41 protein-coding genes and 1 riboswitch are annotated in these 57,671 nt (G+C 60.9%); of the genes, 18 read left to right on the top strand and 23 right to left on the bottom strand.

Annotated features, from left to right (window positions below):
* The first annotated feature begins 20 nt into the window (after window positions 1-20).
* A riboswitch (TPP riboswitch) is annotated at window positions 21-127 on the top strand.
* A gap of 40 nt (window positions 128-167) precedes the next feature.
* From thiB to AC2GXZ_RS24560, 4 genes are all read left to right on the top strand, one after another.
* Entirely contained in the window at window positions 168-1,178 is a 1,011-nt protein-coding gene (gene thiB, locus AC2GXZ_RS24545; RefSeq protein WP_483761840.1) for a thiamine ABC transporter substrate binding subunit, read from the top strand.
* 21 nt (window positions 1,179-1,199) lie between these two features.
* Entirely contained in the window at window positions 1,200-2,843 is a 1,644-nt protein-coding gene (locus AC2GXZ_RS24550; protein ID WP_483761841.1) for a thiamine/thiamine pyrophosphate ABC transporter permease ThiP, read from the top strand.
* Window positions 2,836-3,543 carry a thiamine ABC transporter ATP-binding protein gene (locus tag AC2GXZ_RS24555; RefSeq protein ID WP_483761842.1) on the top strand — a complete coding sequence of 236 codons (708 nt, stop codon included), beginning with the start codon at window positions 2,836-2,838 and terminating at the stop codon, window positions 3,541-3,543. Before AC2GXZ_RS24550 ends, AC2GXZ_RS24555 begins: the two co-directional genes overlap by 8 nt.
* 416 nt (window positions 3,544-3,959) lie before the next feature.
* Window positions 3,960-5,381 (top strand): M48 family metalloprotease, encoded by a 1,422-nt coding sequence (locus AC2GXZ_RS24560; protein WP_483761974.1) that lies wholly within the window; start codon window positions 3,960-3,962, stop codon window positions 5,379-5,381.
* Window positions 5,382-5,508: 127 nt separating this feature from the next.
* On the opposite strand, the gene AC2GXZ_RS24565 is transcribed toward AC2GXZ_RS24560, so the two are convergent.
* The 5 genes from AC2GXZ_RS24565 to AC2GXZ_RS24585 all read right to left on the bottom strand — a co-directional run bounded on the left by AC2GXZ_RS24565 (window position 5,509) and on the right by AC2GXZ_RS24585 (window position 11,744).
* A complete protein-coding gene (locus tag AC2GXZ_RS24565) occupies window positions 5,509-6,372 on the bottom strand; it encodes an RNA polymerase factor sigma-32 (RefSeq protein WP_483761843.1) in 864 nt (287 codons plus the stop codon).
* A gap of 276 nt (window positions 6,373-6,648) precedes the next feature.
* Window positions 6,649-7,224 (bottom strand): CarD family transcriptional regulator, encoded by a 576-nt coding sequence (locus AC2GXZ_RS24570; RefSeq protein ID WP_483761844.1) that lies wholly within the window; start codon window positions 7,222-7,224, stop codon window positions 6,649-6,651.
* 403 nt (window positions 7,225-7,627) lie between these two features.
* Window positions 7,628-7,966: a ferredoxin FdxA gene (fdxA, locus tag AC2GXZ_RS24575; protein WP_483761845.1), complete on the bottom strand. Its 339-nt coding sequence runs from the start codon at window positions 7,964-7,966 to the stop codon at window positions 7,628-7,630.
* A 187-nt stretch (window positions 7,967-8,153) separates the two neighbouring features.
* Window positions 8,154-8,579 (bottom strand): RNA-binding S4 domain-containing protein, encoded by a 426-nt coding sequence (locus AC2GXZ_RS24580; protein ID WP_483761846.1) that lies wholly within the window; start codon window positions 8,577-8,579, stop codon window positions 8,154-8,156.
* Between the two features lie 12 nt (window positions 8,580-8,591).
* The gene (locus tag AC2GXZ_RS24585; protein ID WP_483761975.1) at window positions 8,592-11,744 is read right to left on the bottom strand and encodes a helicase-related protein; all 3,153 of its coding nucleotides are present in this window, start codon (window positions 11,742-11,744) and stop codon (window positions 8,592-8,594) included.
* A 519-nt stretch (window positions 11,745-12,263) separates the two neighbouring features.
* Here AC2GXZ_RS24585 and AC2GXZ_RS24590 point away from each other — a divergent pair.
* Window positions 12,264-12,419 (top strand): DUF3309 family protein, encoded by a 156-nt coding sequence (locus tag AC2GXZ_RS24590; RefSeq protein ID WP_483761847.1) that lies wholly within the window; start codon window positions 12,264-12,266, stop codon window positions 12,417-12,419.
* Between the two features lie 32 nt (window positions 12,420-12,451).
* Window positions 12,452-12,706, top strand: a complete 255-nt coding sequence (locus AC2GXZ_RS24595; protein WP_483761848.1) for a YMGG-like glycine zipper-containing protein — start codon at window positions 12,452-12,454, stop codon at window positions 12,704-12,706.
* A gap of 225 nt (window positions 12,707-12,931) precedes the next feature.
* Here AC2GXZ_RS24595 and phbB read toward each other — a convergent pair whose 3' ends face one another.
* Complete coding sequence (phbB, locus tag AC2GXZ_RS24600; RefSeq protein ID WP_483761849.1) at window positions 12,932-13,660, bottom strand: acetoacetyl-CoA reductase; 729 nt, start codon at window positions 13,658-13,660, stop codon at window positions 12,932-12,934.
* Window positions 13,661-13,696: 36 nt separating this feature from the next.
* Window positions 13,697-14,878, bottom strand: a complete 1,182-nt coding sequence (locus AC2GXZ_RS24605; RefSeq protein WP_483761850.1) for an acetyl-CoA C-acetyltransferase — start codon at window positions 14,876-14,878, stop codon at window positions 13,697-13,699.
* 224 nt (window positions 14,879-15,102) lie between these two features.
* On the opposite strand from AC2GXZ_RS24605, the gene phaR reads away from it, so the two are divergent.
* Window positions 15,103-15,687 carry a polyhydroxyalkanoate synthesis repressor PhaR gene (gene phaR / locus AC2GXZ_RS24610; RefSeq protein ID WP_483761851.1) on the top strand — a complete coding sequence of 195 codons (585 nt, stop codon included), beginning with the start codon at window positions 15,103-15,105 and terminating at the stop codon, window positions 15,685-15,687.
* 90 nt (window positions 15,688-15,777) lie between these two features.
* Here the strand turns inward: phaR and rpmF are convergent, their stop codons facing one another.
* From rpmF to mtgA, 3 genes are all read right to left on the bottom strand, one after another.
* On the bottom strand, window positions 15,778-15,963 hold the full coding sequence (gene rpmF, locus AC2GXZ_RS24615; protein ID WP_112458846.1) for a 50S ribosomal protein L32: 186 nt from the start codon (window positions 15,961-15,963) through the stop codon (window positions 15,778-15,780).
* Between the two features lie 192 nt (window positions 15,964-16,155).
* A complete protein-coding gene (locus AC2GXZ_RS24620; protein WP_483761852.1) occupies window positions 16,156-16,815 on the bottom strand; it encodes a glutathione S-transferase family protein in 660 nt (219 codons plus the stop codon).
* Window positions 16,816-16,883: 68 nt separating this feature from the next.
* A complete protein-coding gene (mtgA, locus tag AC2GXZ_RS24625; RefSeq protein WP_483761976.1) occupies window positions 16,884-17,585 on the bottom strand; it encodes a monofunctional biosynthetic peptidoglycan transglycosylase in 702 nt (233 codons plus the stop codon).
* A gap of 202 nt (window positions 17,586-17,787) precedes the next feature.
* Here mtgA and AC2GXZ_RS24630 point away from each other — a divergent pair, with 202 nt between their 5' ends.
* Both AC2GXZ_RS24630 and AC2GXZ_RS24635 read left to right on the top strand, forming a co-directional pair.
* A complete protein-coding gene (locus AC2GXZ_RS24630; protein ID WP_483761853.1) occupies window positions 17,788-18,711 on the top strand; it encodes a polyprenyl synthetase family protein in 924 nt (307 codons plus the stop codon).
* 38 nt (window positions 18,712-18,749) lie between these two features.
* Window positions 18,750-19,391 (top strand): LysE family translocator, encoded by a 642-nt coding sequence (locus AC2GXZ_RS24635; protein ID WP_483761854.1) that lies wholly within the window; start codon window positions 18,750-18,752, stop codon window positions 19,389-19,391.
* A 77-nt stretch (window positions 19,392-19,468) separates the two neighbouring features.
* On the opposite strand, the gene AC2GXZ_RS24640 is transcribed toward AC2GXZ_RS24635, so the two are convergent.
* Together AC2GXZ_RS24640 and AC2GXZ_RS24645 are read right to left on the bottom strand one after the other, a co-directional pair.
* Window positions 19,469-20,128, bottom strand: coding sequence for a YiaD family glycine zipper/OmpA-like lipoprotein (locus tag AC2GXZ_RS24640; RefSeq protein WP_483761855.1), 660 nt, complete (start codon window positions 20,126-20,128; stop codon window positions 19,469-19,471).
* Window positions 20,129-20,255: 127 nt separating this feature from the next.
* The gene (locus AC2GXZ_RS24645; RefSeq protein ID WP_483761856.1) at window positions 20,256-20,732 is read right to left on the bottom strand and encodes a cupin domain-containing protein; all 477 of its coding nucleotides are present in this window, start codon (window positions 20,730-20,732) and stop codon (window positions 20,256-20,258) included.
* Between the two features lie 74 nt (window positions 20,733-20,806).
* Here AC2GXZ_RS24645 and AC2GXZ_RS24650 point away from each other — a divergent pair, with 74 nt between their 5' ends.
* Window positions 20,807-21,406, top strand: a complete 600-nt coding sequence (locus AC2GXZ_RS24650) for a TetR/AcrR family transcriptional regulator (RefSeq protein WP_483761857.1) — start codon at window positions 20,807-20,809, stop codon at window positions 21,404-21,406.
* Window positions 21,407-21,439: 33 nt separating this feature from the next.
* Here AC2GXZ_RS24650 and ispG read toward each other — a convergent pair whose 3' ends face one another.
* Both ispG and AC2GXZ_RS24660 read right to left on the bottom strand, forming a co-directional pair.
* A complete protein-coding gene (gene ispG / locus AC2GXZ_RS24655) occupies window positions 21,440-22,693 on the bottom strand; it encodes a flavodoxin-dependent (E)-4-hydroxy-3-methylbut-2-enyl-diphosphate synthase (protein WP_483761858.1) in 1,254 nt (417 codons plus the stop codon).
* 117 nt (window positions 22,694-22,810) lie between these two features.
* Complete coding sequence (locus AC2GXZ_RS24660; protein ID WP_483761859.1) at window positions 22,811-24,004, bottom strand: MFS transporter; 1,194 nt, start codon at window positions 24,002-24,004, stop codon at window positions 22,811-22,813.
* Window positions 24,005-24,208: 204 nt separating this feature from the next.
* Here AC2GXZ_RS24660 and AC2GXZ_RS24665 point away from each other — a divergent pair, with 204 nt between their 5' ends.
* On the top strand, window positions 24,209-25,132 hold the full coding sequence (locus tag AC2GXZ_RS24665) for a DMT family transporter (protein ID WP_483761860.1): 924 nt from the start codon (window positions 24,209-24,211) through the stop codon (window positions 25,130-25,132).
* Between the two features lie 22 nt (window positions 25,133-25,154).
* On the opposite strand, the gene pyc is transcribed toward AC2GXZ_RS24665, so the two are convergent.
* Both pyc and AC2GXZ_RS24675 read right to left on the bottom strand, forming a co-directional pair.
* Entirely contained in the window at window positions 25,155-28,613 is a 3,459-nt protein-coding gene (gene pyc / locus AC2GXZ_RS24670) for a pyruvate carboxylase (protein ID WP_483761861.1), read from the bottom strand.
* Window positions 28,614-28,731: 118 nt separating this feature from the next.
* Window positions 28,732-29,472 (bottom strand): LuxR family transcriptional regulator, encoded by a 741-nt coding sequence (locus tag AC2GXZ_RS24675; protein ID WP_483761862.1) that lies wholly within the window; start codon window positions 29,470-29,472, stop codon window positions 28,732-28,734.
* Window positions 29,473-29,745: 273 nt separating this feature from the next.
* Here AC2GXZ_RS24675 and AC2GXZ_RS24680 point away from each other — a divergent pair, with 273 nt between their 5' ends.
* A complete protein-coding gene (locus AC2GXZ_RS24680) occupies window positions 29,746-31,533 on the top strand; it encodes a glucan ABC transporter ATP-binding protein/ permease (protein WP_483761863.1) in 1,788 nt (595 codons plus the stop codon).
* A gap of 642 nt (window positions 31,534-32,175) precedes the next feature.
* Here the strand turns inward: AC2GXZ_RS24680 and AC2GXZ_RS24685 are convergent.
* Entirely contained in the window at window positions 32,176-40,650 is an 8,475-nt protein-coding gene (locus AC2GXZ_RS24685) for a glycoside hydrolase family 94 protein (RefSeq protein ID WP_483761864.1), read from the bottom strand.
* A gap of 359 nt (window positions 40,651-41,009) precedes the next feature.
* On the opposite strand from AC2GXZ_RS24685, the gene AC2GXZ_RS24690 reads away from it, so the two are divergent.
* Window positions 41,010-42,164 carry a M20 aminoacylase family protein gene (locus AC2GXZ_RS24690; protein ID WP_483761865.1) on the top strand — a complete coding sequence of 385 codons (1,155 nt, stop codon included), beginning with the start codon at window positions 41,010-41,012 and terminating at the stop codon, window positions 42,162-42,164.
* A gap of 475 nt (window positions 42,165-42,639) precedes the next feature.
* On the opposite strand, the gene AC2GXZ_RS24695 is transcribed toward AC2GXZ_RS24690, so the two are convergent.
* The 5 genes from AC2GXZ_RS24695 to AC2GXZ_RS24715 form a co-directional block, all read right to left on the bottom strand.
* Entirely contained in the window at window positions 42,640-43,626 is a 987-nt protein-coding gene (locus AC2GXZ_RS24695; RefSeq protein ID WP_483761866.1) for a threonine ammonia-lyase, read from the bottom strand.
* A gap of 131 nt (window positions 43,627-43,757) precedes the next feature.
* Window positions 43,758-44,579 carry an endonuclease/exonuclease/phosphatase family protein gene (locus tag AC2GXZ_RS24700; RefSeq protein WP_483761977.1) on the bottom strand — a complete coding sequence of 274 codons (822 nt, stop codon included), beginning with the start codon at window positions 44,577-44,579 and terminating at the stop codon, window positions 43,758-43,760.
* 52 nt (window positions 44,580-44,631) lie between these two features.
* Window positions 44,632-46,092 carry a cardiolipin synthase gene (gene cls / locus AC2GXZ_RS24705; RefSeq protein ID WP_483761867.1) on the bottom strand — a complete coding sequence of 487 codons (1,461 nt, stop codon included), beginning with the start codon at window positions 46,090-46,092 and terminating at the stop codon, window positions 44,632-44,634.
* Between the two features lie 77 nt (window positions 46,093-46,169).
* Window positions 46,170-47,525, bottom strand: a complete 1,356-nt coding sequence (locus AC2GXZ_RS24710) for an aspartate aminotransferase family protein (RefSeq protein ID WP_483761868.1) — start codon at window positions 47,523-47,525, stop codon at window positions 46,170-46,172.
* Window positions 47,526-47,663: 138 nt separating this feature from the next.
* Window positions 47,664-49,097 (bottom strand): M20 family metallopeptidase, encoded by a 1,434-nt coding sequence (locus AC2GXZ_RS24715; RefSeq protein WP_483761869.1) that lies wholly within the window; start codon window positions 49,095-49,097, stop codon window positions 47,664-47,666.
* 504 nt (window positions 49,098-49,601) lie between these two features.
* Between AC2GXZ_RS24715 and AC2GXZ_RS24720 the strand changes: the two genes are divergently transcribed.
* The 5 genes from AC2GXZ_RS24720 (at window position 49,602) to AC2GXZ_RS24740 (ending at window position 55,051) form a co-directional block, all read left to right on the top strand.
* On the top strand, window positions 49,602-51,200 hold the full coding sequence (locus AC2GXZ_RS24720; protein WP_483761870.1) for an ABC transporter substrate-binding protein: 1,599 nt from the start codon (window positions 49,602-49,604) through the stop codon (window positions 51,198-51,200).
* A 157-nt stretch (window positions 51,201-51,357) separates the two neighbouring features.
* Window positions 51,358-52,362 carry an ABC transporter permease subunit gene (locus tag AC2GXZ_RS24725; RefSeq protein ID WP_483761871.1) on the top strand — a complete coding sequence of 335 codons (1,005 nt, stop codon included), beginning with the start codon at window positions 51,358-51,360 and terminating at the stop codon, window positions 52,360-52,362.
* A 27-nt stretch (window positions 52,363-52,389) separates the two neighbouring features.
* On the top strand, window positions 52,390-53,313 hold the full coding sequence (locus AC2GXZ_RS24730) for an ABC transporter permease subunit (protein ID WP_483761872.1): 924 nt from the start codon (window positions 52,390-52,392) through the stop codon (window positions 53,311-53,313).
* A 2-nt stretch (window positions 53,314-53,315) separates the two neighbouring features.
* Window positions 53,316-54,188, top strand: a complete 873-nt coding sequence (locus AC2GXZ_RS24735) for an ABC transporter ATP-binding protein (protein ID WP_483761873.1) — start codon at window positions 53,316-53,318, stop codon at window positions 54,186-54,188.
* Window positions 54,185-55,051, top strand: coding sequence for a dipeptide ABC transporter ATP-binding protein (locus AC2GXZ_RS24740; RefSeq protein WP_483761874.1), 867 nt, complete (start codon window positions 54,185-54,187; stop codon window positions 55,049-55,051). Before AC2GXZ_RS24735 ends, AC2GXZ_RS24740 begins: the two co-directional genes overlap by 4 nt.
* Window positions 55,052-55,394: 343 nt before the next feature.
* On the opposite strand, the gene pbpC is transcribed toward AC2GXZ_RS24740, so the two are convergent.
* The gene (pbpC, locus tag AC2GXZ_RS24745; RefSeq protein WP_483761875.1) at window positions 55,395-57,488 is read right to left on the bottom strand and encodes a penicillin-binding protein 1C; all 2,094 of its coding nucleotides are present in this window, start codon (window positions 57,486-57,488) and stop codon (window positions 55,395-55,397) included.
* Window positions 57,489-57,671: the final 183 nt, after the last annotated feature.

Raw genomic sequence — 57,671 nt, forward strand, 5'->3', positions numbered from 1 at the left:
GAGAGGCCGTTACATCTTTGCACGCTCTAACGGGGTGCCCTGCGTCAGCAGGGCTGAGAGACCTTACGGTCAACCCGCGGAACCTGATCCGGTTAACACCGGCGGAGGGATTAGACGGCTCATCACCAGCGCCTATTCCCCATTTCGTTTTTTGAGAGGAGGCGCTGATGCGCAGGATTTCGACTTTTCTTCTGGCGGCCGCAGCCGCGGCTTTTGCTCCCTTTGCCGCTGAGGCTCAGCAAAAGACGCTGACCGTCTACACCTATGAAAGCTTCATCTCCGACTGGGGTCCCGGCCCGAAGATCAAGGCCGAGTTCGAAAAGACCTGCGCCTGCACCGTCAATTTCGTCGGCGTCACCGATGGCGTGGCGCTGCTCACCCGCCTGAAGCTCGAAGGCGCCGGTTCCGATGCTGATATCGCACTCGGCCTCGACACCAGCCTGATCACGGAAGCCAAGGCGACCGGCCTTTTCCAGCCCGCAGGCGTCGATGTCAGCGCCGTCAAGGTGCCGGGCAATTACGCAGACGACACTTTCATCCCTTACGACTACGGCCACTTCGCCGTCGTCTACGATACTCAGGCAGTCAAGACGCCGCCGAAGAGCCTGAAGGACCTCGTCGACGGCGACGCTTCCCAGAAGATCGTCATCGAAGACCCGCGCACGTCGACACCGGGCCTGGGCCTGCTGCTCTGGGTCAAGGCCGTGTATGGCGACAAGGCCCCGGAAGCCTGGGCGAAGCTCAAGAACCGGGTCCTGACCGTTACTCCCGGCTGGTCGGAGGCCTATGGCCTGTTCACCAAGGGCGAAGTGCCGATGGTTCTGTCCTACAACACGTCGCCCGCCTATCACATGGTCGAGGAAAACAGCGATCGTTATCAGGCCGCAGCCTTTTCCGATGGTCATTACATCCAGATCGAAGTCGCCGGCATCCTGAAGAATGCCAGGGACAAGGATCTGGCGAGAAGTTTCCTCGCCTTCCTCATGTCGCCGGCAGCACAGGACATTATTCCCACCACCAACTGGATGATGCCTGTCGCCACACCGTCGAAGCCGCTTCCCGATGCGTTCGGCAAGCTGGTCCAGCCGGAGAGAACGCTGCTGATCGGCTCCGACGAGGTGGCAAAAAACCGCAAGGCCTGGATCGACGAATGGCTGACTGCCATGAGCAAGAACTGATCCGGACGGCAGGGCTTGCATTTGCTGACGAGGAAAGAGCGACGACGAAGCATTGGCGCGGGTCTGACCGCGCTTTTCGCCGTTGCCCTGTTCGTCGGCACCGCGATCGTCGCGTTGCTGGCCTGGGATGGCGACCAGTCGGTGGACCGGCTTTTCACCGCCTATACCTGGCGCATCCTGCGGTTCACCCTCTGGCAGGCGGGGCTTTCGACGCTGCTTTCAGTTTTGCTGGCCATTCCGGTGGCACTGGCGCTGGCGCGGCGCCCGCGCTTTGCCGGTCGCATCTGGATCCTGCGCCTGATGGCACTGCCGATGGGGCTGCCGGCACTGGTCGGCGCGCTTGGCCTTCTCGGCGTCTGGGGCAGGCAGGGCACGCTCAATAGCTGGCTCACTACCGCCGGCCTCGACCAACCGATCAGCGTTTACGGCCTTTCCGGCATTCTTCTGGCTCACACTTTCTTCAACATCCCGCTCGCAACCCGGCTGCTGCTGGCCGTGCTCGAACGATTGCCGGCTGAATACTGGCTGCTGTCGGCAAGCCTTGGGATGAAGCCGCTATCGATCTTCCGCCTCATCGAATGGCCGACCTTGCAGCGCGTAGTGCCGGGCGCTGCCGGCCTGGTTTTCATGCTCTGCGCCACCAGCTTCACCCTCGTCCTCGTGCTTGGCGGCGGCCCTGCGGCAACGACGCTCGAAGTGGCGATCTATCAGGCGCTGCGCTTCGATTTTGATCCGCCCCGCGCCATCGCGCTGGCTTTCCTGCAGATCGCCGTCACCACGGCCGTCATCGGACTGATCGCGCTCCTGCCAGCGCCGACCGAAACGCTGCGAACAGCCGGCCGCAGGGCACAGCGGCTCGACGGGCGATCCGCCAGCGCCCGACTATGGGATAGCGTGGTGATTGCCGCAGCCTCCCTTTTTGTCGCCGCACCGTTGATGTCGGTGCTCGCCGCCGGCATTCATGCCGATCTGATAAAACTCCTTTCCGGCCCGCTCTTCCTGCGCGCTGCCGCGACCAGCATCGTCATCGCGCTTGTCGCGGCTTTCCTCGCCGTTGCCGCATCGTTTGCCATCGTCACCGCACGGCAGGCCATCGGGGACCGGCAAGACCCCTCATTGGCCGCAAGAGCCCTGTCGTTATCGCTCGCCGGTATGGCGTCGCTCGTCCTCGTCATCCCGCCAATCATTCTGGGCACAGGCTGGTTTCTTACTCTTCGGCATTGGGGACTGACGGGCAGCACCCTCGCCGGCCTGGCGCCGTATCTGGTCGCGGCCGTCAATGCGATGATGGCACTGCCCTTCACTATCCGCGTCCTGCAGCCAGCACTTGATGATCACGGTCGGCAGACGGCCCGCCTGTCGGCAGCACTCGGGATCACCGGCCCGGCCAAATGGCGACTGATCGACCTGCCTGTTCTGCTGAAGCCGACATTGACCGCCCTCTCCTTCGCCATGGCCCTGTCGCTCGGCGACCTCGGCGCCGTGGCACTGTTCGGCTCCAGCGAGCTCGTCACCTTGCCCTGGCTGGTCTACAGCACGTTATCGAGCTACAGGACCAACGACGCGGACGGGCTGGCGCTGATCCTCGGTATCGTCTGCCTTGCATTGACGATCCTTGGCACCGCCGGCTCACGCGAGGGGCGGAGGGAGCCACATCATGGATGACGGTATCGTGCTTGATCGCGTGAGCCTGAAGCTCGGAACAACCGGTTTCAGCTTTGATTGCTCGATCGGCAAAGGATTGATCACCGCCATTGCCGGCCCTTCGGGTGCGGGCAAATCGACTTTGCTCAATCTGCTCAGCGGCTTCGACACCCCGCAATCAGGGAGCATCGTCATCGAAGGCCGCGACTATACCGTAAGCCATCCGTCGGAACGGCCGGTCTCGGTCGTCTTCCAGGATCACAACCTGTTTGCCCATCTCGATATCTTCACCAATGTCGCGCTCGGCATCAATCCTTCGATGAAGCTGTCTGTTGAAGACAGGGACCGTGTCGAGCAGGCCCTGACCCGCGTCGGCCTTGGCGGCTTCGGCAAACGTTTGCCGGGCTCCCTGTCGGGCGGCGAAAAGCAGAGAGCAGCCTTTGCCCGGGCGCTGGTGAGAAAAAAGCCTGTGCTTATTCTCGACGAACCCTTTGCCTCGCTTGATGCCGCTCTTCGCCTTCAGATGACCGAACTCCTGCTGGATCTGCATCGCGAGACGAAAAACACGGTGGTGATCGTCACCCATGATCGGGGCGAAGTCGAAAGGCTTGCGGATGCCGTGTTGCTGGTCGAGCACGGTCGGGCCGTCTCGCAACTACGCGTCGTCGACTATCTCTCCCGTTTCGGTCCGGCAGCCGCACCGCAGTCTGGCGCTTCATGAACGCCTGTCATCAACCGTGCTGACCGAATGCCACAATTTGGACGTGGGCGGATGCCATCGGCGTTTGACGTATTTTTCTTTTCAGACACAGTAGGCGATACATATTCATTTAGGAATATCTGTGCAGCTGGCGCAAAAGACGGTAAGCGACGGCAGGCGGAAAACGAGACTTAGGCAAGTCGGATAGAACTGTTTAACGGTTTTTCACGATATGCTGTGAAACAAAGACTTAAGGCGTAACGAGCGAGCTCCCAGGGTCGCGACACGCTTTGAGCGCGACGGCAGGACGCCGAAGCGTAATTCCGGAGATGATGGTGCAGGCGAAGACGGTAAAGACGGACCATGCAAGGCGGCAAGGCCCTTGGCAACGTGCCCGCGTAATCCGCTCCGCAGCGGCGTTGTGCTTTGTTACGTCGATGCTCTACGGCTGCCAGTCGATTTTCGATCAGGCCTATACGCCGAACGTCTCGCCCTCGGACAATCCGCAGACCGTCGACGAGGTCCAGAAAAATGATCCGCGTGCCCAGATGGGCGCTCGAGAACATCCGCGGATCGTCGCGAGCTACGGCGGCGAATACCACGATGCCAAGACCGAGCGTCTTGTCGCGCGCATCGCCGGCGCGCTGACTGCCGTCTCGGAAAATCCGAGCCAGTCCTTCCGTATCACCATCCTGAATTCCCCGGCGATCAACGCCTTCGCCCTGCCGGGTGGTTATCTCTACGTCACCCGCGGCCTTTTGGCGCTCGCCAACGATGCATCCGAGGTTGCCGCCGTCCTGTCGCACGAAATGGGCCACGTCACCGCCAATCACGGTATCGAGCGCCAGAAGCGCGAAGAGGCCGAAGTGATTGCCAGCCGCGTCGTCGCCGAAGTCCTGTCCAGCGATCTCGCCGGTAAACAGGCCCTTGCCCGCGGCAAGCTGCGGCTCGCCGCCTTTTCGCGCCAGCAGGAATTGCAGGCGGATGTCATCGGCGTGCGCATGCTCGGTGAAGCCGGCTACGATCCCTATGCAGCGGCACGCTTCCTCGATTCCATGGCGGCCTATGCGCGTTATTCCGCCGTTGATCCGGACAACGACCAGAGCCTCGACTTTCTTTCCAGTCACCCGAATTCCGCCCAGCGCGTCGATCTCGCACGCCGCCATGCCCGCGCCTTCGGCATCGAGGGCCAGGTAGGCGATCGCGGCCGCGATTATTATCTCGCCGGGATTGACGGGCTTCTTTACGGCGACAGCCCGCAGGAAGGGTATGTCCGCGGCCAGACCTTCATGCATGGCGGTCTCGGCATCCGCTTCGATGTACCTCCGGACTTCCGGATCGACAACAAGGTCGAGGCGGTTCTGGCAACCGGCCCTGGCGAGGCGGCGATCCGCTTCGACGGCGTCGCAGCCGGCGACAACAACAGCCTGACGAACTACCTGACAAGCGGCTGGGTGGCCGGCCTGCAGCCGGAAACGGTCAAGGAGGCGACCGTCAACGGTCTTCCTGCCGCCACCGCTCGCGCCTCGGCCGAGCGCTGGGATTTCGATGTGACCGTCGTGCGCGTCGGAGACCAGATCTTCCGTTTCCTGACGGCGGTGCCGAAGGACAGCGGCACGCTTGAAACAACAGCCGACACGCTGCGCAACAGCTTCCGCCGGATGACGCCGCAGGAAATCGCCTCGCTGAAGCCGCTTCGTATCCGCGTCCTGACCGTCGGCCCGAGCGACACGCTCGCCTCGCTCGCAGGTCGGATGATGGGAACCGACCGCAAGCTCGACCTTTTCAAGCTTCTCAATGCAATGCCGGCCGGCGCGACGGTATCGCCCGGCCAGAAGGTCAAGATCATCGCCGAATGACGGGATCAATGTGCCTTGAACGGGACTGCATGAAACATGCGCAACCGTTCTACGCCATAGACTGAAACATGGAAAAGACGCGCGGTAGTCGGGCCTGGAAGGCTCCCCCCCGCGCGCCGTCATATCATCAGCAAGCGGCGGCCATCTGCGGATTGGCCAGAACCAGCGCCGACTTCAGCTTTTCGATGGCCCGGCTTTCGATCTGACGCACCCGTTCCTTGGAAATGCCAAGCTCGGTACCGAGCGCTTCGAGAGTAGCGCCATCGTCGGTGAGACGACGTGCGCGGATGATCTTCTTCTCGCGATCATTGAGCTTGGTCAGGGCGCCTTGCAGCCATTTCAGCCGGCGTTCGCCGTCGATCATGCCGGACACCTGCTCGTCGGGCAGCGGCTCGCCGCTTTCCAGCATGTCCAGACGCTCGCCGCTATCTGCGTCGCCGGCAATCGTCGGCGCCTGCAGCGAAGCGTCATTGGCCGAAAGACGGGCATCCATTGTCTGCACATCGGATACGCTGACGCCGATGGCGGCTGCGATTTCTTCATGGATGGCACGCGCGGTCAGATTGGAATCGCCGCGGGCAAGCTTTGCGCGAAGACGGCGCAGGTTGAAGAACAGTGCCTTCTGTGCGGAACTCGTACCACCGCGGACGATCGACCAGTTGCGCAGAATGTAATCCTGCATGGAGGCGCGGATCCACCAGCTAGCATAGGTTGAAAAACGTACGTCGCGGGCAGGCTCGAACCTTGCCGCCGCTTCGAGCAGCCCTACATAACCTTCTTGTACGAGGTCGCTCATCGGCAGTCCGAAACCGCGGAACTTGGATGCCATGGCGATAACAAGCCGCATATGGGCAAGTGCGATCTGGTTGCGGGCGTTTTGATCCTGGCCGTCCTTCCAGCGGATGGCGAGATCCCGCTCCTCTTCTCTGGCGAGATAGGGAGCCGACATCGCGATCTTGATCATGGTGCGGTCTGCGGACATGGCTGTCATCGTCTTCTCCGTCAACGGTTCTGATCCGACGAAAAAACAGCGAGAGGACCGGAAAACGAGCAGCCATCGATGATGCCAACTTGGTTTCGGATTGCTGCCTTCGCCCCCTGTTCTATGGCCCCCGGATTCGGGTTGCCAGCGGTTCAGACGGGAACCGAGATCAGCTTTACGCAGCACTCAATTCGCCGTTCCGGCGGGTTAACGCGACAGCTTGGAAAAAGTTCCAATAAAAAAACCCGGCGCAAGGCCGGGTTTTTTGTAATCATGCTGAATGGCTTACGCCGCTTCATCTTCCTGAGCTTCGTCTTCTTCGACAGCCTTGCCGCGCTTCGGACCCTTGGCGAGGTTGACTTCGACAAGACGCACGGCTTCGGTTTCGGACATCTTGTTGACGGCAGCGATTTCGCGGGCCATGCGGTCGAGAGCAGCTTCATAAAGCTGGCGCTCGGAATAGGACTGTTCTGGCTGGTTCTCGGCGCGATACAGGTCGCGAACCACTTCCGCGATGGAGATCAGATCACCTGAATTGATCTTCGCATCATATTCCTGTGCGCGGCGTGACCACATCGTACGCTTGACGCGAGCCTTGCCCTGGACGACCTTGAGAGCACGCTCGACGAAATCGGTTTCCGACAGCTTGCGCATGCCGATCGTAACGGCCTTGGTAACCGGCACTTTCAGGCGCATCTTGTCTTTTTCGAAGTCGATTACAAAAAGCTCAAGCTTCATGCCAGCAACTTCTTGCTCTTCAATGGCAGTGATCGTACCAACGCCATGGGCGGGATAGACGATCGATTCGCCGGTCTTGAAGCCCTGGCGTGCCGGGGAATTCTTTTTCTGCTGAGTCGTCATTCGTTTAAAAAACTCCCTTCTACTCACCCATCATCTGGGTCGGGGGGAAACCGGGTCTGTCAGGCCCGGATGAGACGGGGGAAACCGTCGGGTCACTCCATACTGGTCCGACTAAACGCGCGCGAAAAAACAAACCCCATCGCTGAGCTGAGACCGACAACATGAAACGCTGTTATGTCACGGAGAGCGCGTGTGATTGATCTGTTGCTTTCGTGATGTTTTTTGGGCACGCGAGTGCCGCCTTGTGGAACAGTGTCTCTTCTCTACCACAAAAAAGTGCGGAAATCAATAATTTGGTTTGCCGAGTCCGCAGAGCAACAGAATAGCCGAATGCCTAGCAAAGCGGCAACCGGTGATGAGACGCTGCGACAGCGTGTCGAGCCGGCGCCGCAGCCGCCCAGCCTCAGTCTCCCTTGCCGGGTTCCGCGGAGAAATATTTCTCGTATTTGCCCGTCTCGCCGTCGACTTCCTTGGCGCCATCCATCGCATCACGCTTGATCGTGATATTCGGCCAGATCTGCGAGAATTCGGCATTCAGCGCCAGCCACTTGTCCAGCCCCGGCTCGGTATCGGGCTTGATCGCCTCGGCGGGACATTCGGGCTCGCAGACACCGCAATCGATGCACTCGTCCGGATTGATTGCGAGAAAATTCTCGCCCTCATAGAAGCAATCCACCGGGCAGACTTCCACGCAATCGGTGTATTTGCAGCGAATACAATTGTCTGTCACGACATACGTCATGCGGTACTCCAAAGATGCGGGATCGAGGGCAGTGGTTTGGGAGGGGATCCAGCAGCCCGAAGCCGAAGCTTGCGGACCGTTCTTCGCAGCCGCACTCGTTCGACTTTCGGGACAGTGAGGTAAAGCCTTTATTGCGGCTTAGCAAGAATAAAGCTTTTCCAAAAAGCCCTGTCGGAAGGCAGTTTTTCTAATCCTCGCGATACTCGGCGTCGAAGCCACCCGCATCGGGGACAAGCCTGTCGGTCTCGCGCCGCTCTTTCTTGGTGGGGCGACCGCTACCCTTCGCCCTAAGCGCCTGCTCCAGCGCCGTCAGCCGATCTGTTACTTCCTTCGGCGGCGTAAGATCCTCGTAGAGAAGCTTGGCTTCTTCGTAAGGGCCGCGCCGCTCGCCGCAGGATTTGACCATCAGAATGATGTCGCGCCGTTCCAGCGCCATCTCGATCCTGTCGCCGGGCTTCAGCTGAAAGCTCGGCTGACGGATGGAAGTGCCGTTCACTTTGACGTGCCCGGAATTCAGCAGCCCTTGTGCCAATGATCGCGACTTCACCATGCGGGTGAAGAAAAGCCACTTGTCGATCCGTTGTCGCGTTTCTGCTTGTGGCTTTTCTGTCATTGGCAAAAGGTCTTATTTCTTCATCTGCTCCTTGAGAGCAGCGAGTTTGGCGAAAGGAGAATCCGGATCGAGCGGCTTTTCCTTGCGCGGTGGCTTGGCTTCGAAACGCGCCGGCTGATTGTTTTTTGCACCACGCTCCGGACGTGGTCCATTGTCGTTGCGCTCGCCGCGGAAAGGACGATCACCGGACGGGCGCTTGTCGCCGCGCCCATTGTTGTTGCGGTCGCGATCGCGGCCCTGTCCGTGACCCTCGCGCTTTTCCTGATCGCCGCGCTCACCGCCGCGGCGGTTGTCACGACGGCCCTGCGGCGCATTCTCGCCACCGGCATTGCGCTGGCCACCACGTTCGCCCCGGTCACCCTGTCCACCACGGCGATCGCCATTCGGACGTGCGCCGCGCTGGTTATTTTCGCGACCACCGCCCGGACGCCACAGAAGAACGGGCTTCGGCTCCTCGGCTTCGGCAGGCTGCTCGCCTTCGACGGCAACCGGCACTTCGGTGGCTTCAACAGCCGCCACCTCGGCAACAGCCTCGACTGCAGGTTCTGTAGCGGCTTCTTCCGAAATCTCGGCCGGGGCCGCATCAACGGCAGCCTCTGCGGATGCAGGTTCAACAGCGTCGTCACCCGTCGCATCTTCGGCGGGTGCCTCGACCACCGCAGCGTCAGCCGTCACGGCTTCGGCAGCGGCCGGTGCTGCTGCGCCATCAGAACCGGCGAGATAGGCCTGCGCCTCTTCCGCCGTAACCGAATCTGCGCGGTAACCGAGACCCTTGAGGATCTCTTCCATATCGTCTGGCGTTGCGCCGAGAATAGAGAGCATCGCCGTCGTCGTTGTGAAACGGCGGCCGTCATAAGCGCCTTCAGGGCGCGGGCTGCCCGCCTTCCACTGCAAAAGCGGACGGATGAGATCGGCAAGACGCTCGAGAATGTCGACGCGCACGGCACGCTTGCCGAGGAAACGGAAACCGGCCAGCTTGTAGAACATCCGCTCGAAGGACGGATCGGCGACAACCGACGTGCGGCCTGCCGCAAGTGCCGGAATGAGATCGCCGTAACCCGGCTTGTCGAGACCGTCGTTCTTCAGCGCCCAGAGCAGCGTGATGAGCTCGGCTGGAGCCGGTTTCAGCAGCGCAGGCATGAACACGTGATAGGCGCCGAAACGGATGCCGTAGCGACGCATCGAGGCACGCGCATCCTGATCGAGCGATTTTACGTCTTCCGACACGTCGCGACGGAACAGGACGCCGAGATTTTCGACGAGCTGGAAAGCCAGCCCCTTGGCAAGACCCTGCAGGTCTTCGGCACGCGACAGGTCGTCGAGCGGCTTCAGCACCGTTGCGATATGATGATTGACGAAGCGCTCGATGCGCGCCGCCACATGTTCGCGGGCATTGCCGGTCAACTGCTCGTCCGACAGCAGGATGACGCGCGGACGCATGACATGTTCGCTTGCGGCCAGACGTCCGACCGGATCGCCGAGCCAGCGTACGAAACCGTCGGATCCGACGGCAAGATCGTTATTGCCGGACGCGTATAGCCGTGCGGCGCGCGCTTCGAACTCGAGCGCTAGCGCCTTTTGCGACGCGGCCTGGACAGCCTTGGCATCCGGTCCTTCTGTCCCGGAGACCGGGGTAAAGCGGAAACCCGCCAACTGTCCGACGTGATGTCCTTCGACAAAAACATCGCCATTCACACTGATTTCAGCTTCCAGCATCGCATTCTCTCTTAGGCGCTTCATGAGCACAGATGTCCTGCGATCAACAAAGCGTTTCGTCAACCTTTCATGTAGCGCGTCCGACAACCTATCCTCTATTTCCCGTGTCTTTTCTTGCCAGTGTGTCGGATCGGCAAGCCAACCGGGCCGGTTGGAGACATAGGTCCACGTCCTGATCTGCGCGATTCGGGCAGATAGAGTGTCGATTTCGCCATCGGTACGGTCAGCCCGGCGAACCTGCTCCGCCATGAAGTCGGCATTCACCGTACCGTTGCGCACAAGATCGAAGAAAAGCGTCGAAATAAGGTCCGCATGCTGCGCCGGCGCTATTCTGCGATAATCCGGCAATGCACAGGCATCCCAAAGCTTCTCGACCCGTTCCGCGGTGTTGGCGATATCACGCACTTCCGCATAACGCGAAAGATGATCGAACGCCTGGCTGTCGGTCGCCGGCAGGGCGCGGGTCAGCCCCCGGACGGTTGGCGCGACATCGAGGCTGTTGCGCAGGTCCTGAAGCGAGGCAAAATTCAGGTTTTTGGATCGCCACTGCAGCACCTTGACGTTGTCGAACTGATGGCTCTCGATCCGTTCCACCAATTCGTCGTCGAAAGGCGCCACCTGTCCCGTCACCCCGAATGTGCCGTCGCGCAGGTGCCGCCCGGCACGCCCGGCGATCTGCCCAAGTTCGCCGGCATTGAGATTGCGGAACTGGTAACCGTCGAACTTGCGGTCCTGAGCAAAGGCGACATGGTCGACATCGAGATTGAGGCCCATGCCGATCGCATCGGTGGCCACCAGATATTCGACATCGCCTTCCTGATAGAGACCGACCTGGGCATTGCGGGTGCGCGGGCTGAGCGCGCCGAGCACGACGGCAGCACCTCCCCGCTGGCGGCGGATCAGTTCGGCGATCGCATAAACCTCGTCGGCGGAAAACGCCACGATCGCGGTGCGCTGCGGCAGGCGGGTGATCTTTTTCTGGCCGGCATAAAAAAGCTGCGACAGCCGCGGACGCTCGATGATCGTGATCCCCGGCAGAAGACTTTCCAGGATCGGCCGCATCGTGCCCGCACCAAGCAGCAGCGTCTCGTCGCGCCCACGCAGGTGGAGAATGCGGTCAGTGAAAATGTGGCCGCGCTCCAGGTCGCCGGCAAGCTGCACCTCGTCGATGGCAACGAAGGACGCCTTTGTCTCGCGCGGCATAGCTTCCACGGTACAGACCGAATAGCGCGCCATATGCGGCGTGATCTTTTCCTCGCCGGTAATCAGCGCGACATTATGATGCCCGACCTTTTCCACCAGCCGCGTATAGACCTCGCGCGCCAACAGCCGGAGCGGCAGGCCGATCACGCCTGATCCATGCGCCACCATGCGTTCGATCGCGTAATGGGTTTTGCCGGTATTGGTTGGCCCGAGCACGGCAGTCACGCCGCGCCCGCTGAAAATCATGGGCTGAGAATTCAAAGCGAAGTTCCGCGTCCTAAATCACTTGCCAGGCTTGCCGCCTCGGAAGTCTTGCAACACATGGCGACGCGGCACGGCAAACGCAAGGAAAAACAGGACCAACCGATCGAAAACCCGATGGTGAAATACCACTCTGGAACAGATGCGAACGAATCAGCGACGAATCGAAGACTCCGCCGATTCACGCTCTGTTCTCACAATATACGGCCAACCACAGGCGCATGGACACAATATCTTGTGGTCCGGCAGCAATCCACATGGGTGACACCGGGATTCGCTGCGGGACTCGTTTGCCCTAAAGAGTCAACGGGCGTTTCTATTCAGTCTGAATGTCGACCGATTTCCGCCGGCTGATGCCTCCGATGTTCGGCCGCATTTAACCTTTCCCGTTAACATCCCGTAACACAGAGTGAAATTCGCATTCACCAACACATGGAACAAAAGTTCCACCGCCACGTTTTGACCGCGAAATTCATCCCGCCTTCAGGGAAGTGGAGATAGACAATGCTCGGAACGATACTGCTTATTATACTCATCCTGATGCTGATCGGCGCTCTGCCGAGCTGGGGCCACAGCCGAAACTGGGGTTATGGTCCCTCGGGAGGATTGGGGCTTGTCGTTCTTATCATCATCATCCTGCTCCTGATGGGCAGGATCTGATCGGTCAACGTGGAAGGGAAGGAAACCGAAACATGAAGAAGATCATTCTGATGGCCGCACTCGTCGGCGCACTCGCATCGTGCACGTCCACCGAAAAGGGGACGGCCATTGGTGCAGCATCCGGCGCAGTCATCGGCGGCGCAGTCACCAATAGCTGGGGTGGCGCAGCCATCGGTGCAGTCGGCGGCGGTCTGGTCGGCGCGGCTATCGGTGAATCCCAGAAGCACAGGGGCTATTGCGTCTATCGCGACCGCTACGGCCGCACCTACGAAGCCCGCTGCCGCTAAGCGCGGAAGATATGTTCAAGTCAGGACCGGCGTCGAGAAATCGACGCCGGTCTTAACCTTTGCGGGTTTCACCTCAGATTTGATCATAAGCAGAACGAACAGCTGACGAATCGGCGACATCGCAGCTTTCACGGTTTGTTTCCCGCAAGATATTGTTATTTAATCAATATTTAACCATAGGCGAGATTTGGCCAAACGTTACGAAAGCTCCGTCCGTTAACGTTTTCACCCACCGATATGCTGGCCGCCATTGGCGCTGAGCGTCGAGCCGGTGATGAAGCCGGCATCGTCGGACGCCAGAAACAGCACGCAACGGGCGATTTCCTCTGGCGTTCCAAGCCGTCCGACCGGAATCTGCGGCAGAATCTTTTCCTCCAGCACCGGAGTAGGAATGGCCCGCACCATGTCGGTTTCCGTATAACCCGGGCAGATCGCGTTGACCGTGATGTTGCGCGAAGCTCCTTCCAGCGCCAGCGCCCTGGTAAATCCGAGGTCTCCCGCCTTCGATGCGGAATAATTGACCTGGCCCAGTTGCCCCTTCTGTCCGTTGATCGAGGAGATGTTGATGATCCGCCCGAAACCGCGCTCGCGCATTCCCGGCCAGACCGGATGGGTCATGTTGAACAGGCCGTTGAGATTGGTGCCGATCACGTCATTCCACTGTGCAAGCGTCATTTTGTGGAACATGCCGTCGCGGCTGATCCCGGCATTGTTGACCAGTATGTCGATCGGACCGAGCTCCTTCTCAACCCGGGCAATCCCTGCCTCGCAGGCACTGTAATCCGACACATCCCACCGGAAGACCGGAATGCCGGTAGACTGGTTGAAGCCCGCGGCTCTTTCCTCGTTGCCGTGATAGCTCGCGGCAACCGCATATCCCGCTTTGGCGAGCGCCACGCAGATCGCCGCGCCAATTCCGCGCGTTCCGCCGGAAACGAGTGCAACCCGCCCCATCACTTCTCCTATCACTAATAAGCCGCCACGATCGACTTACGGACGTTCCAGGCACATGGCAACACCCATGCCGCCGCCTATGCACAACGTCGCCAGTCCCCTGGCGGCCCCGCGTCGTTTCATCTCGAACAGCAGCGTGTTGAGAATGCGTGCGCCCGATGCACCGATCGGATGACCGATGGCGATCGCACCGCCATTGACGTTGACGATGTCAGGATTGAGGCCGAGTTCGCGGGTGATGGCGCAGCTCTGTGCCGCAAATGCCTCGTTCGCCTCGATGAGATCGAGATCACCGACCGTCCAGCCGGCCTTGTCGAGCGCCTTTCGGGATGCCGGAATTGGCCCGGTCCCCATGATCTGCGGATCGACGCCGGCCGTCGCCCATGATGCGATGCGGGCCAGCGGCTCTATGCCCCGGCGCCGGGCTTCATCCTCGCTCATCAGCACGACGGCAGCAGCACCGTCATTGATGCCGGACGCATTGCCGGCCGTCACCGTGCCGTCCTTGTCGAAGGCAGGCCGAAGCCTTGCCAAAGCCTCGAGCGTGGCGCCCGCCCGGATATATTCGTCCTGATCGACCGTCACGTCGGCCTTTCTGCCCTTGATCACGAAGGGCAGGATCTCGTCGCTGAACCGGCCGGCCTCCTGGGCCGCCGCCGCCTTGTTCTGCGAGGAAACCGCATAGGCATCCTGTTCCTCCCGCGACAATTGCCACTGGCGGGCGATGTTTTCGGCGGTGATGCCCATGTGATAACCGTAAAAGGCATCGGTCAGGCCGTCCTTGATCATCGTGTCGATCATCTTGAAGTCGCCCATCTTCACCCCGCCGCGCAGATGCGCGCAATGCGGCGCCATCGACATCGATTCCTGGCCGCCGGCAACAATGATCCTCGCATCGCCCATGGCGATCTGCTGCATGCCGAGTGCCACTGCACGAAGGCCCGAACCGCAGAGCTGGTTGACACCCCAGCCGGTTGCCTCTTTCGGCACGCCCGCCTTCATCGCCGCCTGCCGCGCCGGGTTCTGCCCCTCGCCGGCCGGCAGCACCTGCCCGAGGATCACCTCATCGACTTCGGCAGCATCGACGCCGGCACGATCAAGCGCGCCGGCAATCGCCGCGGCACCGAGTTCGTGGGCGGCGACATTGGCGAAAGCACCGTTAAACGCGCCGACGGCGGTACGGCCGGCCGACGCGATGACGATGGCAGGATTGGGCATGGGTTTCCTCCGGCATTGTTTGGTCGGACACTGGCAAAGCTTCGCTGCAGTGTCAAATGGACGCGGCGACCGCGCCGTTATCGACTATTTGCTGCGCAACAAGATCTTCGTCGCGGCGCACAAAAACATTGTCTATTTGAATGTTTTGAGCTTACATTTCCGATGGGAGAAGGTTGGGCATCTGCTCAAAAAACATAAATTCTATGCTTTAGGGAGGCAAAGCCATGGCAAAAGCCGAAGGCGAAACGATCATCAAGAAATACGCCAATCGGCGGCTCTACAATACCGGCACCAGCACCTATGTGACCCTGGAGGATCTCGCCAAGATGGTGAAGAAGGGTGAGCAGTTTTCCGTGCAGGACGCCAAGACCGGCGAGGACATTACCCATGCGGTACTGACCCAGATCATCTTCGAACAGGAATCGAAGACTGGTAACACGCTGCTTCCGGTATCGTTCCTGCGCCAGCTGATCTCGTTTTACGGCGACCAGATGCAGATGGTCGTACCGACCTTTCTGGAACAGTCGATGCATGCCTTCACCGAACAGCAGGTGCAGATGCGCGAGCAGATGACCCGCGCGTTCGGTGAAACGCCGCTCGGCAAGAACCTGCAGACGCCGATGCAGATGATGGAGGATCAGGTGCGCCGCAACACCGACATGTTCCGCCAGGCGATGCAGATGTTCGTCCCCTTTGCCGCCACGCCGGCCGAAGGCCCCCAGCCGAAAAAAGCGGAGGCACGCGACATCGACGAACTGAAGGAACAGTTGCGCAACCTGCAGAGCAGACTGGACAATCTCGGCGCCTGAGAAGAACGGGCATCCGAAACAGGGCAACAAGCGCGCAACAAAAAAGGCCGGAAAAACCGGCCTTTAAAGCATGCACTCAAACGAAAACGCTTATGCGCTTTCCTTCGGCGTCAGAACCTGGCGACCGCGATACATGCCGGTCTTCAGGTCGATATGGTGCGGACGGCGAAGTTCGCCGGAATTCTTGTCCTCGACGAATGTCGGGGTGGCCAGCGCGTCGGCGGAGCGGCGCATACCGCGCTTGGACCGGCTAACTTTTCTCTTCGGTACTGCCATTTTCGTTACTCCACTTCGTGCAAACGTAATTATCCGGCCAAGTGAGGCCGAACCCATCACGTCTCGATCTCGGAAATTTGGCTGGCTTATACATGTGGCCCAGGGCTTTGACCAGTCCCCAAACTGATTTTTTCACGTCCAGCGAGAATTTCAGTTTGGGTGAGAAACTGCGGAAAACAGAAGGCGTGATATCTAGGCCTCGTCTGCGGGCACGATCCACGTCTCGGCAAGTGCCGCCGTCTCCCACGCCTTCCATGCCGGATGCGCCTTCATCGCCGCCATATAGGCAAGCACCGCCTCGTCGGACACCAGATCATAGGCCTCGAAACGATTGACGACCGGCGCAAACATTGCGTCAGCCGCCGAGAATGCGCCGAAGAGATAGGGACCGCCCGAGCGCACCGTCAGTTCGGTCCAGATCGCTGAAATGCGCTTGACGTCGGCATCGATGCCCGCCTGCACGTCCCCTGGCAGATCGAGCCTGCCCTTTGGCCGGCGGATGTTCATCGGGCAGGCATTGCGCAATGCCCGGAAGCCCGACAGTATTTCCATCGAGACCGAACGCGCCACGGCGCGGTCGGCGGCAGCCTTCGGCCAGATCGCCTTGTCCGGAAAAAGCTCGGCGATATATTCGATGATCGAAAGCGATTCCCAGACGCGGAGTTCGCCATGGTGCAGCGCCGGCACCCGACCTGTCGGAGAAATCTCGCGGAATTTCGGATTTCCGCCGTTATCGTCGAAGGGGATCAGCACTTCGCGGAACGCGACACCCGCCGCCGTCACCGCGATCCACGGCCGGAACGACCAGGATGAATAGTTCTTGTTGCCGATATAGAGTGTGAGTTCGCTCATCAAAGCCTCCGCATGTCGAGTTCACGCTACAGGCATCGGGCGCTTCGCTCCAATGAATAGGCTGGAACCTACCCATAAATGCATTTGATATACTCGCCGGAATTGCGCGCCCGCCGGTCGATGATCGCCGCCAGCCGACGCATGCCGCGCCCCGGCTTGCTGGCGATACGGGTAAACGGATTGGGCAGCGCCACGGCAAGCAGCGACGCCTGACTGGCGCTGAGCCTTGCCGCACTGGTCTTGAAATAATGCTGCGACGCCGCCTCCACGCCGTAAATGCCCGGCCCCCATTCGGCGACATTGAGATAGATCTCCATCATCCGCCGCTTCGACCAGACCGTATCTGCGGCTATCGCCAGCGGCAGTTCGAGAATTTTGCGCACGAAAAACCGGCCGTTCCACAGGAACAGGTTTTTCGCCGTCTGCATCGAGATCGTGCTGGCGCCGCGGGTTGCCTCGCCATCCAGCGCATCCTGCATGACGCCGCGCATCTGCCGCCAGTCCACACCGTTATGCGAACAGAACTGCCCGTCCTCCGACATCATCACCGCCCGCACCAGATTGGGGGATATCTCGTCGAGATCCACCCAGCGCCGGTCATAACCGCGCAGCAGGAACAGTTCCGACAGCATCAGCGTCGATACCGGTCGGGTGAAGGGCAGCGCGTAAACGGGGATCAGCAGATAGGGCAGGACCAGCAGGACTGCGAGCACCAGCATGACACGTCGAACAATATGCGAAAGCGATCCCGCTTTTTGCCGGCGCGGCATGGCGGGTTCCTCTTCCTCGGCCAGTTCCTCGGCTCTTCGCTCCGGCGTCATATCCAATTGCAGGTTCCCCTTGCCCCATCTTTCTTAGCCACTCTAACGCCTTAAGACGAGTCTGGCTCCAAAACTTCCTGTGGGCCAAAACTTCCTGTCAGGGCGGTGAATCCCGTTGCCAGCGCTTGGCTGGCATGCAAGACAGCGGCACATGAGCACAGCAAGCACCGAGCCGACGTCTTTCGAGACCCGACTGAAACAGAGCGCCGTCGAAACGGAAGCGCTGCTGATGCAGCTTCTGTCTCCCGCATCACTGCAGGACGAGATCGCCCGGCCGGAAAACCTGCTTTCGGCCATGCGCCACGGCACGTTGAATGGCGGCAAGCGGTTACGCCCCTTTCTCGTGATCGAAAGTGCTGCGCTGTTCGGCGATCATCGCCAGGTGGCGATGCGCATCGGCGCCGCGCTTGAATGCCTGCATTGTTATTCGCTGATCCATGACGACCTTCCGGCCATGGACGATGACGACCTGCGCCGCGGCCAGCCGACCGTCCATAAGGCTTTCGACGAGGCGACCGCCATCCTCGCCGGCGACAGCCTGCTCACCTATGCTTTCGATATCATCGCTGCCCCGGAAACTGCACTTCCGGCGGAAAACAGGATTAAGCTGACACTGATGCTCGCCCGTGCTGCCGGCGTCGGTGGCATGGCTGGTGGACAGGCGCTTGACCTGGCCGCCGAAAAGACAGCCCCGGATGAAGCGGGCATCCGCAGGCTTCAGGCGATGAAGACCGGCGCGCTGCTGCGGTTCGCCTGCGAGGCAGGCCCGGTCATTGCCGGTGCAACCGATGACGAACGCCAGCGCCTGCGTGCCTTCGGTGAAAAGATCGGCCTTGCCTTCCAGCTGGCAGACGACCTGCTCGACGTCACCTCCGATGCCGCAACGCTCGGCAAGGCCGCCGGCAAGGATGCCGGTCGCGGCAAGGGCACGCTGGTCGGCCTGCATGGCGTCGAATGGGCGGAAAAGCAGCTCGACATGCTGACCGGCGAAGCCGTTTCGCTGCTCTCGCCTTATGGCGAAAAGGCTGGCATTCTGCAGCAGGCCGCACGTTTCGTCGCCAACCGGAAGAGCTGAATTCGGGCAGCAAACCCCGAAAGTCGCGAGGGGGACCCATGCCGGATATTTCGACCTACCTGCCCTATATCTGGCCAGCCTACATGGCCTATCTGATCACTGTCCTGAGCCCCGGCCCCGCCAATCTGGCCATCATGACGACAGCGATCTCGCAAGGCCGCCGCGCCGGCCTGCTGATCGCGCTCGGCGTTTTCTGCGGCTCGCTGACCTGGGCCTGCGCGGCGGCGCTCGGCCTTGCTGCCCTGCTGCGCACCTATGCGGTGGCGCTGGAAATCATCAAGATCCTCGGCGGCCTCTACCTCATCTACCTCGCTTGGAAGGCCTATAAATCGGCCCGCAGGCCGGATGGCGACATTGCATTCAACGAGGCGAAGGCGCAGCAGACGGCAGGCCAGCTCTGGCTGCGCGGTTATGGTATCCACATCACCAATCCGAAGGCGATCTTCGGCTGGCTGGCGGTCATTTCGCTCGGCTTGCCGGCCAATGCGCCGCCTTCTGCCGTGGCCTTGATCGTTTCGATATTCAGCGCCTCGAGCCTGACCATCTTTACCGGTTATGCCGTCCTTTTCTCGACACGGCATGCCCTGCGCATCTACCGCGCCGCGCGGCGCTGGATCGAAGCGACGATGGCCATATTCTATTCGCTTGCCGGCATAAAGCTGCTGACCAGCCGCATCTGACTTCACATCCGCAAAACACGACAGCCCCGCGCACCGGATAGGCGCACGGGGCTGTCGTGCAGCTGATGAATGTCTGATTACTTCTGTTCGATCGGTGCGATCGCCACTTCGACGCGACGGTTCTGGGCGCGACCATCCGGCGTTGCATTCGTCGCAAGCGGCTGCGACGAACCGAAGCCCATCGTCGACATGCGGCGTTGGTCGACACCACGACCGCCGAGATAGTTGGCAACCGAAGCGGCGCGGCGCTCCGACAGACCCTGGTTATGCTGTGCGCTGCCGGTCGAATCGGTGTGACCGTTGACGTCGATATAGGTCTTGCCGAACTTGTTGAGCACGATCGCAACCGAATCGAGCGTCGCGTAGAATGGCGGGATCACCTGATCCTGGTCGGTCGCGAAAGTGACGTTCGACGGCATGTTGAGGATGATGCGGTCGCCCTGGCGGGTCACCGAAACGCCGGTTCCCTGCAACTGCTGGCGAAGCTCGGCTTCCTGCCGGTCCATGTAATTGCCGATCGCGCCGCCGGCGAGACCGCCGATCGCAGCACCGATCAGGGCATTGCGGCCCTTGTTGCCGCCGCCGATCAGAAGACCGCCGACCGCGCCGAGACCGGCACCGATGGCAGCGCCGCCAGCCGTGTTGGAAACCTTCTGCTCGCCCGTATAGGGATCGGTCGTGGTGCAGGCGGAAAGATAGGTGGCGCACAGCGCAACCAATGCGAACTTCTTGATCATTCGAATCGTTTTCCCCGTCGTCTGAGATGATCTCCATTTACCACAAAATACGGCAAAACGAGGAAAGCTTGTGCTTTCTCCCCGTCGTTGGCCACCAACGGGGATCCGGCATCATCCGCAATCGCCGTCATGCAGCGGGCGGCAGGATTTCGATCTGGTTGCGCAAACCGCTGGCAACGATGGCCGGCACGTCCGGCGCCGTCATCGGCGGAAAGCTTGTCTGGTGAAGCGCGGTCTTCTCGCCGACATCGACGAAAAACGCCTCATGCGCGCTGCCCGGCGAGTTGATGATCAGCATCCGCGCATCGGTTTTTCCGGGGTTGCGGAAAGCATGCACCGTGCCGGGCACGATATGCAGGGCTTCGCCCGGTCCCTTCAGATGCCAGGCACCATCGAGAAAGAACTCGTACTGGCCTTCCAGCACATAAAAGGCCTCGTCATCCGCCTGCCGGTGCATCGGCGCGCCTTGACCCGGTGCCGTGCGGTTCTCGATCAGGGTGAACTTGTCACCCGTCACCGCACTGCGGATATGGAAGGTCAGCAGGTTGCCGAGAAAATGGACCGTCATCGGTCCTTGGTCGTGGGAATTGACCTTTGCGGTCATCGTCGTCTTGTCCTCTTCTGGATTTGTGATACGATCGCCTCTTAATGAGACGAATTTCTCATAAAGGAAATGCGATGACCGGTCAAGTATTACGCGAAACCAAGTTCGAAAGAATCAACCAGAAGAAGAGAACGCGAACCGAACTTCTGAGAACCGCCCGCAAGATGATCAAGGAAGGCGTGTCCTTTTCGGTGGCAGACGTGGCCGATGCATCGGGAATTTCCCGCGCCACCGCCTATCGCTATTTCTCCAAGCCGGACGACATGCTGCGCGAGGCGGCGCTGGATGCGGTGGCGGAACAGGTGCATCTGTCGGAAGAGATCGCCAAAGGCGGCACGGTCGAACAGCGTCTCGACGACATGGTCGGCCAGATTTTTCGGATGGTGGCGGAAAACGAAAGCGTCTTTCGCGCCTTTCTGGCGGCAGCCGCCACCAATGACCGGATCCCCCGCACCGGCCGCCGTCTGCCATGGCTCGCCGAAGCCTTGCAGCCGATCGAGGCCAAGTTATCGAAACCGGCCTACGACGATCTGCTCGCCGGCCTGTCGCTGCTCACCGGCATCGAGGCAATCGTCGTGCTGCGCGATGTCTGCGCCATGGATATCGAAAGGGCGGAAAAGGTCGTGCGCTGGTCGGCCCAGGCAATGCTCGCAAAGGCGCTGGCGGAGGCCTGACGCCTCCACCCTCGGACAAACCGATAATGGGGATTATTCGGCGGCCGTCCGGTTCTGGCCGAAACGGTTTTCGATATAGTCGATGACGAGCTTTTCGAAATCGCCGGCGATATTCGGGCCTTTCAGCGTCATCGCCTTCTTGCCGTCGATGAAGATCGGGGCGGACGGCGTTTCGCCCGTGCCCGGCAGCGAAATGCCGATATCGGCATGTTTGCTTTCGCCCGGCCCGTTGACGATGCAGCCCATCACCGCGACGTTGAGCGCTTCCACGCCCGGATATTTTTCCCGCCAGACCGGCATGTTCTTGCGGATATCGGCCTGGATCTTCTGGGCGAGTTCCTGGAACACGGTAGACGTCGTGCGACCGCAGCCCGGACACGCGGCAACCACCGGAATGAACTGGCGAAAACCCATGACCTGCAGGATTTCCTGGGCCACCTGCACTTCTTTCGTCCGATCGCCATTCGGCTCCGGCGTCAGGGACACGCGGATCGTATCGCCGATCCCGTGCTGCAGCACGTAACCCATGGCAGCCGACGAAGCGACGATGCCCTTCGACCCCATGCCGGCCTCGGTCAGGCCCAGATGCAGCGCATGGTTGGAGCGTTCGGCCAGCATCGAATAACAGGCGATCAGGTCCTGCACCTGGCTGACCTTGGCCGACAAAATGATCCGGTTGCGCGGCAGGCCGATACTTTCGGCAAGCTCGGCGGAAATCAGCGCCGACTGGACGATCGCCTCATGCATGACCTGACGCGCAGAAAGCGGCGAACCGGCCTCGGCATTACGGTCCATCAGCGTCGTCAGCAGATCCTGATCGAGCGAGCCCCAGTTGACGCCGATACGCACCGGCTTGTCGTAGCGGATCGCCATCTCGATGATGTCGCCGAACTGCTTGTCCTTCTTGTCCTTGAAGCCGACATTGCCCGGATTGATGCGGTATTTCGCCAAGGCTTCGGCGCAGGCCGGGTGATCGGCAAGCAGCTTGTGGCCGATATAATGGAAATCGCCGATCAGCGGCACATCCATGCCGAGGCGAAGCAAGCGCTCGCGGATCTTCGGCACGGCAGCGGCACTTTCATCACGATCCACCGTGATCCGCACCAGTTCCGAACCGGACTTGTAGAGCGCCGCGACCTGCGCCACCGTCCCGTCGATATCGGCCGTATCCGTATTGGTCATCGACTGCACGACAACCGGCGCACCACCACCGACAATGACACCACCCACATCGACCGCAACGGTCTGACGGCGCGGCTTGGGATCAAAGTCAATCGGTGAGGTCATGGTCGCTTCTCGGTACCTTCAAGCGGAGTTGCATTTCAGGTGGCGTATGCATTGCCGCTTGTCAACCATCCACCTGAGGCAGTTTTGCGACAGACCGTCACCAACAATCGATTCCCCTCAATGGTGCGCACCATCCGCATGCCGGGCAAGCTTCGAGACCAGAAGCACGACGACGAGAAAACCCGACAACGCAAGGAATATCCGCCCAAGTCCCGTATGTTCGGCAATAAAGCCGATCACCGACGGCGCCACCAGAATGCCGGAGTAACCCATCGTCGTGACCACAGACAACCCGACACCGGCGGCCATGCCCGGCAGATTGCCGGCCGCCGAAAACACGATCGGCACCATATTGGAAATGCCGATCCCGGCCAGCGCGAAGCCGGCAATGGCAACCGTGGTATTCGGCGCCGACCCGATGATCGCCAGACCGCAGATCGCAATCGCCCCGCAGATTCTGAGCGTCATGACGGCACCCAGCCGGTCGCGGATCAGGTCTCCGGCAAACCGCATCACCGCCATGGTGAAGGAAAACCCGGCAAAGGCGAAACCGGACAGCGCAACCGAGGCGCCAAGCTCGTTGCGCATATAAAGCGCGCCCCAGTCGAGGATTGCGCCCTCCGGTATCATGCAGAACAGCGCGACGAGGCCGATCAGCCAGGGCAGAGGCGACATCGGCAGCCGGCTTTTGGCGCCATCCTTGTGTTCGTCCGGATGCGGCGCATCATGCAGCACGATCGGCCAGGCAACGGCCAACATCACCGCCGCAAGCAGCGTGACGACCAGAACATGCGGCATAACCCCGAGCCACTGCATCAGGAAACCGCCGGTGGAGGAACCGAGAAGCCCGCCAAGGCTCCAGAAGGCGTGGCAGGACGACATGATCGCCCGGCGCATGTGTTTTTCGGTGGCGACCGCATTGGCGTTCATCGCCACGTCCATTGCCCCGAACAGACCGCCGAAGAAGAAGATCGCGATCGCAGCGCTCCAGATCTCGCCCGTCAGCGACAGGATCAAAAGCATCGGCGTCAAAAGCACGGCGGTGAATTTCGATACACGGTTGGAGCCGAACCGGGCGATCTGGCTGCCCGCGATCGGCATCAGCACGATCGAGCCGAGACCGAAAACGAGAATCATCAGGCCGAGCGATTTTTCGCTCAAGGCAAGACGCGATGCGAATTCCGGGATCTTCGGCGCCCAGGCGCCGATCAGGAAGCCATTCATCAGAAACAGCAGCGCGACACCTGCCCTCTCCCGGGTCAGCATCGGCGGCCTTGTCCTCGTGGCCGTGTTCAACGAGATGGTATCCATGGATCCTCCAGATCGGCGCAACTTATTTCAATCGATTTAGATTGCAATCTGGCGCTGCTTTCATCGCCGTCACGATTTATGTGCCTTGTTCATCTCAGCCAATGCGGATGAACGATGTCATGGCGATGACGAAGCCGATTGCAATTGTGCGGAAATCACGTAGAGCGTGAGCCCAACAATCGTCCTGAGGCGCCAAGATCCGGCGTGACACCCTTGAAAACCAGCACTGCCAGCGGCATCCTTTTCGTCAGCGCATCCTATTTCCTGTTCACCCTGCATGATGCGGTGATCAAGCTGCTCGTCACCGATGTCAGCGTCTGGCAGATCCTCTTCTTCCGCAGCCTCGTCATTTTTGCCGCCTGCATGGTGATCGGCGGGCGCGGCTTTGCCGGCCGGTTGATCACGTCGCCGATTATCAGGTCGATGGCCGTCCGCAGTCTTTTCCTGCTGACTGCCTGGCTTGCCTATTACACCGCGGCGAAATCCCTGCAACTCGCCGAACTGACGACGATCTATTATGCAGCCCCGATCGTCTCCACCCTGCTCGCCATCCCGCTTCTCGGCGAAAAGGTGCCGACAGCGCGCTGGGCGGCGATCATCCTCGGTTTCGTCGGCGTCATCGTCGCCAGCAATCCGGTCGGGCTGGCAATCTCGCTGCCGGTCGGACTGGCGCTTCTTGCCGCCATCCTCTGGGCCAGTGCAAGCGTGCTCCTGCGCAAGACGGCGATGCATGAGAAGACGCTGGTGCAGATGGCCCTGACCAACGGTTTCTTCGTGCTGCTCACCTGCACCATGGCCTATCTGAACTGGCAGCCGGTGACCTTGAAAAGCGCCGCCCTGCTCATCCTTGTCGGCATGCTGGGCGGTGGCGCCCAGGCAAGCCTGTTCGAGGCCATGCGCCGCGCCCCGGTCTCGGTTCTTGCACCCTTCGAATATTCGTCGCTGATCTGGGCCTTCCTGCTCGGCTATGTCATCTGGCAGGATATTCCGGCAAGCAATGTGGCGCTCGGCGCTGGCTTGATCTTCTGTGCCGGCCTGCTGATCGTCTCGACCGAAAGGCTGGCGGCAAGGCGCTACCGCCTCGCCCGGCCGGAAAATGCCTCGAAAGAAGACGTGACGGGCGCCTGAAGACGCCCGTCGTAAATCACGATCAGCTGCCGTAGACGATCAGCAGATCCTTGGCGTCGATCTGGTCGCCGGCCTTCACCAGAACTTCGGCGATCACGCCGTCCTTTTCGGCATGCAGCGCCGTTTCCATCTTCATCGCCTCGATCGACAGCAGCACGTCGCCGGCCTTGACCGATTGGCCGGACGCCACCGCGACGGTCGAGATCACGCCCGGCATCGGCGCGCCGAGATGCGCGGCATTGCCGGTTTCTGCCTTGCGGCGCACGGCACTCGATGCCGCCCGGTTGCGATCCGGCACCTTGATGCGGCGCGGCTGTCCGTTCAGTTCGAAGAACACCGTCACCATGCCCTGCGCATCCGCGGCACTCATCGCCTGGTTGACGATGACCAGCGTCTTGCCGCGTTCGATATCGGCAAACATTTCCTCGCCATCGGCCAGCCCATAAAAATAGGTGGGTGTCGGCAACACGGACACCGGACCATAGGTCTCGGACGCCAAAGCGAAATCGGTGAACACTTTCGGATACATCAGATACGAGGCGAACTCGAAGTCATCGACCTTGCGACCGATCTTCTCCTCGATATCCTTGCGCTCCTTGGAAAGATCGGCCGGAGCGAGAAGCGAACCGGGAACCGCCGTATAAGGCTTGTCGCCCTTCAACGCCTTTTTCTGGATGGCTTCCGGCCATCCGCCCGGAGGCTGGCCGAGATCGCCCTTGAGCATCGACACGACGGAATCCGGGAAGGCGATATCCTTGTCCGGGTTCTCGACATCCTCGACGGTCAGGTCCTGGCTGACCATCATCAGCGCCATGTCGCCGACCACCTTGGAGGAAGGCGTCACCTTGACGATATCGCCGAACATCTGGTTCACGTCGGCATAGGTCTGCGCCACCTTGTGCCACTTGGTATCGAGCCCCAGAGATCGCGCCTGTTCCTTCAGGTTGGTGAACTGGCCGCCCGGCATTTCATGCAGATAGACTTCCGACGCCGGTCCCTTGAGGTCGCTTTCGAAGGCTGCATACTGGTTGCGCACCGCCTCCCAGTAGAACGAGATTTTTCTGATCCATTCCGGATCGAGACCGCTATCCCGCTCGGAACCGGCAAGTGCTTCGACGATCGAGCCGAGGCAGGGCTGCGACGTGTTGCCGGAAAACGCATCCATCGCAGCATCGACCACATCGACACCGGCATCGACCGCCGCAAGCACGGTGGCTGCCGAAATGCCCGACGTGTCATGCGTGTGGAAATGGATTGGCAGCGAGGTTTCTTCGCGCAGCGCCTTGAACAGCACCCGTGCCGCAGCCGGCTTCAGCAGGCCCGCCATGTCCTTCAGCGCAATGATATGGGCGCCGGCCTTTTCCAGTTCCTGCGCCAGGCCGACATAATATTTGAGGTCGTATTTCGGCCGCGCCGCATTGCCGAGATCGCCCGTATAGCAGATCGCCGCCTCGCAGAGCTTGCCCTCTTCGTTCACCGCATCCATCGACACGCGCATGTTGTCGACCCAGTTGAGGCAGTCGAACACGCGGAACACATCGATGCCGCCCTTGGCGGCCTGGGCGACGAAATATTTGACCACATTGTCGGGATAATTCTTATAGCCGACGCCGTTCGCCCCGCGCAAAAGCATCTGCAGCAGGATGTTCGGTGCCGCCTCGCGGATCAGCGCCAGCCGCTCCCACGGGTCCTCGGTGAGGAAGCGCATCGAGACGTCGAATGTCGCGCCACCCCAGCATTCCAGCGAAAACAGGTTTGGCAGCGCCCGGGCATAAACGCCGGCAACCCGCGCAATGTCATGGGTGCGCATGCGGGTGGCAAGCAGCGATTGATGCCCGTCGCGCATCGTCGTGTCGGTGATCAGCGCCCGGCTTTCGCCACGCATCCATTCGGCAAATTTTGTCGGGCCGAGCTCGTCGAGCTTCTGCTTGGTGCCGGCCGGGATTGCGCCCTCGATGAACGGCAGGACCGGCTTCGCCACCTTGTCCGACGGCACCGGCCGGCCCTTGGTTTCGGGATGGCCGTTGACCGTCACGTCGGCGAGATAGGTGAGCAGCTTGGTCGCGCGGTCGGCACGCTTCACCTGCTCGAACAGTTCCGGCGTCGTGTCGATGAACCGCGTCGTATAGGTGTTGTCGCGGAATTTCTGATGCCCGATGATCGCTTCGAGGAAGGTAAGGTTGGTGGCCACCCCGCGGATACGGAATTCACGCAGCGCCCGGTCCATGCGGCTGATCGCTTCCTGAGGCGTTGAACCGGAAGCCGTCACCTTGACCAGCAGCGGATCGTAATAACGGGTGATGATCGCACCCGTATAGGCCGTGCCGCCATCGAGACGGATGCCGAAACCGGCAGCCGAACGATAGGCGGTAATGCGGCCATAGTCAGGAATGAAATTGTGCTCCGGATCTTCCGTCGTGATGCGGCACTGCAGGGCATGGCCGTTGAGGCGGATATTCTCCTGCGCGGGCACACCCGAACCCGGCGTGCCGATCGCGAACCCTTCGAGAATGTGGATCTGCGCCTTGACGATATCGATGCCGGTAACGACCTCGGTCACCGTATGCTCGACCTGGATGCGCGGATTGACCTCGATGAAGTAGAATTTGCCGGTATCGGCATCCATCAGATATTCAACTGTGCCGGCGCCGATATAATTCGTCGCCTTGGCGATCTTCAGCGAATAATTGGCAAGCTCGGCCCGCTGCGCTTCTGAGAGATAAGGCGCCGGCGCCCGCTCGACGACCTTCTGGTTGCGCCGCTGGATCGAGCAGTCACGCTCGAACAGATGCACGACATTGCCGTGCGTATCGCCCAGAACCTGACTTTCGACGTGACGGGCCCGCTCGACCAGCTTTTCAAAATAGACCTCGTCCTTGCCGAACGCGGCCATCGCCTCGCGCTTGGCCTCGACCACCTCGCGGGCGAGATCCTTCGGATCACGGATGGCGCGCATGCCGCGGCCGCCGCCGCCCCAGGAGGCCTTGAGCATCACCGGATAACCGATCTCCTCGGCCAATCGCGCCACTTCCGTCATGTCTTCGGGAAGCGGCCCGGTTGCTGGCACCACCGGCACATCGACGGAGATCGCCAGATTGCGGGCAGCCACCTTGTTGCCGAGCTGGCGCATCGTGTCGGGCCGTGGGCCGATGAAGATGATACCGGCCTCATCGCAGGCATCGACGAATTCTGGGCTCTCGGACAACAGGCCATAACCGGGATGGATGGCATCGGCGCCGGAAAGCTTGGCGACCCGGATCACTTCCGGGATCGACAGGTAGCTTTCGATCGGCCCGAGATCCTTTTTCAGATGCGGCCCGCGCCCGACCTGATAACTTTCGTCGGCCTTGAAACGATGCAGCGAGAGCTTGTCTTCCTCGGCCCAGATGGCGACCGTCTTGATCCCCAGCTCATTGGCGGCGCGGAAAACGCGGATCGCGATTTCGGATCGGTTGGCAACGAGAATTTTCGATATCGGCAACACAGCCTCCCCGGCCCACTGTCAAAATATTGCGCTGCAAAGAGATCAATATCCCTGAAATTACGCAAGTATAAAGTTCGGCGAATGCGGAGGGATATGGCCGCACCCGGAAAAGAAATCAGGAAATCAGCGCCAGCCTGAATGCGAGAGCGATCAGATGCTGACGGTTGCTGGCACCGAGTTTTTCGTGCAAGCCATTGATGTACCAGTCGACCGTGTGGCTGGAAATATCCAGCTGCTTGGCGATCTCGTTGGAGGTCAACCCGTTGGCGAGCAGAAGCGTCACCTCCATCTCGCGCCGCGTTAGCTGGATATCGACCGTCGCCGGGTTCTCGAACACCTCGGCCAGATGACCAAGTTCGAGAAGCTTCCAGAACACGGCCTTGGCGGCAGCATCGAACACATTCAGTTCGGCCGGCGACAGATCGACCGGCTGGCCGCCGACCGCAAGGCTTCCGAGCAGACCGGTGCGGCCATGGATGGGAAACAGATAACCATCGTGAAGCCCGTGCCGCGCCGCTTCCTGCGTCATGCGTTTCATCCGCTGGCGATGCGGGTCGGCCTTCAGGGTCAGCAGCGCATCCTTCCAGCGGAACGGGCGCTGCGCCGTGCGAAGCCATCGCAAGGTCGGGTCGATCAGCGAATATTTTCGCTGCGAATAGACCTCGGTCCAACCTTCCGGCCAGCGTGCGGAAAGCACCGATCGTTGCAGGTTCAGCTGCGGCAATGGCTGGATGACCACCGCATAAAAATCAAAATTATAGGAGCTGACGAGGCTTTCCAACCTGGCGGCCGCCTGTTCCGGGGTTTTCGCTTCTTGAAGCAACACCAGGAACTCGACAATCAAGGTAATATTCAACACTGCCCCCGAGCCTGAGTCGGCTAGCTTAAATTTTTCATTTCGCAATCGCCTGCATTATTAACACCGGCGGTTAGCATTCATTGAAACGGAACAGCCAAATCTAGCAATGTCCTAACGCAATTAACTACGAATACGTGCATCGATGACTTTCTACACCAGCCACCATCATGGCACAATCGACGCCGGTATAAAGGCTTGGAATCGCCCTCTATTGTCCATAAAGCTCATCTACCCAGATAAGGGTGATGATGACGGAAGAGGTTGAGCGGTTTGACACTATTTCAAGTTTACGCACGGGCACTCGGATACCTTGCCAAAAACAAGTGGCGGGTGGCCGCCATTGTCGTTGCCAACGTCGTTCTGGCCGTCATCACAATCGCGGAGCCGATCCTGTTCGGCTGGATCATCGATGCGATATCGTCAGGTGGGGCAGTGACCCACGTCCTGATGCTATGGGCTGGCTTCGGCGTTTTCAACACCATAGCTTACGTTCTTGTTGCGCGTGAGGCGGATCGGCTTGCCCACGGACGCAGAGCCTCGTTGCTGACGGAGGCATTCGGCCGCATCATCTCGATGCCGCTCTCCTGGCATCACCAGCGCGGCACGTCGAATGCACTGCATACATTGCTGCGCGCCTCGGAGAGCCTGTTCGGCCTCTGGCTCGAGTTCATGCGTACCCATCTGGCAACCGGTGTCGCGTTATTGCTGCTGATACCGACGGCCATTTCCATGGACTGGCGCCTCAGCATCGTGCTTCTTCTGCTCAGCATCTTCTACTGGGTGATCGGCGTTGCGGTGATGAAACGCACCAAGGAAGGCCAGGCATCGGTTGAGAGCCACTATCACCAGGTCTTCTCGCATGTCAGCGATTCGATCAGCAACGTCTCCGTGCTGCATAGTTATAACCGCATCGAGGCCGAGACCCAGGCACTGAAATCCTACACGAAGGACCTGCTTGAGGCTCAATACCCGGTTCTCGACTGGTGGGCTCTGGCGGGCGGTCTCAACCGCACCGCCTCGACGGTCTCGATGGGCGTCATCCTCGTCATCGGCACCATGCTCGTGCAGCGCGGCGAAATCCGCGTTGGCGATGTCGTTGCCTTCATCGGTTTCGCCAACCTTCTGATTTCCCGCCTCGATCTGCTGCGCCAGTTCGCCACGCAGATCTTCGAGGCACGTGCCAAGCTCGAGGATTTCTTCATCCTCGAGGATTCCGTCGACGACCGCACCGAACCTGCCGATGCCGGCGAATTGCGCGACGCGAGCGGCGAGGTCGAATTCCGCAACGTCTCCTTCGGCTTTGCCAACACCAAACAGGGCGTGCACGACATTTCGTTCATCGCCAAGGCTGGCGAGACGGTTGCGATCGTCGGCCCGACAGGTGCCGGCAAGACGACGCTGATCAATCTGCTGCAGCGGGTCTACGATCCGCAAAAGGGCCAGATCCTGATCGACGGCATCGATATCTCGACCGTCACGCGCAAATCGCTGCGCCAGCAGATCGCCACCGTTTTCCAGGATGCCGGTCTCTTGAACCGCTCGATCAGCGAAAATATCGGCCTCGGCCGCGAAGGTGCCACCGACGACGACATCATCAAGGCGGCACAGGCGGCCGCGGCCACCGAATTCATCGAAACCCGCCTCAATGGTTACGAAACGCCGGTCGGCGAACGTGGCAACCGGCTCTCGGGCGGCGAGCGCCAGCGTATCGCCATCGCCCGCGCCATATTGAAGAACGCCCCGATCCTGGTTCTCGACGAGGCGACAAGCGCGCTCGACGTCGAAACCGAGGCACGGGTGAAGGTGGCGATCGACAAGCTGCGCCAGGACCGCACGACGTTCATCATCGCTCACCGCCTGTCGACCGTACGCGATGCCAACCAGGTGATTTTCCTCGAGGCCGGTCGCATCGCCGAAATGGGCAGCTATGACGAACTCAGCCATCTCGGTGGCCGCTTCGCTTCATTGCTCAGGACCAGCGGTCTGCTCGATGACAGCGAAGACGACGATGCTGCGAAGAAGGGCAAGAAGCCGGAAGCTTCGCCGAGCCCGGCGTGACCTTGCGTTATCACCGATAGGCAGAGGCCTGCAGCTTGAACAGCTTCAGGCCTTTTTCTTTTCAAGTCGGGCGACATTCCCTCCGCCGTTATGGCCGGCACAAGGCCGAGGATGACGCCGACAGGACGATTGCCCGCGAAACAGCACTGATGACGGGGATAAAATCACCCCACGCCGCACAAAACACCTCTCCCAATCAACACCTTGCCTAAAAACTCCATCCTCCTTCATCCCCGCCCCCAGCAACCCGGCGTAACCTGATCCCGTCATCGAGCAGGGGGCCGGGTCGCGAACCGGACACCTACGGAAGAAGATCCGGCGCACGGTGATGGTTGTAAGGCGTGGAGGACCAGCCGTCAGGGCAAATCCTCCACCGGAAGGGAAAGCGGGGTCCACATCCTCCGCCAGACCTTCGGAACGCCGAACGATCGGGCGGGCAGAATGCCTGACACCCACACCACCCATTATCACACTGCCCGCCTCCCCTTCGGAAACGGCCGTGACGGGATCGCCCGTCGCGGACGATCGTGCTGTCCTTTTCAAGGGAGACGACAATCATGCCGACGTAGAAAAGCATCGCCCCGAAAACCGTTCTGGTTTCCGGGGCGATGCCATGTCGGATGATCGTTTGGCGTTTAAGCCTTATTTGGACGACAACAGAAAATCATTGTCCTTGGCCGCAGCCTTGCCATCCACCGTTACCGTGCCGGCCTCGACCTTGATCTTGTGGGCCGTGCCCTCGATCGTGATCTCGGCTTCGAACCCGTCCCAGCCGGTCGGCAGCGACGGATCGACGGTGAGATGCGTGCCGTTGCGCTTGATGCCCAGAATGCCCTCGATCGCCGCGCGATAAAGCCAGCCGGCAGAACCCGTATACCAGGTCCAGCCGCCGCGGCCCTGATAGTCGCCGGCACCATAGATGTCGGCGGCCACCACATAGGGTTCGACCCGGTACTTGTCGGCCGCATCGCGGTCGAGCGAGTGGTTGATCGGGTTGATGAGCTGGAAGCATTTCCACGCATCGTCGCTGCGCTTCATCTTCGCCAGTGCCAGAACTACCCAGATCGACGCATGGGTATACTGGCCGCCGTTTTCGCGCACGCCCGGCGGATAGGACTTGATATAGCCCGGATCGCGGCGGGTCTTTTCGAATGGCGGGGTGAACAGGCGGATGATGCCTGTCTCCTCGTCCACCAGCTGGCTCATCACCGCATCCATCGCCTGGTCGCGACGGTCCATCCGGCCGTAGTCAGAGAGCACGCTCCACGACTGGCCAAGGGAATCGATGCGGCATTCGTCACTCTTGGCAGAACCGAGCGGCGAGCCGTCGTCGAAATAACCGCGGCGATAATAGGTGCCGTCCCAGCCGTCCGTTTCGAGCGCTTCCTTCAGCGTCTCGATATGTTTGCGCCAGCGATCCGCACGCTTCTTGTCCTTGCGCTCTTCGGCGTAGGGAATGAAGTCGCGAAGTGCTGCCGCCAGGAACCAGCCGAGCCATACGCTCATGCCGCGGCCGTTGACGCCGACGCGGTTCATGCCGTCGTTCCAGTCGCCGCCGAGCATCAACGGCAGGCCCATGTCGCCGGTCCGGTCGATCGCAAGATCGAGCGCACGCGCCGCATGTTCGTAAAGCGTACCGATCTCGTCGGTCACTTCCGGCTGGATGAAGGCGTCGTGCTTGGTCTTTTCGAGGATCGGGCCAGACAGGAACGGCAGCTTTTCCTCAAGCAGCGTTTCGTCGCCGGTCACCGACACATATTGGTTGATGCCATAGGCGAGCCAGACCACGTCGTCGGAGATCGTCGTGCGCACGCCCGAGCCGTTATGCGGCAGCCACCAATGCATCACGTCGCCTTCCTTGAACTGACGCGAGGCGGCATTGATGATTTGGCGGCGGGCAAGCGACGGTTCCTGAACCAGGAAGGCCAGCGTATCCTGCAACTGGTCGCGGAAGCCGAAGGCACCGGATGCCTGGTAGAAGGCGGAACGGGCCATGATGCGGCAGCCGAGTGCCTGATAGGGCAGCCAGTGGTTGACCATGTTGTTGAGCGCCTTGTCCGGCGTCGAGATTTTCACCCGACCGGTAAACTCGCTCCAGAAGGCGCGATTTTCCGCAAGCGCCCTGTCGAAATCGACAGTCTTCAGCTCGACCGCAAGTGCCGATGCCTCTTCCTGCGTCTTCGCATCACCGATGAAGAAGGTGACTTCCGTTTCCTCACCCGCGGCAAGCTCGATATCATAGGCAAGTGCCGCACACGGATCGCCATCGAGATCGAGCGAACCGCTGAGAGCAGAACCGGCCATCACCGCTGCCGGCATCTGCACCGAACCGAACCGGCCGATGAATTCGCGACGGCTGACGGTGAAGCCCGACGGCATCTCGCTCATGCCGAGGAAGGCATGGCGGGCAAAGTTGATGCTGAACGGGTTGGTGGCGATCAGCGAACCGGTCGCCTCGTCCCGCTTCGGCAGGATGAAGGGCACGGTGCGCTGCGGGTTGGAGCCGAGCAGCCACTCGACATAACCGTAAAGCTTCAGCTTGCGGGCGGAAGAACCGGAATTCTTCAGCTTGATGCGCGAGAACTTGGCATGACGGACACGATCGACCGTCTGCGTCACTTCCAGCGCAAGACCATCTTCCTCGCTCGAAAAGACCGAGTAGCCGAGACCGTGACGGGCCTCAAACATCACCTCCGGACGACGCGAAAGCGCGGCGAACGGCGTGTAGACCTTGGCCGTCTCGGCGTCAGTGACATAGAAACCTTCGCCCGGACGGTTGATGACGAGATCGTTGGTCCATGGCGTCAGCTGATAGTCGCGGGAATTTTCCGCCCAGGTGAAACCGCAGCCTTCGGCCGAAACGTGGAAGCCGAAATTGTCGTTGGAGATGACGTTGATCCACGGATGCGGCGTCGACTGGCCACCGGCAAGGTGAACCACATATTCGTTGCCCTCTTCCGAGAAGCCGCCGATGCCGTTCCAGAAATCGAGCCCTTCGGGAGCTTCGGCCTGAACCTCGGATCGGGCAAAGATCTCGCCATTGAGCAACGGACGGCGATCGGCCTCAATCTGCTGTTCCGTCGACGGCGCAAAGATCGTGCTGGTACGGTTCAGCTGGTCGGCCATCTGGCCGTTGCGGGCATGCAGAACGACGCGCGAAGCGGCGATCAGCCCGTCGGAGCCGGCATCTTCGAGCAAGTCACGGCGCAGCGTGAACACATGCGTACGCCCGCCTTCCTGACCCATGCGGGTCGCCATCTGCTCGATCGACTGCTGCATGTCCTGCGTGTCTTCGGCCGCCCGCTCGTTGAAGATGACGAGATCGGAGACGACACCGCGCGAACGCAGATATTGCTGCGCCAGGATCGCTTCCTTGGCGACAGGCAGGTCGGCCTCGTCATTGATCCGGAGCGTGAAGATCGGCAGGTCGCCCGAGACGGCCGACTTCCAAAGGCCGGATTGCGGCTGCGAACCCGACTGCAGCGTCTGCTGGTCGGCGCGCAACTGCATGTCCGGATAGACGAGATAACGGGCGAGATGCTGGAAGGCCGCCGCATCCTGCGAGGTGACGCCGAGATGGCGCATCTGCATCTGGGTGCGGGTCCAGGCCTGGGTCATCTCATTCTGGAAGGTTTCGACGTGGCGGTAATGTTCCACCGCCTTGTCAAGGTCCTCGCGCTTGGAAGCGGCGATCGTCCAGAAGATCACGCTGACCTTCTTGCCGGCCGGAACGCGAACAGTGCGGCGCAACGACAAAACCGGATCGAGCGTGAATCCGTCCGTGTTCGACAGCGTCGCACCCGGATCGAAGGCGGCAGCCTCAGACAGCGTACGGCCGCGGCCGAGGAACTTGCGGCGGTCGGTCTCATATTCGGTCGGACGCGACGAACCGGCATTGTCGGCGGCAAGATGCGCCACGAAGACGTCCGGATCGCTGTGTTCGCGCTTGTTGCGCCAGGCGCGGATCACGTCGCCGCGCTTGCCGATCTCGGTGTTGATGAACATGCGCGAGAACAGCGGATGGCCGTTATCGCCTTCGTCACCGGCAAGCACCGGCTCCATATAGGAGGTCACTTCGATGAAGCGGTCCTCGTCGCCCATGTTGAGCAGGGTGACGCGACGGCCTTCGGCATCATGTTCAGTGCCGACGATGACTTCCACGGTGCTGGTCAGCTCACCGACCGTCTTGTGGAACTCGGCCTTGTCGTCGCCGAACACCACCTTGGACTGCTCGCCTTCCGCACGTCGCGGTTCGGTCGTCGTCGACCACCAGTCGTTTGTTGCCGGGTCGCGCAGGAAGATGAACTGGCCCCAGCGGTCTTCGGTCGGATCGGGCTTCCAGCGGGACACCGAAAGGCCGTTCCAGCGGGCATAACCGGAACCGGTCGCCGTCATCATCAGCGAATAATGGCTGTTGGACAGGAGAACCAGTTCGCGGTCCTTGGTCGCCGGGTTGTTGATCGTGCGGATTTCCGGACGCAGCAGCTCGCCGCCGCCGGTACCCGGCTTTTCCTCGTGCTTGGCGCTCATGACAGGAATGTCGCGCGGTGCCTTTTCCTGCAGCAGCAGCTCGGCCGCCTCGATCAGCGGATCGGCATGGAAGAGTTCGCGCAGCAGGCCGTTCATGACGACGTTGGCAACGGCTGCAACCGACATGCCGTGATGGTGGGCATAATAGTTGTAGACGACGGCGCAGCGCTTGCCTTCCGGCACGCGGGTCGGGGTGAAATCGACGGCGTCATGGAAACCATAGATGCCGAGCGCACCGAGAGACCGCAGTTCGGCAAGGTTTTCGACAGCCGCGATCGGATCATACTGGCTGGCAAGGATCGAGGCGTAAGGCGCAATGACGGCATTCTGGCCGAGACCACGCTTCAGGCCAAGCGTCGGCACACCAAAGTTCGTGTACTGGTAATGCATCTGATGGTCGAGCGCGTTGAACGCGGCTTCCGAAATGCCCCATGGCGTGCCGAGACGGCGGCCGTGGTTCATCTGTTCCTTGACGATCAGGTTGTTGGTCTGGTTGAGGATACCGCCCTGACGCTCCTGCATGACGAGCGGCGGCATCAGATATTCGAACATCGAGCCCGACCAGGAAACCAGCGCACCACGCGCACCGATCGGCACGACATGGCGGCCGAGCTTGTACCAGTGCTCGTTGGGCAGGTCGCCCTTGGCGATGCCGAACAGGCTGGTCAGGCGCGCTTCCGAGGCGAGAAGGTCATAGCAGGCCTCGTCGACCTCGTTGCTTTCCACCCGGTAGCCGATCGACAGAAGGCGACGATCCTTGCGGAACAGGAACTTGAAATTCATGTCGAGCGAGATCTTGCGCGACTTGTCACGCAGCACGGCAAGACGATCGCGCAGGTCTTCGACATTGGCATTGTCGAGCGTCGTATCGGCGATATGCGCCTCGCAGACGGCAACCAGCGACGCCGCCCATTTGGTGACTTCCTCGCTCTGCGCCGACCGCAATTCGTGGTCGAGATTGGCCGAAAGCTTCTGGATATCGCGGGCAAGAACCGACAGGTTGATGATCCGGATCGAGGCGAATTCATGCTCGCGCTTGACGGCGGCCAACGCATTGGCAAAGCCGATAATCCGTTCTTCCAGACGACGGCGCAGCGGACGCACGGTCTTGCGGTCGTCGGGCAGTGCCTTCAGCGTTTCGCCGAGAATGCCGGCAACGTCGCCGATACCGTCGAGATTGCCCTGCAAATGCGCCGATGGCGCTTCCGCCCAGATGCGGCAGGCCGACGAAATCGCAATCAGATGGCCGGCAAAGTTGCCGCTATCGACCGACGAGACATAGCGCGGCATCAACGGCTTCATCGTGTCGATGTGATACCAGTTGAACATGTGGCCGCGGAACTTTTCCGCCTTTTCGACGGTAGCCAGCGTCTGTTCCAGCCGCTCCACCGTTTCGGCAAAGCTGATCCAGCCGAAATGGCGCGCCGAAATCGTCGACAGAAGATAGACGCCGATATTGGTCGGCGAGGTCCGCTTGGCGACGGACGGATTGGGCTTTTCCTGATAGTTGTCCGGCGGCAGGTAGCTATGTTCCGGCGTGACGAACATTTCGAAATAACGCCAGGTGCGGCGGGCGATCTTGCGCAGCTCGACCGCAACGTTTTCCGGCACGAACAGCTTGTCTTCCGTCTCGGCCGACTGGCTGACATACCAGGCAACCAGCGGCGAGAAGATCCACAGGATCGCAAACGGAATGCCAACGAGGAAGGCATTATCGCCCGGAATGGCGGCCAGAAGGATGCTGAGTACGGCGATGGCCGGCGCATGCCACATGGCGCGGTAATAATCGGTCGGGCTGCCCTGCGCGCTCGACTGGATCGAGGCAGCGGTCTTCCATTCCAGCATCAGCTTGCGGGAAACGAACAGGCGATAAAGCGAACGCGTGATCGCATCCGTCATGATGCAGGCGGAATCGGCAATGAACACGATCCGGAGCGCCACTTGCGCATTGGTTGAGCGCACATCCGACCAGACGGAATAGAAATGCGCCTTGGCGACATTGTCGCTGGACCGCGGCAGGAGATTGGTGAGCAACGAGATCGTCGGAGCGACGAACAGCGAGAAGATCAGCAGGATCTGCCAGATCAGCGCACCGAGCGGGTCCATCGAATACCAGCCGAGAACCGAAGCGAAGAACCAGGCGATCGGGGTCAGCGACCGGCGCAGGTTGTCGAGCATCTTCCAGCGGCCGAGCGCAGTCACACCCCGCTTGGCATCGAGAATGTAGGGCAGGAGCTGCCAGTCGCCACGCGCCCAGCGATGCTGGCGCGACACTTCGACTTCGTAACGGGTCGGGTAATCCTCGACCAGCTCGACATCGGTGACCAGCGCGCAGCGCGCGAAGGATCCTTCGAGAAGGTCATGGGACAGAACCGCGTTTTCCTCGATCCGGCCCTTCAGCGACGCCTCGAAGGCATCGACGTGATAAAGGCCCTTGCCGGTAAACGAACCTTCGGCGGTCAGATCCTGATAGACGTCGGAAACGGCAAAGACATAAGGGTCGAGACCGCGGCCGACCGAGAAGACGCGCTGGAAAACCGAGGCTTCCGTGCCGGTCGTGAGTGACGGGGTGACACGCGGCTGCATCAGGCCGTAACCCCGGATCACCTGATTGGTCGCAGGATCAAGAACCGGGCGGTTGATCGGATGGTGCATCTTGCCGACGAGTTTGGTCGCTGCATCACGGATGAGGCGGGTATCGGCATCGAGCGTCATCACATACTGGACATTCGCCGGCACCATGTTGGCGCCCTGCAGATAGGTCGTGTCGCGGTCGCCGCGCAGAAGCAGGTTCAGCTCGTGCAGCTTGCCGCGCTTGCGCTCCCAGCCCATCCAAACACCTTCGTTCGGATTGTAGAGCCGGCGGCGATGCAGCAGGTAGAAGCGATCGCCCTCGATGGCATTGACGGATTCACCCTTGTAACGGGCGTTGAGGGCCGCGACCTCGCGCTTGGCATAATCGAGAATTTCGAGATCGGCCTCGTCCTGCTCGGTCTTGGCATCGCGCCAGTCCGACAGCAGCGAGAAATACACCTCGCCCTTCGGGTTGGCGAGATAATGGACCTCGAGATTGCGGACGAGCTCATCCACCGTGTCGCGGTTGGAAATCAGGCAGGGCACGACGACCAGCGTCTTTGCCTCTTCCGGAATACCCTCCTTGAATTCGTAGCCGGTCAGACGTGCCGGTTTGGTGAAATAGGTGGCAACCGTGTTGAACAGGCCGGTCGCCCCTTCCGACGCCGGCAGCGCCAGCATCAAAAGAAGCAGGAAGACCACGGCGAGCGGGATCGCCGCCTGCACGAGGAAATAACCGGCAATCGCCATGGCGAGCACGGTAAGCAGGATGACCGGTGCTGCAATCGCAAGCCAGTTCAGCTTGCGATAGGCACGCACCGCCCGCTGCACGATCGGCGGCCTGTAACCGACGGCAGCCTCCAGCTCCTTGCGGTGACGCCCGACGATGAAGGCGCCGACATTGGTCTCGCGCACATCGGGATCCTTGGCCGCAGCCTCGGTCGAAAGCTTGATCGCCGCCTGGGTGACTTCCGCCTCGCTGCGCTTGGAAAGGCGCGCCAGCTTTTCGATCCGGTTGCGATAGGTGTTGCGCGAGCCGAAATCGAGCGCTTCGTAATCGGTATGTTCACGGAACAGCTTGTCGATCTGCGAAACGTCCTCGAACCAGACGCTCCATTCGGTATCGATGATCAGACGCAGGCTCTTGATGATATTGCCCATCGTCACGTTGCCCGACGAAAGACGGCTCTGTTCCGACTGGGTGACCGTCTCGACATCGGTGCCGGCGGCGGCAAGGCGCTGCTCGAGCCAGGCCGTCGCATAACCCGAAGCCTGCGAGGCATTGCGCAGCCGGTAGAGGAACTGCGCCGCAAACGTATTGTCGCGCGCAAAATTCTCGACGCCGGAAAGCACCTTCATGCCTTCGGTTTCGTCGTTCAACCGGATGATCTCGTCGGCAGTGTCGTTTGCCGCCTTGCGCATGTTGCGCGAGCGGTCGACGCGGGTGGCGATCCGGCGGAGATTTTCGATCAGCACGAAACGGATGAACGACGGCAGCGCCCAGAGTTCACCGATTTCGAGCGGTTCGTTTTCCTGGAAACCCTCGACCATGGCGGCCAGCGTCTCGCGGTTCACGCCTGAATGGGTGTGGGCGACATAAAGCCAGGCAAGAGCAAGGACGCGCGGGATCTTCTGCCCGTCGACGACGCGCTTCGGCAGCTGCTTGAAGAACTTTTTCGGGAAGTCGCGGCGGACTTCCTGGATCGCTTCCTCGACGATGTAATAATTGTCGAGCAGCCATTCGGCCGCCGGCGTGATCGAGGCCCCCGCATCGACATCGAGTGCGGCTGCCCGGTAGACGCGAAGGATTTCCTTCTCGTTATCCGAATGCTGCTGGAAGAACTCGAAGGGCATGATGCCCGGAAGCGTATTGATCTCACCGCGACCGAGCTGCAGGCCGCAGTCTCTCAGATCTTCTACCGTGAAATAGGTCGCGCGGATCGAATCATTATGATCGACCTGCTTGACGTCTTTTTCGCGCGAGGAGTCTGGCTTCGAAGTATCAGGGGACATGGACACGCTTCTGGCTAGAAAATTCGGGGTTTGTCGGCCAATTGCTCGGCCTACGCCGGAAAACCTGGCTGCCATTTGGGGAATGACGGCCGGATCCGGAGCAATCCGCGCGTTTGGAGATAGAGGCCGGCTTCAATATTGCAAACGAAACACATCAACTATCGCCAGCCGCAAATCGGATTGACACAGCGTAAACCATTAAATGCAGCAGCCTGAATAAAGGCTGAACGGATTCAAACGTTTGATTTTTTGAGGCAAAAGGTCGTCATTGGCGGGTCGGCAATCGGCTGCTATACCATCGCCTTCCGCTGACAAAACCACCGAAAGGCTTCAGGATGGCGCTCCGATTTTCAAACGACATGACCTCGAACGTCATGGCCGAGGTCGTCGCGATCCGCCGCCATCTGCATGAAAACCCGGAACTCGGCCTGTCGGAATTCAACACGTCGGACTTCATCGCGGAAAAGCTTGAGGAATACGGTTACGAGGTCACCCGCGGCCTGGCGAAAACCGGCATCGTCGCCACCCTGCACCACGGCACCGGCAACCGCTCGGTCGGCATCCGCGCCGATATCGACGCCCTGCCGATCACCGAGGAGACGGGCGCGGATTATGCCAGCAAGAACAAGGGCGTGATGCATGCCTGCGGCCATGACGGACACACCGCCATGCTGCTGGGCGCCGCCAAAATCCTCGCCGAACGGAAAAATTTCGATGGCACCATCCACCTGATCTTCCAGCCGGCCGAGGAAAACTTCGGCGGCGCCAAGATCATGATCGACGAAGGCCTGTTTACCCGCTTCCCTTGCGATGCCGTCTTCGGCCTGCACAATGATCCCGGCATGCCTTTCGGCAAGGTTTTTGTGAAGGACGGCCCGGTCATGGCCGCCGTCGACGAGTGCCGCATCACCGTCAACGGACGCGGCGGCCACGGCGCCGAACCGCAGGCGGCGTCCGACCCGATCGTCGCCGGAGCCAGCATCATCATGGCGCTGCAGACCGTCGTCTCGCGCAACGTCCACCCGCTCGATCAGGCGGTGGTCACCGTCGGCGCCTTTAATGCCGGCATTGCCAGCAATGTCATTCCCGAACGGGCCGAGATGGCGATCACCATCCGCTCCTTCGACCCGAAGGTCCGCGATCTCTTGGAAACCCGCATCCGAGGCATCGCCGAAGGACAAGCAGCAAGTTACGGCATGACGGTCACGGTCGACTACAGCCGCGGTTACGAGGCAACCGTCAACCACACGGCAGAAACGGATTTCGTCCGGGAACTGGCGAAAAAGGTGGTCGGCGCCGAAAATCTCGCCGAGATCGAACGCCCGATGATGGGCGCCGAGGATTTCGCCTATATGCTGCAGGAACGCCCGGGCAGCTATTTTTTCTTAGGCACGGCCAAGACGGATAACGACCCGTCGCTGCACCACCCGCGCTTCGACTTCAACGACGATGCCTTGCCGATCGGCACCAGCCTCTGGGTGGAACTGGCGGAAACCTATCTGCCGGTGAGGTAAAAGCCGAACCGGGACAAAGTTGCCGGTCGTCATGCTCGGACGTGTCCCGAGCATCTCTGCGACGTTGAAACTTGCGAAACGTGGTTGCATCCTCGGGACAGACCCGAGGATGACGAATTCATGCGGAGCAGGCTCGCCCCTAGGAAACTCAGAAAATCCCGAGTGTGATAGCGCCGACGAAAACAAAGGCGGCAACCGCAATAGCCAGATGCGTGGCGGACTGCCAGCTGGCCAATGGCGAGTGACGATGGGAAAACGATCGTGTCTGAACAGTCTGTCGCATGATCTTCCTCCGGTTTTATCTTGCTCACCATTCTTCGGGTGATGTCTGAATGCTACCTAATCCCTATCAACTTGGTAGAGATAAAGTTCCAAGCAGAACGACAGGATTGGAAAATCCTTTTCCGTTAATGCCTGTATTGTCGCGTTAACGGTTTATTATGCCCTCCGGTTCCAGCCGCGCCTTTTTGCCGCCTCAATCGGCAAATTTTTCCAGCGCCATCCGGAAGATGTCGGCATCGACATTGCCGCCGGAGCAGACCGCGATCACCGTCTCCCCCAAGGGCGCCCCTTGCACCTCGCCATGGAAAAGCGCCGCCGCAAGCGCCACCGCACCGCCGGGCTCGACCACGATCTTCAGCCGGCTGAAGGCAAGCGCCATCGCCCGCAGAGCCTCGTCCTCGGTGACGACAAGCCCGGCACCGCAGAGCCGCTTGATGATCGGGAAGGTGATGTCGCCCGGCTGCGGCGACAGGATCGCATCGCAAAGCGATCCCGAAAGCGCCGCATTGCGCTCGATCTTGCCCGACACGAGCGAGCGGGTCATGTCGTCGAAGTTTTCCGGCTCGCAGGGGTGGGCAAGGAAGCCCGGCGCACTGGCTTCCAACGCCAGAGCGATACCGGCAAGCAACCCGCCGCCGCTGACCGGCACCAGAACATCGGCCTTGTCGATACCGAGTGCTTTAGCCTGTTCGGCGATTTCGAGCCCGCTCGTGCCTTGGCCTGCGATCACCAGCGGTTCGTCGAACGGCTTGATCAGCGTCAGGTTGCGCTCGGCGGAAAGCCTTGCGCCGATCTCGTCGCGGCTTTCCGTCACCCGATCGTAAAGCACCACTTCGGCGCCATAGGCGCGGGTATTGGCGATCTTCAGCGCCGGTGCATCCGCCGGCATGATGATGACCGAGGGAATTCCGTGCATCCGGGCCGCAAGCGCCACGCCCTGCGCATGATTGCCCGACGAAAAGGCGATCACGCCCCGCGCCCGCACATCCGGCTCAAGCGCCGAAATCGCTGACCATGCGCCGCGGAACTTGAACGATCCCGTCTGCTGCAGGCATTCCGGCTTCACCAGGATTTTCCGCCCGGCGATCTCGTCGAGAAACGGAGAGGATAAAAGCGGCGTGACGCGGGCGTGGCCGTCGAGACGGGCTCGGGCGGCTTCGATCATGGCAATATCGGTCATGGAAATCCCAAAGCAGAGAGTTGATGGGAAAAGCCTATTATCGGTGCAGCGGCAGGTAAAGCGGCCGGCTTCGGGAACTTTGTCACCCTGTCAATTCCAGAGAGCGGCAACTCTCTTCACAGGCAGCGTCATCAGCCGGCCGCGCCGTTCGCCAGGGCGCCGATCCGCACCACCGCCTTGATTGGCAGGTGATCGGAAGCTAGCCGCGACAAAGGCGTATCATGGGTCTCGACCCGATCGATCAGGCCCGGACGATTGGCCATGATCCGGTCCAGCGCCAGAACCGGCAGCCGTGATGGAAAACTCGGCACCGCGGACGGCAGGCCGAACACGGTGGAAAGCGTATTGAGCGACGACCGGTCGCCGAGCCGCCATTCGTTGAGGTCGCCCATCAGCACGGTCGGCTGCTCTTCGCGAGCGCGCAGGATATCGAGGATCATCCGCGCCTGCTGATGCCGCGACCGGTTGAGCAGCCCGAGATGGGCCGCGATCACCCGGAACGTGCCGCCATCCTTGAGCTCGAGCTCGGTCAGCAGCGCACCGCGCGGCTCAAGCCCTGGAAGCTTCAATTGATGCACGTCGCGCACCGCGCCTTCACGGAAGAACACCACATTGCCGTGCCAGCCATGCGCCTTGGCAACACCCGAGACAGGCACCGGGCAAAGCCCCGTCTCCCTTTCCATCCAGGCGAGATCGAGCAGACCGCGCCGCTCGCCGAACCGGGTATCCGCCTCCTGCAGGGCGATGATGTCGGCACCGATCTCGCGGATCACCTGGGCGATCCGCCCCGGATCAAACCTGCCATCCACCCCGACGCATTTGTGGACATTGTAGGAGGCAACGAGAATGCCGGCGGACGGATCATGCGGGGAATGAACGCCTACACCCCGCGTCTTGCGGGCTCGGATCGAGGCAAGGATGCTGGCGGGAAGATTGGCGCGCTTTTCATGCATCATGGTTCATTCTTAAAAATCGTTTGGACCGGCGCCATCGGACGCCGCAAGTCTAAAGATAGGGTGACGCCAGCCACAGAACCCGTTCAAGAAACCGTTTGGCAAACGGCCTGGACCTGAGCCCATGCAGCGTCACCTCCTCTGCAGAGGAAATGGAAAGATCGATCCTTCGTTCCAGCGCTCGCGCAAACGAACGGTCGAGAACTTCCATATCGACCTCGAAATTCAGCCGCAGCGAGCGCGGATCGATATTGGATGACCCGACATAGGACCAGCATCCGTCGATCGCCATCAACTTGGAATGGTTGAAGGCGCCGGACGCCCGCCAGATGCGGCAATAATTCTTCAGCATCTGGTCGAACTGCGCCGTCATGGCGAGATCGACAAGCTTCAGGTTGTTGGCGCTCGGCACGACGATATCGACCTCGACGCCGCGCCTTGCTGCCGTGATCAGCGCCGTGATCAGCTCGCGGTCGGGCAGGAAATAGGGAGAGGCGATCCTGATCGACGACCGGGCGACGGAAAACGCCCCCATCAGCATCTTGTGGTTCGTCTCAACGCTGCGGTCGGGACCGGACGAAACGGCCCTGACGATCACCGGAGAACCGGCATCCGCATCGGGTGCGGGCACTTTCCACGCCTCGCTCTCCAGCCGCTCGCCGGTTGAAAACTGCCAGTCGGCCGCCGAGACCGCCAGAAGATCGGCAACCACCGGCCCCGTGACCCTGAAATGCGTGTCGAAGGCGCAGTCGTCACCGCTGAATTCCTTCGAAAAAGCCTCGCGGATATTCATGCCGCCGGTAAAGGCGATCGCTCCGTCGATCACCATGATCTTGCGGTGGGTGCGAAGGTTCGCATAGGGCAGGCGCAGGCCGGAAATGACATTGCCGTTGAACACGTCGACGGTAACGCCGCCCTCCTGCAGCATGCCGAGCACGCTCGGCACCGAATAACGGGCGCCGACCGCATCGATCAGCACCCGCACCTCGACGCCGCGTTTGGCGGCAGCACTCAGGGCGTCGATGAACCGCCGGCCGATCCGGTCGCGGTCGAAAATATAGGTCTCGAGCAGCAGGGAACGCTGCGCCGTGCCGATCGCGTCCAGCATCGCGCCATAGGCATCGTCGCCATTGTCATAGGCGGTAATGCCGTTGCCGGTCGTCAGGTGATGGCGGGTGACGCGGTCGCCGAGCGTCTTCATCGCCCGGAAACGATAACCGAAATCGGCGATCACCTGATCGTCGGTAGCGTCATAGGAGGCGAGTTCGGCCCGCTCGGCACCGGCCAGCATCGAGCGCCGGTCGCCGATGACGGTGCGGCGGATGCGGTTGACGCCGGCGATCATGTAAAGTGCTGCACCGACGATCGGCGACAGGATGACGACACCGACCCAGCCGACCGCCGAGCGCACTTCCTCCTTGGTCATCGTCGCATGGATGGCGGCAGACGCCCCGGCCACAATCGAGATGATGAACAGGATGTGTGGCCAGTAGGCGTCTATGAGTGCGATCATGGCGTCCAATATAGGGACGCCATGACACTAGGCAATCGTGCCTCAGCGGACTTGAGCGAGAGACCCGCGCATACGGTTTACGCCGTCAGCTGCGCGGCAAATTTTTCCAGCCCAGCCTCGACCTTGTCGAACATCGTGTCGATCTGTTCGCCGGTGATGATCATCGGCGGGCAAAACGCGATGCTGTCGCCGATCGCCCGGCTGATCACACCTTCTTCCGTCAACAGCGCCGCAAGCTTGGGACCGAGCTGGCCCGCTGCAACACCCTCTCGCGGCGCAAGCTCGAAGGCGCCGATGAGGCCGAGACCGCGCGTCTCGACGACCAGCGGGTTTTCACCGATCGTCTTCAGTCGTCCGATGAATTTCGGGCTCTGCGCCCGGACATTGCCGACCAGATCGCGCTCTTCGATGATGGCGATGTTTTCCAGCGCCACGGCGGCTGCGACCGGATGGCCGGCAGCCGTCACGCCATGACCGAACGTACCGATCTTCGCCGATTCATCCGCCAGCGGCTGGTAGACGTTTTCGTTGATCAGAAGCGCCGAAATCGGCTGGTAGGACGAGGAAATCTGCTTCGACAGGGTGATCATGTCGGGCTGCAGATTGAACGTCGTCGTGCCGAACATTTCGCCGGTACGGCCGAAACCGCAGATCACCTCGTCGGCAATGAACAGCACGTCGTATTTCTTCAAAACCTTCTGGATCGCCTCCCAGTAACCGGCCGGCGGCACGATCACGCCGCCCGCACCCATCACCGGCTCGCCGATAAAGGCGCCGACAGTATCGGGACCTTCCTTCAGGATCAGGTCTTCGAGGTCCCTGGCACAACGCTCGACGAACTGCGCTTCCGTTTCGCCTTCCGTCTTGAACACCCGGTAATGCGGGCAGCTTGTATGCAGCACCCGCGCCAGCGGCAGGTCGAACGAACGATGGTTGTTCGGCAGGCCGGTGAGGCTCGCCGAGGCGATCGTCACGCCATGATATCCCTTGATGCGCGAGATGATCTTTTTCTTGTCCGGCTTGCCGAGCGCGTTCGACCGGTACCAGACGATCTTCATCGCCGTATCGTTGGCTTCCGATCCCGAATTGGTGAAATAGGCCTTCGACATCGGCACCGGCGCCATCTGGATCAGCTTTTCGGCAAGCTCGACCGAGGGGCTGTGGGTGCGGGCGGTGAACGTGTGGTAATAGGGAAGCTTCGCCATCTGCTTGGCCGCAGCCTCGACCAGCCGGCTTTCGCCGAAGCCGACGCCGACGCTCCACAGGCCCGCCATGCCCTCGATATATTGCTTGCCGGCATTGTCATAGACATAGATGCCTTCGCCGCGCTCGATCACCAGCGCCCCGTCGCGCTCCAGCGCGCGGGCATTGGTGTAGGAGTGCAGATGATAGGCCTTGTCGCGGGCTTCGATGGAATTGGGCTGGATGGTCACTGCAAATCTCCTCTCGCAGTAAAAGCGAATGGAGATTTCATAGGAGGAATTGCGAAGGTTGCACAGTGCCAAAAACAGAGTTGGACGGCGCCAGTCGGTGAAAATAATTGACAGGCGCCATCAATTTTTCTGGTAGGATTATTTCGTCGTCATCGCCGCGATCGGCGGCTCTGCGGAGGCCGGGATCGGGCTCTTGTAGTCCTGCCCCTTGCGGCGGCGCTTCAGATCAGCCCATGCGGCCTCACGCAGCTGTTCGCTCTCGAATGCCGCAAGACCGGTTGCCGCCATCGCCTTGGCGACAGACAGCATGCCCTTGTGCGCAAGCGGGCTCTGGCCCTGCGCCACCACCTGCCAGGTGTGCAACTGCGTGCCGATCGCAAGCGTCGCACCATAAGCCTGTACGGTCGGCACCACCCAGCTGACATCGCCGACATCGGTGGACCCGCCCATCTGGCGCAATTCAGTATGCGCCGGCAGCACGAAATCGGCGAGCGGCACGTCGCGCGGTTCCAGTCGTTCCTGCGCCCAGCTGGCGGCAATATCGTCCGGCGACAGCGTGGCGCGGATCTCTTCGGCAAAGGCGACATCGGCGGCATCGAAGGCCGGCGCACCCATGCTGTCCCAGATATCCTGCATGACATCCATCAGCGGCGTGTTGACGACAAGGTTCGAGACACCGGCAAGCGTGGTGCTTTCAACCGTGGTTTCGGTCATCAAAGCCGCACCCTCGGCCACCTTCTTCACCCGCTCGATCAGCGCGAAAAGCCCCGGCAATTCCGGCGCGCGAATGACGTAGCGCACCTTGGCATGTGCCTGCACGACGTTCGGCGAAATCCCGCCGGCATCGAGAATGGCATAGTGGATGCGGCAATCGGACGGCATATGCTCGCGCATATAATTGACACCGACACTCATCAGCTCGACGGCATCGAGCGCGCTGCGCCCGAGTTCCGGCACGGCAGCGGCATGGGCGGAACGTCCGGTAAAGGTGAAATCGACGCGGCAATTGGCAAGCGAGGTCTCGCGCTGCACGCCTGCAAAATTGCTCGGATGCCAGCTGATGGCGATATCGACGTCGGAAAACGCACCATCGCGCACCATGAAGGCTTTGGCGGCACCACCCTCTTCCGCCGGGCAGCCATAATAGCGAACACGACCCGGCATGCCGGTTTCTTCCAGCCAGTCCTTCAGCGCGGTGGCGGCAAGCAGCGATGCGGAACCAAGCAGGTTGTGGCCGCAGCCGTGACCGTTGGCACCCGCCATCAACGGGTCATGCCGGGTGGCGCCTGCCTTCTGGCTGAGGCCAGCAAGCGCATCATATTCGCCGAGAACGGCAATTACCGGCCCGCCTTCACCGGCCTCGCCCATGACCGCTGTCGGAATGCCGGCAACGGCATCGGTGATGCGGAACCCCTGGGCCTCCAGCATCTCGCGATGCGCTGCCGCCGACTGCGTTTCCATGTAACAGGTCTCGGGCGTCTCCCACACCCGGTCCGAAAGCTCGATGAAGACCTCGCCCTTGCGATCGACCAGGTCCCAGACGAGGGGAAGGTTGGAATTGCCTGAACTCATGAAACACGTGCCTTGAATAATTGATGGAGACGGGTCGAATTCCTATTCCTTTCACGGGCGAGCGCAATGAAAATTGCAACGAATTAAGGCGACGCACACCAATTGGGCAGGATTGCCCCACTTGTGATCGACGGGTGAATCTTACCGTCTCGACAACCGATCGAGAATCGCTATTCTCGCGCGCCACGGGAATGCGGACACGCTAGGCGCGAACTGCTTGACCGTAAAACAAATATGGAGTGAATGAGGAAGGGCCGGGTATGACGTCCTGCATCAGGCGCCGGAAGCGAAAATTTCTTCCTCTGTCGACTGGCTGACACGACAACCTGGCATAGTCCTGCAAATTCACCCGCTTACGGGGATCGACATACGACCGGCACGTTATCGAATGCCGGTCAGGAGGTGAGTTAGACAGGACTTGGCCAAAAGGATGCGGCAAAACGCATCAAAAATCAGGGAAATCAACCGTGCTGGCAAAAGCCGGCACAGGTAGGGAGACTATCAATGAAACGTATGCTTACTCTTGCTGCCGCAGCACTTTTGTCGGCAACCATGTTTGCCGGCGCTGCCAGCGCCAAGACTTTCGTGTTCTGCTCGGAAGGCTCTCCGGAAGGTTTTGATCCAGGCCTCTACACCGCCGGCACGACCTTCGATGCTTCTGCACACCCGATCTACAACCGCCTGCTTGAGTTCAAGCCGGGCACGACGCAGCCGGAAGCCGCGCTCGCCGAGAGCTGGGACATCTCGTCCGACGGCACCGTCTACACCTTCAAGCTGCGCAAGGGCGTCAAGTTCCAGACGACGGACTTCTTCACCCCGAGCCGCGAGCTGAATGCTGACGACGTGGTCTTCTCGATCGGTCGCCAGATCGACGAAAAGAACGCCTGGAACAAGTATATCAACGGCGCTACCTGGGAATATGCCGACGGCATGGGCTTCCCGAAGCTGATCAAGTCGGTCGAGAAGGTCGATGACCTGACCGTCAAGATGACGCTGAACCGTCCGGAAGCACCGTTCCTCGCCAACCTCGCCATGCCGTTCGCATCGATCCTGTCGAAGGAATATGCAGACAGCCTGGACAAGGCCGGCACCAAGGAACAGCTGAACCAGAACCCGGTCGGTACCGGTCCGTTCACCTTCGTCGGTTATCAGCAGGATGCCATCATCCGCTACAAGAAGAACGCCGATTACTGGGGCACCGCTCCGAAGATCGACGATCTGGTTTTCGCCATCACCACCGATGCTGCGGTTCGTTACCAGAAGCTCAAGGCCGGCGAATGCCACCTGATGCCGTATCCGAACGCTGCCGACGTCTCCGCGATGAAGGCCGACACGAACCTCAAGGTCATGGAGCAGGAAGGCCTCAACATCGCCTACCTCGCCTACAACACGACCCAGGCTCCGTTCGACAAGGTTGAAGTCCGCAAGGCGCTCAACATGGCCATCAACAAGAAGGCCATCGTCGATGCCGTCTTCCAGGGCATGGCAACGCCGGCAACCAACCCGATCCCGCCGACCATGTGGTCCTATAACAAGGACATCAAGGACGACGCCTACAATCTTGACGCTGCCAAGAAGATGCTGGCCGATGCCGGCGTCAAGGACCTCTCCATGAAGGTCTGGGCAATGCCGGTTTCGCGTCCCTACATGCTCAACGCCCGCCGCGCTGCCGAAATCATCCAGGACGATTTCGCCAAGATCGGCGTCAAGGTCGAGATCGTCTCCTACGAATGGGCTGAATACCTGCAGCGTTCGAAGGACAAGAACCGTGACGGCGCCGCCATCATGGGCTGGACCGGCGACAACGGCGACCCGGACAACTTCCTCGACACCCTGCTCGGTTGCGATGCCGTCGGCGGCAACAACCGTGCGCAGTGGTGCAACAAGGAATTCGACGGTCTGGTGAAGAAGGCCAAGTCGACCTCCGACCAGGGCGAACGCACCAAGCTCTATGAAGAAGCGCAGGTCGTCTTCAAGAAAGACGCTCCTTGGGCAACCATCGACCACTCGCTCGCCGTCGTTCCGATGGCCAAGGGTGTGACCGGCTTTACCCAGAGCCCGCTCGGCGACTTCACCTTCGAAGCTGTCGACATCGCCGAGTAATCGGAAGCCAACACAACTTTTTGCCGCGGGACGCGTTGCGTTTCCCGCGGCATTTTCTTATGAGATGCCCAAAAATGTGGCGGTGACGCCGAGATGGCCCGGTCCATGGCTTGACAAAAGCCGGAATCGGACCAGCCCCTTTCCGCAAAGGTTTAAAATGTTTGGCTTCCTTCTGCGGCGCCTCGCCGTCCTGATCCCGACCTTCATCGGGGTCTCCATCATCGCCTTTTCCTTCATCCGGCTTCTGCCGGGCGATCCCGTCGCTCTTTTGTCCGGCGAACGTGTCATGTCGCCCGAACGCCACGCGCAGATCAGTGCGCAGCTCGGCTTCGACAGGCCGGTCGTCGTACAGTATTTCGATTATCTCGGCGGCGTCCTGACTGGCGATTTCGGCACCTCGATCGTTTCCAAGAAGCCGGTACTCGACCAGTTCCTGACGTTGTTTCCGGCCACGATCGAACTGTCCTTCTGCGCCATCATCATCGCCATCGCGCTCGGCATCCCGGCCGGCATGATCGCCGCCATGAAGCGTGGCTCGATCTTCGACCAGGGGCTGATGGGCATTGCGCTGGTCGGTTATTCGATGCCGATCTTCTGGTGGGGGCTTTTGCTGATCATCCTGTTTTCCGGCATCCTGCAATGGTTCCCGGTTTCGGGCCGCATCTCGCTGATGTTCTTCTTCAAGCCGGTCACCGGCTTCATGCTGATCGATAGTCTCATCTCCGGCCAGAAGGGCGCCTTCTCTTCGGCGCTCAGCCATCTGGTGCTGCCGTCGATCGTGCTTGCCACCATTCCGCTGGCCGTCATCGCCCGCCAGACGCGCTCCGCCATGCTGGAAGTCCTGTCGGAAGATTACGTCCGCACCGCCCGCGCCAAGGGCCTGTCGCCTTTCCGCGTCGTCGGCGTGCATGCCCTGCGCAATGCGATGATCCCGGTCATCACCACGGTCGGCCTGCAGGTCGGCGTCATGCTGGCCGGCGCCATCCTGACGGAGACGATTTTCTCCTGGCCGGGCATCGGCAAATGGATCCTCGATAGCGTCTTCCGCCGCGACTATGCCGTCATCCAGGGCGGGCTGCTGCTGATCGCCGCGATCATCATGACGGTCAATCTCATTGTTGATCTGCTTTACGGCCTGATCAACCCCCGTATCCGACACTGATCCGCCGAGAAGAAGGAGAAAAATCCCATGGCTGATACCACCACCGCCATCAAGAGCGCAGCGGAGCCCGTCTCCAGCGCCCAGATGCGCCGCCAGATGCTCAAGGAGTTCTGGTTCTACTTCTCCGAAAACCGCGGTGCCGTGATCGGCCTGTTCGTTTTCACCTTCCTCGTTCTGGTCGCCGTGCTGGCGCCGATCATCGCGCCGCATTCACCGTTCGAGCAGTATCGCGACGCGGTGCTGAAGCCGCCGGTATGGGCCGAAGGCGGCAGCGCCACCTATCTGCTCGGCACCGATCCGGTCGGCCGCGACATTCTTTCGCGGCTGATCTACGGCGCCCAGTATTCGCTGTTCGTCGGTCTCGTGGTCACCACCCTGTCGCTGGTTTCGGGCATCGTCGTCGGCCTGCTCGCCGGTTATTACCGCGGCTGGCTCGATACGATCATCATGCGCCTGATGGACATGATCCTCGCCGTGCCGTCTTTGCTTCTGGCGCTGGTTCTGGTCACCATCCTCGGCCCGGGCCTCAACAGCGCGATGATCTCGATTGCCGTGACGCTGCAGCCGCATTTCGTCCGCCTGACGCGTGCCGCCGTGATGGCGGAAAAGACCCGCGATTACGTCACCGCCGCCCGTATCGCCGGCGCCGGCCCGTTCCGCCTGATGTTCCGCACCATCTTGCCGAACTGCACCGCACCCTTGATCGTCCAGGCGACCTTGTCATTTTCCAACGCCATTCTCGATGCGGCAGCCCTCGGCTTCCTCGGCATGGGCGCCCAGCCACCGACACCCGAATGGGGCACGATGCTGGCTGAAGCCCGCGAATTCATCCTGCGCGCCTGGTGGGTCGTCACCTTCCCGGGTCTTGCAATTCTCATCACCGTTCTTGCCATCAACCTGATGGGCGACGGCCTGCGCGATGCGCTTGACCCGAAACTGAAGAGGTCCTGATCATGGCACTTCTGCAAATCGACAATCTCACCGTCGAATTCGAAACCGCGACCGGCTGGTTCCGCGCTGTCGACGGCGTTTCGGTCTCGGTCGACAGAGCCGAGGTTCTGGCGATCGTCGGCGAAAGCGGCTCCGGCAAGTCGGTCTCGATGCTGGCCGTCATGGGCCTTCTGCCCTGGACGGCGAAGATCACCGCCGACCGCATGCTGTTCGAAGGCCGCGATATTCAGAAGCTTAGCCCGGCCGAGCGCCGCAAGCTGATCGGCAAGGATATCGCGATGATCTTCCAGGAGCCCGTCGCCAGCCTCAATCCGTGTTTCACCGTCGGTTTCCAGATCGAGGAAGTGCTGCGCATCCATCTGGGCCTCGATAAAAAGGCCCGCCGCGCCCGCGCCATCGAACTGTTCACCCAGGTCGGCCTGCCGAACCCGGCCGAGCGAATGAACAGTTTTCCGCATCAGATGTCCGGCGGCCAGTGCCAGCGCGTGATGATCGCCATCGCGATTGCCTGCAACCCGAAGCTTCTGATCGCCGACGAACCGACCACGGCGCTCGACGTGACGATCCAGAAACAGATCCTCGACCTGATCATGGACCTGCAGGCGCGTACTGGCATGGGCCTGATCATGATCACCCATGACATGGGCGTCGTCGCCGAAACAGCCGACCGCGTCGTCGTGCAATACAAGGGCCGCAAGATGGAGGAGGCCGACGTGCTGACCCTCTTCGAAGACCCGAAAAGCAATTATACCAAGGCGCTTCTGGCGGCCCTGCCGGAAAACGCCACCGGCGACCGCCTGACCACGGTATCGGCCTTTTTCGACGGCAATCCGGAACCGGCACCTTCGGCAGCAACGAGCGGAGCATCCGCATGAGCGACAAGATCACCAAGGCCGAAACCGGCAACACCATGCTCGAAGTCCGCAACATCAAGCGCGACTACGACCTGCCGGCCGGCTTCATGAAGCCGAAAAAGACAGTCCATGCGGTCAAGGGCGTGTCCTTCAAGCTGGAACGCGGCAAGACGCTGGCAATCGTCGGTGAATCGGGCTGCGGCAAGTCCACGCTTGCCCGGATGATCACCTTCATCGACGAACCGACCGCCGGCGAACTCATCATCGACGGCCAGACGATGGATACCCGCCCGGGCCATCTGACGCCGGAAATGCGCCAGAAGGTGCAGATCGTTTTCCAGAACCCTTATGGCTCGCTCAACCCGCGCCAGAAGATCGGTGACGTTCTGGGTGAACCGCTGGCGATCAATACCTCGATGTCGGCCGCGGAGCGCCGCGAGCGCGCCACCGACATGCTGGTCAAGGTCGGCCTCGCGCCGGAACATTACAACCGCTATCCGCACATGTTCTCCGGCGGCCAGCGTCAGCGCATCGCCATTGCCCGCGCGCTGATGATGAACCCGAAGCTTCTCGTCCTCGACGAGCCGGTCTCCGCCCTCGACCTCTCGGTCCAGGCCCAGGTTCTCAATCTCCTGGCCGACCTGCAGGACGAATTCGACCTGACCTACGTCTTCATCAGCCACGACCTTTCGGTCGTGCGTTACATCGCCGACGAAGTGATGGTGATGTATTTCGGCGAGGCGGTCGAATACGGCACCCGCGACGAGGTGTTTTCCGCCCCCAAGCACGAATACACCCAGACCCTGTTCAAGGCGACGCCGAAGGCCGACGTGGACTCGATCCGCGAACGGATCGCAAAGAAAAAGGCGGCTTCCGCGGCTTGAGGCGACGATCTTGACACCACACTGACCGTCATCCTCGGGCTTGTCCCGAGGATCCAAGCACCTAGCGACAGGCCGCAACCTTGGCGGATGCGCGGGACAGGCCGAGCAAAGCGGAACAAACCTGCTGTCTTGCCCGTAGCCGATCCCCTCACCAACAAAATCTAGCACTTAGCTTCGCTAAGATGCTGATTTTGTAACCTCTCCCACAAGGGGAGAGGGAAGGTCCGAGCAAGCCTCCCCGGCATCTCTACCCTTGTGGGAGAGAAAGCGATTTCAACATCTTAGCCAACGGCTAAGTGTTAGAAATCGCAAGTGAGGGGATCCTGCGTTACCCCCCGCCAACCTACTCCACAAACACCCTGACCGTCGCAGCTCTCCCTGCCGCATCGATCACCGTCAGCGTCGAAAACCCCGCCCCTTCCGGCAGCCATTCATTCGTCCGGCGACGCGACAGGTCCGACAGCGGCTTGCCGTTGGCAAGCCACCGGAACGGCGGTCGGCCGCCCTGGAGTTTCAGCACCAGCGGCGAAATCTCCCCAGACAGAGCCCCAAGATCCACCTTGGCCCCTTCCGGCGGATAAACGATCTGCGGCGCCGCCTCGCGGATGCCTCCGCCGAGAGAGGACCGGATCAGCCCGCCCGCCGTCATCGCAAACCGCCTTTGCCCGATCGGCAGGTCGGATTGCGACAGCCGCACAGCCCCCGCTGGTGCAGCCGGATGCGGCGTTATCGGCACGCCGGAACGCGCAAACGCCTCGAACAGGATCGGTGCCGCGGTCATGTAACCGGCAATGCCCGGCACCGCGCCATTATCCGGCCGCCCGACCCAGACACCCAGAACATAACGCCCGTCATAACCGACCGACCAGGCATCCCGGTACCCATAGCTGGTGCCCGTCTTGTAGGCGATGCCAAGTTTGCGGCTGCCGGTTGGCGGCAGCACGTCCGAGAGAATGTCGGTGACGTTCCAGATCGCCTGGGGCTCCAGCAGCGCCTCGTTATCGAGCATGGCAGGTTTCTCATCGATCCCATTGCCGAGCCGCACCGGCTGCCCGCCATTGGCAAGTGCGGCATAACTCTGCACCAGATCTTTCAGCGTGATGCCGACGCCGCCAAGCCCGATCGCCAGCCCCGGCGCCTCGTTCACAGGCAGAACGGGCCGCACATCGGCGCGGCGGAAGCGGATCATCAGCCGCGATGGCCCGACCGCATCGAGCAGCCGCACCGCCGGCACATTGAGCGACAATTGCAGAGCCTGGCGCACCGTCACGTCGCCCTGATAGGTCATGTCGAAATTTTTCGGCCGGTAACCGAAAAAATCCGCCGGCCGGTCCTCGATCATCGTTTCCTGGGAGACCAGCCCCTGTTCGAAGGCAAGCCCGTAGATGAACGGCTTCAACGTCGAACCGGGCGAGCGCAACACCCGCGTCATGTCGATCCAACCGGAACGCCCGGCATCGAAATAATCCGCCGAACCCACCTCGCCGACGATCTGACCGGTCATCGCATCGGCCATCACCATGGCAAGCGAGACTTTCGGCGCAAGCTTGGCGGAAGCCTCCCGCGCCACCTCCTCCAGCTTTTGCTGGATATTGCGCTTCAGCGTGCTGCGATAGTCCTGCGCCTTGGGCTGTTTGCGGATCGCGGCTTCGGCCAGATGCGCCGCATAGGCCGGCAATTGTTGCCTTTGCCTCGGCACCGGATCATTCGCCGCGCGTTCCGCCTCGCCCTCGCCCGTCACCTCGACCACGGCCGGACGGGTCAGAACCCTATCCCGCGCGGCGAGCGCCGGTTGCAGCTTGCGGTCAGGCCGGCGCGTTTCCGGCGATTGCGGCAGGGCGACGAGAAGTGCTGCCTCCGCCACCGTCAGCCGTTTCGGCTCCTTGCCGAACCAGGCAAGGCTTGCCGCCCGCACACCCTCCAGATTGCCGCCATAGGGCGCGTGGGTGAGATAGAGGTCGAGGATCTGCTGCTTGGTCAGCCGCCGCTCGATCTGCATGGCGCGGGCGACCTGCAGGAGTTTTGCCGAAAACGACCGTGTTTCGCGCGGCTCGATCAACCGCGCCACCTGCATGGACAAGGTCGAGGCACCCGACACGATCCGGCCATTGGTGATCAGCTGCAGGGCAGCGCGCCCGATCGCCATCACATCGATGCCGCCATGTTCGTAAAACCGGCGGTCCTCATAGGCGACCAGCATGTTGAGGAATCGCGGATCGACATCCCCGACCGAAGTCTTCAGCCGCCAGCGCCCTTGCGGCGTCGCAAACGCCCGCAGCAATTGCCCATCCGCATCCAGCACCTCGCGCGACGTGATCGTGGCATTCTCAAGCGGCGGCGGATAGGCCCGATCGGCGGCATCAAGACCGACGACGGCGCAAGCTGCCAGAAGAAGGCAGGCGCCAAGTCCGATCGAGATTTTCCACCTGCGCTTCATGCGGGTTCTTTTTGTTGGCCAGAAACTGATTGCTTTGCGAGGAATGCCGAGACCACACGCAAGCTCTGCACGCCCGGCAACGTTAGCCCCTCATCCGCCGGCCGGCACCTTTTCCCCGTAAACGGGGCGAAGGAGATATGCCGCCCCCTCTCCTTAAATCCTCTGCACCGCGTGGGGCACATC

This window comes from Aliirhizobium sp. YIM B11859, assembly GCF_057163345.1.

Coding starts and splice junctions, on each gene's coding strand:
- thiB (WP_483761840.1), top strand. CDS start 168: ATGCGCAGGATTTCGACTTTTCTTCTGGCGGCCGCAGCCGCGGCTTTT.
- AC2GXZ_RS24555 (WP_483761842.1), top strand. CDS start 2,836: ATGGATGACGGTATCGTGCTTGATCGCGTGAGCCTGAAGCTCGGAACA.
- AC2GXZ_RS24560 (WP_483761974.1), top strand. CDS start 3,960: ATGCTCTACGGCTGCCAGTCGATTTTCGATCAGGCCTATACGCCGAAC.
- AC2GXZ_RS24565 (WP_483761843.1), bottom strand. CDS start 6,372: ATGACAGCCATGTCCGCAGACCGCACCATGATCAAGATCGCGATGTCG.
- AC2GXZ_RS24570 (WP_483761844.1), bottom strand. CDS start 7,224: ATGACGACTCAGCAGAAAAAGAATTCCCCGGCACGCCAGGGCTTCAAG.
- fdxA (WP_483761845.1), bottom strand. CDS start 7,966: ATGACGTATGTCGTGACAGACAATTGTATTCGCTGCAAATACACCGAT.
- AC2GXZ_RS24580 (WP_483761846.1), bottom strand. CDS start 8,579: ATGACAGAAAAGCCACAAGCAGAAACGCGACAACGGATCGACAAGTGG.
- AC2GXZ_RS24585 (WP_483761975.1), bottom strand. CDS start 11,744: ATGATTTTCAGCGGGCGCGGCGTGACTGCCGTGCTCGGGCCAACCAAT.
- AC2GXZ_RS24590 (WP_483761847.1), top strand. CDS start 12,264: ATGCTCGGAACGATACTGCTTATTATACTCATCCTGATGCTGATCGGC.
- AC2GXZ_RS24595 (WP_483761848.1), top strand. CDS start 12,452: ATGAAGAAGATCATTCTGATGGCCGCACTCGTCGGCGCACTCGCATCG.
- phbB (WP_483761849.1), bottom strand. CDS start 13,660: ATGGGGCGGGTTGCACTCGTTTCCGGCGGAACGCGCGGAATTGGCGCG.
- AC2GXZ_RS24605 (WP_483761850.1), bottom strand. CDS start 14,878: ATGCCCAATCCTGCCATCGTCATCGCGTCGGCCGGCCGTACCGCCGTC.
- phaR (WP_483761851.1), top strand. CDS start 15,103: ATGGCAAAAGCCGAAGGCGAAACGATCATCAAGAAATACGCCAATCGG.
- rpmF (WP_112458846.1), bottom strand. CDS start 15,963: ATGGCAGTACCGAAGAGAAAAGTTAGCCGGTCCAAGCGCGGTATGCGC.
- AC2GXZ_RS24620 (WP_483761852.1), bottom strand. CDS start 16,815: ATGAGCGAACTCACACTCTATATCGGCAACAAGAACTATTCATCCTGG.
- mtgA (WP_483761976.1), bottom strand. CDS start 17,585: ATGCCGCGCCGGCAAAAAGCGGGATCGCTTTCGCATATTGTTCGACGT.
- AC2GXZ_RS24630 (WP_483761853.1), top strand. CDS start 17,788: ATGAGCACAGCAAGCACCGAGCCGACGTCTTTCGAGACCCGACTGAAA.
- AC2GXZ_RS24635 (WP_483761854.1), top strand. CDS start 18,750: ATGCCGGATATTTCGACCTACCTGCCCTATATCTGGCCAGCCTACATG.
- AC2GXZ_RS24640 (WP_483761855.1), bottom strand. CDS start 20,128: ATGATCAAGAAGTTCGCATTGGTTGCGCTGTGCGCCACCTATCTTTCC.
- AC2GXZ_RS24645 (WP_483761856.1), bottom strand. CDS start 20,732: ATGACCGCAAAGGTCAATTCCCACGACCAAGGACCGATGACGGTCCAT.
- AC2GXZ_RS24650 (WP_483761857.1), top strand. CDS start 20,807: ATGACCGGTCAAGTATTACGCGAAACCAAGTTCGAAAGAATCAACCAG.
- ispG (WP_483761858.1), bottom strand. CDS start 22,693: ATGACCTCACCGATTGACTTTGATCCCAAGCCGCGCCGTCAGACCGTT.
- AC2GXZ_RS24660 (WP_483761859.1), bottom strand. CDS start 24,004: ATGGATACCATCTCGTTGAACACGGCCACGAGGACAAGGCCGCCGATG.
- AC2GXZ_RS24685 (WP_483761864.1), bottom strand. CDS start 40,650: ATGTCCCCTGATACTTCGAAGCCAGACTCCTCGCGCGAAAAAGACGTC.
- AC2GXZ_RS24690 (WP_483761865.1), top strand. CDS start 41,010: ATGACCTCGAACGTCATGGCCGAGGTCGTCGCGATCCGCCGCCATCTG.
- AC2GXZ_RS24695 (WP_483761866.1), bottom strand. CDS start 43,626: ATGACCGATATTGCCATGATCGAAGCCGCCCGAGCCCGTCTCGACGGC.
- AC2GXZ_RS24700 (WP_483761977.1), bottom strand. CDS start 44,579: ATGCATGAAAAGCGCGCCAATCTTCCCGCCAGCATCCTTGCCTCGATC.
- cls (WP_483761867.1), bottom strand. CDS start 46,092: ATGATCGCACTCATAGACGCCTACTGGCCACACATCCTGTTCATCATC.
- AC2GXZ_RS24715 (WP_483761869.1), bottom strand. CDS start 49,097: ATGAGTTCAGGCAATTCCAACCTTCCCCTCGTCTGGGACCTGGTCGAT.
- AC2GXZ_RS24720 (WP_483761870.1), top strand. CDS start 49,602: ATGAAACGTATGCTTACTCTTGCTGCCGCAGCACTTTTGTCGGCAACC.
- AC2GXZ_RS24725 (WP_483761871.1), top strand. CDS start 51,358: ATGTTTGGCTTCCTTCTGCGGCGCCTCGCCGTCCTGATCCCGACCTTC.
- AC2GXZ_RS24730 (WP_483761872.1), top strand. CDS start 52,390: ATGGCTGATACCACCACCGCCATCAAGAGCGCAGCGGAGCCCGTCTCC.
- AC2GXZ_RS24735 (WP_483761873.1), top strand. CDS start 53,316: ATGGCACTTCTGCAAATCGACAATCTCACCGTCGAATTCGAAACCGCG.
- AC2GXZ_RS24740 (WP_483761874.1), top strand. CDS start 54,185: ATGAGCGACAAGATCACCAAGGCCGAAACCGGCAACACCATGCTCGAA.
- pbpC (WP_483761875.1), bottom strand. CDS start 57,488: ATGAAGCGCAGGTGGAAAATCTCGATCGGACTTGGCGCCTGCCTTCTT.